Annotated in this window: 51 protein-coding genes, 2 tRNA genes and 1 riboswitch (2 of these 54 running past the window's edge); of the genes, 25 read left to right on the top strand and 28 right to left on the bottom strand. The window is 44.9% G+C overall.

Annotated features, from left to right (window positions below):
• The 3 genes from dinB to FN815_RS07280 form a co-directional block, all read left to right on the top strand.
• Nucleotides 1-734, top strand: partial view of a DNA polymerase IV gene (gene dinB / locus FN815_RS07270; RefSeq protein WP_142453968.1) — the 3' portion only. Its footprint begins 352 nt before the window's first position; only the last 734 of its 1,086 coding nucleotides appear in the window; the start codon falls outside the window, past its left edge; the stop codon is at nucleotides 732-734.
• 279 nt (nucleotides 735-1,013) lie between these two features.
• Nucleotides 1,014-1,334 (top strand): DUF4258 domain-containing protein, encoded by a 321-nt coding sequence (locus tag FN815_RS07275; RefSeq protein WP_142453969.1) that lies wholly within the window; start codon nucleotides 1,014-1,016, stop codon nucleotides 1,332-1,334.
• Between the two features lie 2 nt (nucleotides 1,335-1,336).
• Nucleotides 1,337-1,543: a hypothetical protein gene (locus FN815_RS07280; protein ID WP_142453970.1), complete on the top strand. Its 207-nt coding sequence runs from the start codon at nucleotides 1,337-1,339 to the stop codon at nucleotides 1,541-1,543.
• Between the two features lie 51 nt (nucleotides 1,544-1,594).
• Here the strand turns inward: FN815_RS07280 and FN815_RS07285 are convergent, their stop codons facing one another.
• Together FN815_RS07285 and FN815_RS07290 are read right to left on the bottom strand one after the other, a co-directional pair.
• The gene (locus FN815_RS07285; RefSeq protein WP_142453971.1) at nucleotides 1,595-2,023 is read right to left on the bottom strand and encodes a type II 3-dehydroquinate dehydratase; all 429 of its coding nucleotides are present in this window, start codon (nucleotides 2,021-2,023) and stop codon (nucleotides 1,595-1,597) included.
• Nucleotides 2,020-2,418 (bottom strand): HIT family protein, encoded by a 399-nt coding sequence (locus FN815_RS07290; RefSeq protein WP_142453972.1) that lies wholly within the window; start codon nucleotides 2,416-2,418, stop codon nucleotides 2,020-2,022. The genes FN815_RS07285 and FN815_RS07290 overlap by 4 nt, the downstream gene beginning before the upstream one ends.
• Nucleotides 2,419-2,543: 125 nt before the next feature.
• Between FN815_RS07290 and FN815_RS07295 the strand changes: the two genes are divergently transcribed.
• Both FN815_RS07295 and FN815_RS07300 read left to right on the top strand, forming a co-directional pair.
• A complete protein-coding gene (locus FN815_RS07295) occupies nucleotides 2,544-2,978 on the top strand; it encodes a TlpA family protein disulfide reductase (RefSeq protein WP_185957210.1) in 435 nt (144 codons plus the stop codon).
• A 65-nt stretch (nucleotides 2,979-3,043) separates the two neighbouring features.
• Nucleotides 3,044-3,116: transfer RNA gene (locus tag FN815_RS07300), tRNA-Lys, on the top strand.
• Nucleotides 3,117-3,531: 415 nt separating this feature from the next.
• Here the strand turns inward: FN815_RS07300 and FN815_RS07305 are convergent.
• Complete coding sequence (locus FN815_RS07305) at nucleotides 3,532-5,463, bottom strand: phospholipase D-like domain-containing protein (RefSeq protein ID WP_142453974.1); 1,932 nt, start codon at nucleotides 5,461-5,463, stop codon at nucleotides 3,532-3,534.
• Nucleotides 5,464-5,538: 75 nt separating this feature from the next.
• Between FN815_RS07305 and FN815_RS07310 the strand changes: the two genes are divergently transcribed.
• The 3 genes from FN815_RS07310 (at nucleotide 5,539) to FN815_RS07320 (ending at nucleotide 9,560) form a co-directional block, all read left to right on the top strand.
• Nucleotides 5,539-5,844 (top strand): FtsB family cell division protein, encoded by a 306-nt coding sequence (locus tag FN815_RS07310; protein ID WP_142453975.1) that lies wholly within the window; start codon nucleotides 5,539-5,541, stop codon nucleotides 5,842-5,844.
• An 83-nt stretch (nucleotides 5,845-5,927) separates the two neighbouring features.
• Nucleotides 5,928-6,872 carry an ROK family protein gene (locus FN815_RS07315; RefSeq protein ID WP_142453976.1) on the top strand — a complete coding sequence of 315 codons (945 nt, stop codon included), beginning with the start codon at nucleotides 5,928-5,930 and terminating at the stop codon, nucleotides 6,870-6,872.
• Nucleotides 6,873-6,947: 75 nt separating this feature from the next.
• Nucleotides 6,948-9,560 carry a putative LPS assembly protein LptD gene (locus FN815_RS07320; protein ID WP_142453977.1) on the top strand — a complete coding sequence of 871 codons (2,613 nt, stop codon included), beginning with the start codon at nucleotides 6,948-6,950 and terminating at the stop codon, nucleotides 9,558-9,560.
• Nucleotides 9,561-9,869: 309 nt separating this feature from the next.
• On the opposite strand, the gene FN815_RS07325 is transcribed toward FN815_RS07320, so the two are convergent.
• The 6 genes from FN815_RS07325 to FN815_RS07350 all read right to left on the bottom strand — a co-directional run bounded on the left by FN815_RS07325 (nucleotide 9,870) and on the right by FN815_RS07350 (nucleotide 16,073).
• Nucleotides 9,870-10,478, bottom strand: a complete 609-nt coding sequence (locus tag FN815_RS07325; RefSeq protein WP_142453978.1) for a riboflavin synthase — start codon at nucleotides 10,476-10,478, stop codon at nucleotides 9,870-9,872.
• Between the two features lie 4 nt (nucleotides 10,479-10,482).
• The gene (gene ribD / locus FN815_RS07330) at nucleotides 10,483-11,610 is read right to left on the bottom strand and encodes a bifunctional diaminohydroxyphosphoribosylaminopyrimidine deaminase/5-amino-6-(5-phosphoribosylamino)uracil reductase RibD (RefSeq protein ID WP_142453979.1); all 1,128 of its coding nucleotides are present in this window, start codon (nucleotides 11,608-11,610) and stop codon (nucleotides 10,483-10,485) included.
• A 118-nt stretch (nucleotides 11,611-11,728) separates the two neighbouring features.
• Entirely contained in the window at nucleotides 11,729-13,483 is a 1,755-nt protein-coding gene (locus FN815_RS07335) for a SurA N-terminal domain-containing protein (protein WP_246075180.1), read from the bottom strand.
• A gap of 155 nt (nucleotides 13,484-13,638) precedes the next feature.
• Entirely contained in the window at nucleotides 13,639-14,571 is a 933-nt protein-coding gene (locus FN815_RS07340; RefSeq protein WP_142453981.1) for an MlaD family protein, read from the bottom strand.
• 17 nt (nucleotides 14,572-14,588) lie between these two features.
• Nucleotides 14,589-15,332, bottom strand: a complete 744-nt coding sequence (locus FN815_RS07345) for an ABC transporter ATP-binding protein (protein WP_142453982.1) — start codon at nucleotides 15,330-15,332, stop codon at nucleotides 14,589-14,591.
• A gap of 3 nt (nucleotides 15,333-15,335) precedes the next feature.
• Nucleotides 15,336-16,073, bottom strand: coding sequence for an MlaE family ABC transporter permease (locus FN815_RS07350; RefSeq protein ID WP_246075181.1), 738 nt, complete (start codon nucleotides 16,071-16,073; stop codon nucleotides 15,336-15,338).
• A 110-nt stretch (nucleotides 16,074-16,183) separates the two neighbouring features.
• Here FN815_RS07350 and porQ point away from each other — a divergent pair, with 110 nt between their 5' ends.
• The 7 genes from porQ (at nucleotide 16,184) to FN815_RS07385 (ending at nucleotide 21,726) form a co-directional block, all read left to right on the top strand.
• Entirely contained in the window at nucleotides 16,184-17,161 is a 978-nt protein-coding gene (gene porQ, locus FN815_RS07355) for a type IX secretion system protein PorQ (protein ID WP_185957211.1), read from the top strand.
• 118 nt (nucleotides 17,162-17,279) lie between these two features.
• Complete coding sequence (locus FN815_RS07360; protein WP_142453985.1) at nucleotides 17,280-17,690, top strand: hypothetical protein; 411 nt, start codon at nucleotides 17,280-17,282, stop codon at nucleotides 17,688-17,690.
• 89 nt (nucleotides 17,691-17,779) lie between these two features.
• Nucleotides 17,780-18,964 (top strand): chorismate synthase, encoded by a 1,185-nt coding sequence (aroC, locus tag FN815_RS07365; RefSeq protein WP_142453986.1) that lies wholly within the window; start codon nucleotides 17,780-17,782, stop codon nucleotides 18,962-18,964.
• Nucleotides 18,961-19,287: a tetratricopeptide repeat protein gene (locus FN815_RS07370; RefSeq protein ID WP_142453987.1), complete on the top strand. Its 327-nt coding sequence runs from the start codon at nucleotides 18,961-18,963 to the stop codon at nucleotides 19,285-19,287. Before aroC ends, FN815_RS07370 begins: the two co-directional genes overlap by 4 nt.
• A gap of 2 nt (nucleotides 19,288-19,289) precedes the next feature.
• Nucleotides 19,290-20,276 (top strand): LysM peptidoglycan-binding domain-containing protein, encoded by a 987-nt coding sequence (locus FN815_RS19220; RefSeq protein ID WP_142453988.1) that lies wholly within the window; start codon nucleotides 19,290-19,292, stop codon nucleotides 20,274-20,276.
• Nucleotides 20,276-21,001, top strand: a complete 726-nt coding sequence (locus FN815_RS07380) for a CPBP family intramembrane glutamic endopeptidase (protein ID WP_142453989.1) — start codon at nucleotides 20,276-20,278, stop codon at nucleotides 20,999-21,001. Before FN815_RS19220 ends, FN815_RS07380 begins: the two co-directional genes overlap by 1 nt.
• A gap of 149 nt (nucleotides 21,002-21,150) precedes the next feature.
• The gene (locus tag FN815_RS07385; protein ID WP_142453990.1) at nucleotides 21,151-21,726 is read left to right on the top strand and encodes a sigma-70 family RNA polymerase sigma factor; all 576 of its coding nucleotides are present in this window, start codon (nucleotides 21,151-21,153) and stop codon (nucleotides 21,724-21,726) included.
• Nucleotides 21,727-21,925: 199 nt separating this feature from the next.
• Here FN815_RS07385 and FN815_RS07390 read toward each other — a convergent pair whose 3' ends face one another.
• From FN815_RS07390 to FN815_RS07410, 5 genes are all read right to left on the bottom strand, one after another.
• Complete coding sequence (locus FN815_RS07390) at nucleotides 21,926-23,191, bottom strand: sensor histidine kinase (protein WP_246075183.1); 1,266 nt, start codon at nucleotides 23,189-23,191, stop codon at nucleotides 21,926-21,928.
• A gap of 137 nt (nucleotides 23,192-23,328) precedes the next feature.
• On the bottom strand, nucleotides 23,329-24,585 hold the full coding sequence (gene clpX, locus FN815_RS07395; RefSeq protein ID WP_142453992.1) for an ATP-dependent Clp protease ATP-binding subunit ClpX: 1,257 nt from the start codon (nucleotides 24,583-24,585) through the stop codon (nucleotides 23,329-23,331).
• Nucleotides 24,586-24,613: 28 nt separating this feature from the next.
• Nucleotides 24,614-25,273, bottom strand: coding sequence for an ATP-dependent Clp endopeptidase proteolytic subunit ClpP (gene clpP / locus FN815_RS07400; RefSeq protein WP_142453993.1), 660 nt, complete (start codon nucleotides 25,271-25,273; stop codon nucleotides 24,614-24,616).
• An 18-nt stretch (nucleotides 25,274-25,291) separates the two neighbouring features.
• Entirely contained in the window at nucleotides 25,292-26,590 is a 1,299-nt protein-coding gene (gene tig, locus FN815_RS07405; RefSeq protein WP_142453994.1) for a trigger factor, read from the bottom strand.
• A 78-nt stretch (nucleotides 26,591-26,668) separates the two neighbouring features.
• Nucleotides 26,669-26,752, bottom strand: a tRNA-Leu gene (locus FN815_RS07410).
• A gap of 142 nt (nucleotides 26,753-26,894) precedes the next feature.
• On the opposite strand from FN815_RS07410, the gene cutA reads away from it, so the two are divergent.
• On the top strand, nucleotides 26,895-27,236 hold the full coding sequence (gene cutA, locus FN815_RS07415; protein WP_142453995.1) for a divalent-cation tolerance protein CutA: 342 nt from the start codon (nucleotides 26,895-26,897) through the stop codon (nucleotides 27,234-27,236).
• Nucleotides 27,237-27,981: 745 nt separating this feature from the next.
• Here the strand turns inward: cutA and FN815_RS07420 are convergent.
• From FN815_RS07420 to FN815_RS07430, 3 genes are all read right to left on the bottom strand, one after another.
• Nucleotides 27,982-28,641: a phosphoadenylyl-sulfate reductase gene (locus FN815_RS07420; RefSeq protein WP_142453996.1), complete on the bottom strand. Its 660-nt coding sequence runs from the start codon at nucleotides 28,639-28,641 to the stop codon at nucleotides 27,982-27,984.
• Between the two features lie 486 nt (nucleotides 28,642-29,127).
• The gene (locus FN815_RS07425) at nucleotides 29,128-31,626 is read right to left on the bottom strand and encodes a M14 family metallopeptidase (protein ID WP_142453997.1); all 2,499 of its coding nucleotides are present in this window, start codon (nucleotides 31,624-31,626) and stop codon (nucleotides 29,128-29,130) included.
• A 2-nt stretch (nucleotides 31,627-31,628) separates the two neighbouring features.
• Nucleotides 31,629-32,144, bottom strand: coding sequence for a nuclear transport factor 2 family protein (locus FN815_RS07430; RefSeq protein ID WP_142453998.1), 516 nt, complete (start codon nucleotides 32,142-32,144; stop codon nucleotides 31,629-31,631).
• 592 nt (nucleotides 32,145-32,736) lie between these two features.
• Here FN815_RS07430 and sucB point away from each other — a divergent pair.
• Both sucB and metK read left to right on the top strand, forming a co-directional pair.
• Nucleotides 32,737-34,518: a 2-oxoglutarate dehydrogenase, E2 component, dihydrolipoamide succinyltransferase gene (gene sucB / locus FN815_RS07435; protein WP_142453999.1), complete on the top strand. Its 1,782-nt coding sequence runs from the start codon at nucleotides 32,737-32,739 to the stop codon at nucleotides 34,516-34,518.
• Between the two features lie 1,015 nt (nucleotides 34,519-35,533).
• The gene (gene metK, locus FN815_RS07440; RefSeq protein ID WP_142454000.1) at nucleotides 35,534-36,658 is read left to right on the top strand and encodes a methionine adenosyltransferase; all 1,125 of its coding nucleotides are present in this window, start codon (nucleotides 35,534-35,536) and stop codon (nucleotides 36,656-36,658) included.
• Between the two features lie 511 nt (nucleotides 36,659-37,169).
• On the opposite strand, the gene FN815_RS07445 is transcribed toward metK, so the two are convergent.
• Nucleotides 37,170-37,973 carry a dienelactone hydrolase family protein gene (locus FN815_RS07445; RefSeq protein ID WP_142454001.1) on the bottom strand — a complete coding sequence of 268 codons (804 nt, stop codon included), beginning with the start codon at nucleotides 37,971-37,973 and terminating at the stop codon, nucleotides 37,170-37,172.
• A gap of 235 nt (nucleotides 37,974-38,208) precedes the next feature.
• On the opposite strand from FN815_RS07445, the gene FN815_RS07450 reads away from it, so the two are divergent.
• Nucleotides 38,209-39,126: an HNH endonuclease gene (locus tag FN815_RS07450; RefSeq protein ID WP_142454002.1), complete on the top strand. Its 918-nt coding sequence runs from the start codon at nucleotides 38,209-38,211 to the stop codon at nucleotides 39,124-39,126.
• Nucleotides 39,127-39,129: 3 nt separating this feature from the next.
• Complete coding sequence (locus FN815_RS07455) at nucleotides 39,130-39,981, top strand: HIT family protein (RefSeq protein ID WP_142454003.1); 852 nt, start codon at nucleotides 39,130-39,132, stop codon at nucleotides 39,979-39,981.
• 9 nt (nucleotides 39,982-39,990) lie between these two features.
• Here FN815_RS07455 and FN815_RS07460 read toward each other — a convergent pair whose 3' ends face one another.
• Together FN815_RS07460 and FN815_RS07465 are read right to left on the bottom strand one after the other, a co-directional pair.
• The gene (locus FN815_RS07460; RefSeq protein ID WP_142454004.1) at nucleotides 39,991-41,436 is read right to left on the bottom strand and encodes a 5-methylcytosine restriction system specificity protein McrC; all 1,446 of its coding nucleotides are present in this window, start codon (nucleotides 41,434-41,436) and stop codon (nucleotides 39,991-39,993) included.
• A gap of 11 nt (nucleotides 41,437-41,447) precedes the next feature.
• Nucleotides 41,448-42,905: an McrB family protein gene (locus FN815_RS07465; protein WP_142454005.1), complete on the bottom strand. Its 1,458-nt coding sequence runs from the start codon at nucleotides 42,903-42,905 to the stop codon at nucleotides 41,448-41,450.
• Between the two features lie 144 nt (nucleotides 42,906-43,049).
• A riboswitch (SAM-I-IV-variant riboswitch) is annotated at nucleotides 43,050-43,145 on the top strand.
• Nucleotides 43,146-43,205: 60 nt separating this feature from the next.
• On the opposite strand from FN815_RS07465, the gene FN815_RS07470 reads away from it, so the two are divergent.
• Together FN815_RS07470 and FN815_RS07475 are read left to right on the top strand one after the other, a co-directional pair.
• Nucleotides 43,206-43,646 carry a hypothetical protein gene (locus FN815_RS07470; protein ID WP_142454006.1) on the top strand — a complete coding sequence of 147 codons (441 nt, stop codon included), beginning with the start codon at nucleotides 43,206-43,208 and terminating at the stop codon, nucleotides 43,644-43,646.
• A 654-nt stretch (nucleotides 43,647-44,300) separates the two neighbouring features.
• Nucleotides 44,301-44,642: a GIY-YIG nuclease family protein gene (locus FN815_RS07475; RefSeq protein WP_142454007.1), complete on the top strand. Its 342-nt coding sequence runs from the start codon at nucleotides 44,301-44,303 to the stop codon at nucleotides 44,640-44,642.
• A 723-nt stretch (nucleotides 44,643-45,365) separates the two neighbouring features.
• Here FN815_RS07475 and FN815_RS07480 read toward each other — a convergent pair.
• Nucleotides 45,366-47,099 (bottom strand): sugar phosphorylase, encoded by a 1,734-nt coding sequence (locus FN815_RS07480; RefSeq protein ID WP_142454008.1) that lies wholly within the window; start codon nucleotides 47,097-47,099, stop codon nucleotides 45,366-45,368.
• An 8-nt stretch (nucleotides 47,100-47,107) separates the two neighbouring features.
• A complete protein-coding gene (locus FN815_RS07485; protein ID WP_142454009.1) occupies nucleotides 47,108-48,367 on the bottom strand; it encodes a glycosyltransferase family 4 protein in 1,260 nt (419 codons plus the stop codon).
• Between the two features lie 893 nt (nucleotides 48,368-49,260).
• On the opposite strand from FN815_RS07485, the gene FN815_RS07490 reads away from it, so the two are divergent.
• Nucleotides 49,261-49,800 (top strand): YceI family protein, encoded by a 540-nt coding sequence (locus tag FN815_RS07490; protein WP_142454010.1) that lies wholly within the window; start codon nucleotides 49,261-49,263, stop codon nucleotides 49,798-49,800.
• Between the two features lie 1,692 nt (nucleotides 49,801-51,492).
• Complete coding sequence (locus FN815_RS07495; RefSeq protein ID WP_142454011.1) at nucleotides 51,493-52,527, top strand: isoaspartyl peptidase/L-asparaginase family protein; 1,035 nt, start codon at nucleotides 51,493-51,495, stop codon at nucleotides 52,525-52,527.
• Nucleotides 52,528-52,625: 98 nt separating this feature from the next.
• Here the strand turns inward: FN815_RS07495 and FN815_RS07500 are convergent, their stop codons facing one another.
• The 6 genes from FN815_RS07500 to FN815_RS07525 all read right to left on the bottom strand — a co-directional run bounded on the left by FN815_RS07500 (nucleotide 52,626) and on the right by FN815_RS07525 (nucleotide 56,685).
• Nucleotides 52,626-53,414 (bottom strand): hypothetical protein, encoded by a 789-nt coding sequence (locus FN815_RS07500; RefSeq protein ID WP_142454012.1) that lies wholly within the window; start codon nucleotides 53,412-53,414, stop codon nucleotides 52,626-52,628.
• Nucleotides 53,415-53,513: 99 nt separating this feature from the next.
• Nucleotides 53,514-54,350 carry a purine-nucleoside phosphorylase gene (locus FN815_RS07505; protein ID WP_142454013.1) on the bottom strand — a complete coding sequence of 279 codons (837 nt, stop codon included), beginning with the start codon at nucleotides 54,348-54,350 and terminating at the stop codon, nucleotides 53,514-53,516.
• A gap of 143 nt (nucleotides 54,351-54,493) precedes the next feature.
• Nucleotides 54,494-55,168, bottom strand: coding sequence for a DivIVA domain-containing protein (locus tag FN815_RS07510; protein ID WP_142454014.1), 675 nt, complete (start codon nucleotides 55,166-55,168; stop codon nucleotides 54,494-54,496).
• 42 nt (nucleotides 55,169-55,210) lie between these two features.
• Nucleotides 55,211-55,582, bottom strand: coding sequence for a hypothetical protein (locus tag FN815_RS07515; RefSeq protein WP_142454015.1), 372 nt, complete (start codon nucleotides 55,580-55,582; stop codon nucleotides 55,211-55,213).
• Between the two features lie 15 nt (nucleotides 55,583-55,597).
• Entirely contained in the window at nucleotides 55,598-55,918 is a 321-nt protein-coding gene (locus tag FN815_RS07520) for a hypothetical protein (protein WP_142454016.1), read from the bottom strand.
• Between the two features lie 62 nt (nucleotides 55,919-55,980).
• Nucleotides 55,981-56,685 carry a YggS family pyridoxal phosphate-dependent enzyme gene (locus FN815_RS07525; RefSeq protein ID WP_142454017.1) on the bottom strand — a complete coding sequence of 235 codons (705 nt, stop codon included), beginning with the start codon at nucleotides 56,683-56,685 and terminating at the stop codon, nucleotides 55,981-55,983.
• A gap of 198 nt (nucleotides 56,686-56,883) precedes the next feature.
• Here FN815_RS07525 and FN815_RS07530 point away from each other — a divergent pair, with 198 nt between their 5' ends.
• Nucleotides 56,884-57,671 carry the 5' portion of a Nif3-like dinuclear metal center hexameric protein gene (locus tag FN815_RS07530; protein WP_142454018.1) on the top strand. It continues 274 nt past the right edge of the window, so 788 of the gene's 1,062 nt are visible here — the first part of the coding sequence; the start codon lies at nucleotides 56,884-56,886; the stop codon falls past the right edge of the window.

A 57,671-nucleotide genomic window follows, 5' to 3' on the forward strand; every position in this document is an offset into this window, starting at 1 on the left:
ACCATAAGAACCTGCCTTCCGCTACTCTTATAGCCAAAGAAATTAAGGAACGCATTTACGAAGAAACCAGGCTAACAGCTTCGGCCGGGGTTGCACACAACAAATTCCTGGCAAAAGTGGCCTCTGATATCAACAAACCCAACGGCCTCACCCTTATCACTCCGGAAAAAGCAGAGGCCTTTTTGGAAGAACTGGACATCAAACAATTTTTCGGGGTGGGAAAGGCTACGCAGAAAAAAATGCACGCGGTGGGCATCAAAACCGGGGCCGATTTAAAAGAGTGGAGTGAAATCGACTTGGTGAAAGCCTTTGGTAAATCCGGGCGATTCTATTATCGGATTGTGCGGGGAATTGATCACCGGGAAGTGAAGCCTCACCGCATCCGCAAGTCCTATGGCAAAGAACGTACGTTTTCTGAAGATGTAGAAAGTCTGGAGTGGATCAACAATTTCCTGGATGAGCTGGCCCAAACTATTTCCGAGGGGATGAAGAAAATAAATGCGGCAGGAAAAACCATCACCCTGAAAGTCCGCTACAAAAACTTCGATACCATCACCCGCAGTTATTCCCTCACCCATCACACCAATCGGCATAGCGAAATTATGGAAGTAGTCCGCACCCTGATGGAAGAAACCGAAGTGGGTAAACGTCCGGTGCGCTTGTTGGGCATCACCCTTTCCAACCTCAATTTGAACGAGAAGGAAGTGTATAAGCAACTGGAATTGGGGTTATAGTGTTAGGGTGTTTCAGTGTTAAGGTGCTAAAGTGTTACTGTTTTCAAACGCATACAACACCCAAACACTGTAACACCATAGCACCATAATACTTTCCTTGTAACCTTCCCGAAATTTTGAAGTGATAGTAGTATCCTATCCAAAAAGCCGTGCCGGATTTATTTCTGGTGCGGTTTTATTTTTATAACTGATATTATGACTCTCTCTAGCTAATTTGGCTTTATTGCTTTTTACTTGCTTCCTTACGATAATAAAATACTTCACGAGCAAATAACCAGATTGTCCGATTTTTTAGTTAAAATAAAGCAACTTGTACGTAATGAATCTGTTCGTATATCTGAACATGGTTACGATGAACTGAGTGATGATAAACTCAGCGTTCGTGAAATTATTCTCGGGATAGATCATTCCTTAATCGTTGAAGAATATCCTGATTACCCAAAAGGTCCATGCATTTTGGTTTTACAACAAGACAAAAACGGAATGCCTGTTCATGTACTGTGGGGAATTCCTAAAGGACACAATCAACCCGCCGTACTAATAACTGCTTACAGACCTAATCAAGACCAGTGGAGTAAAGATTTTTTAAAGAGGAAGTAATTATGAAGAAAAAAAAATATATCCATTCTGGTAATTTCGTTGCTGAAGTTGAAGTAGATTTGATTTCATCCGAAGATGAATGGGCTCCTTACCTGACACTTGATGACGCCCAAAAACTGGATCAGGCCCGAGAAGCTCTTCAGGATAAAGATCTGAAGAAAGCCTCTCAATTTGGAAAAGTGTACAGGATGGAACCGATTCAACCTTGATTTAAATTTTTACCAATCAATTCAAGTCCACTCATCCTTTCGTTGCTACTCTTATTCCGCCAACCGCTCCAGAGCCTCAACCCCCAGCACATAACTGTATTTACCAAAGCCGGTAATAATGCCGTCCATTACGGCGCCAGTTACTGATTTTTCCCGAAAATCCTCGCGGGAATGAATGTTGGAAATGTGCACTTCCACCTTGGGAAACTCCACCGGATCCAGTGCATCCCGCAGAGCTACCGAAGTATGGGAATAGCCGCCGGGATTAATCATCAATCCCTCCGTGCCCATTTCCATCGCTTTGTGGATTTCATTGATTAGCTCTCCCTCCAGGTTGCTTTGAAAAAACAGGAAGGTATGCTCCGGAAATTCATCCCGGATAAAATCCTCCAGTTCTTTCAGGCTGCCTGAGCCATAGGTTCCAGGATCTCTTTTGCCGAGCAAGTTTAAATTCGGCCCGTTCAGTACCAAAATTTTCATAGTGCTACCTTCCCGCTAATTTGATTCGCCAGTTCCTGCATGCGTTCTTCATTTGGATCAACTTTCTTACCCAGGCTAAAAGCTTGCGTTTTTTCGTAGATAGGAATGAGATGCACATGGGCATGCGGCACTTCCATCCCTTCCACAATAATACCGGTTCGTATAGGTTCAAGAGCCTCATCAATCCCTTTGGCCACTTTTTGTGAAAACTCCATCAACGCACTCAATTCCTCCGCCGGTAAATCAAAAATATAATCCACCTCTTTTTTGGGGATACAAAGTACGTGTCCTTCAGCAGCTGGGTTAATATCTAAAAAAGCATAATGCTTGTCGTCTTCAGCTATTTTATAACTGGGGATGTCGCCTTGTATGATCTTCGTAAAAATACTTGCCATAATTATCTATTCAAGCTGTTATTTTCTATTCGCTTTAAGATACTATCCAAAAAACAGAAATCCTTATGAAGTCTTCAAGCCTGTTTATCTGTCTGTTTGTTTTTTTCGGGTTGATGAGCTCTTCGTTGGCAGCCCAATCTTCTGCTCAGCTAATTGGAGAAGTCACCAAAGAACAGATATTGAAATCTGATCGAATCTATGAAATCTATTTCAACCGCTATCAACCCGAAAACGAAGCCGTTGAATATCTACAAGCGCTGCAAGATAGTATTTCAATCTATGTGTTTTGGGGAAGCTGGTGTCCGGAAAGTAAAAAACAAGTTCCGCGCTTAATCAAAACCCTGGATCGGGCTGGCAACGAAAATATCAACGCGCACTACATTGGAACGGACGCTCAAAAAAAATTCCCAAAAGAATTTTTAAAAAAGTTTGATATCAAATATATTCCTACCGTTATGGTTTTAAAGAGCCAATTAGAAGTTGGGCGAATCGATCAAAAGCCCAACATACCAATTGAAAAAGCTCTGATTCAGGTTCTAAAAAAGGATAATTCAAATTGAGTCAAGAAAATTTAAATTTTCATTGTACTCTAAATAATAAATCCCTTATCTTTGGAATCTCTTGAGAATCGGTAGCTCAGTTGGTAGAGCAACGGCCTTTTAAGCCGTGGGTCGAGGGTTCGAGCCCCTCCCGATTCACTACCTTTTTTTGATTTTTTGTGTTACATTGTGATGAACGATATCATTAAAGCATTTTAAACAAATCGTTCTTGATTCACAGACTTTTTGATTATTATTTTCATAATGACTCTCTCTTGACCAGCCCCATACGATTGACCTCGGATGGGGTTTTTTATTGGACGCTTCTTTTTTCTGTTCTTCAAAGTATCCAAGTCTGTTTCTATAACGCTCTTCAAGTCCCGTCTATCTTATGTATATGAGCTAACACTACCCATCTACCATTATCATAAGTTTGCGTAGAGATTAAGCTTTTATGAACTATTGATGCCCCACGCCAGATCCGGATAATGACTAAATACATTCTTCCAGTCCCGCACAGCATCCTATTTTGAAAAAAAGAAGCTCAGTCAAACCCATTTTATATTCGAAGCAATTAATCCACCGTGGTGATAGGCCGCAATTTTTCCAGCGTTTTAGGACCAATCCCTTTGATTAGGGTAAGCTCACTTACATCTTTAAAGCTTCCGTTCTGTAAACGATATTCCACAATGCGCTTTGAATAGGCCGGACCAATTCCCGGTAACAACTGCAGGGTAGCTTCATCAGCTGTATTGATATTAATGGGATACATGACATTTGTTGGACTACCGGTATCCACCTCTTTTACCCGCAATACTTTGCGGCCCCTTTTCTCAGGATACCTCCAGAGGCCGGCTGCTTGTTTACGTGCCTGATCTTCATACACCGCAAAAGCTGCCACCGAATCGGGATGCTGCCTATAATATTCTAATGTCGTCCCATAGCCTTTTTCAAGAATCAGCTTATTTAAACTTACCGGCTCGCCATCATAATCAATTTCAACATAGGCTTGGAAAGCATTATAACGTGCCTCAGGTTTGTTGTTATCAAAACCTTTCAGGCGCACACGGCGGCCTTCCAATAAATTTTGCATGTATTCTGCCGCAGCACCCGCATAGTAATACGCCGAATCTTCCCCGGCATACAATGACGGCACATTCACCCCAAGCAGACGCACGGAATAGCCAAAGCCCGGAAGCACCTCAATATCAAAGCGGCTGCCGTCTGAAACTGAATAAATTTCATACCACTTATCGGTATAAATGGGAGGCGCAGGCGGATAGCTTTCTTCTTTAGCACGACTCATCACCCCCATAAAATCCTGGTAAAACTGGTTGGTGATTTTATCGGAAAAGATAATCAGTGTGTTTTCGTCGTTATTCAGTTCGGCATTCATCGAAAAATTATAGGAACCTGCGACAGTAACTGCTACATCGTTTGAATCCGGATGCTGAGCATCAATCAGTATCAATTTGTGATGCAGGGTGCGTAATTCGTTGGCCGCCCGGATATTTCGGTTTCCCAGCCGCGCCTCAGGTGCAGCCCAAATCTCTCCGGCACTTTCGTAACGACTGTAAAACCGCCGGTCAATTACGCCATTAAGCAGAATCCTTCCATCGGCAGTCTGGTTCCACATTTGTTCACTAATCGGGATGTTTGGAGTGATAGCAAAAGCCTGGAAATTGATATCGTACTGGGCTTCATCATGTAACAATTTCACCAATCGCTCGCTCACACTTGGCTTGGTACGATCCCGGTTTACCGGGGCAAAATATACTTCCAGGCGTGTGCCGCCCACATCAAAAACGTTCTGGCTCACATTGCTTTTATCCTTGTGATACACAGCCTTTTCTTCATCCGGAAGTTCTCCTGATCCTCCCCACATTTGCTCAAACTCCTCGGTATACGCTCCGGCCACCTCGCTGTCTTTTACAACAATCGTGTGATTGGTGTTGTAGGCACCGGTATAAGTCAGGTTTGTGGATCCGGTCCACACATAATCATCCTCAGGTGAATCACTCAAATAATCAATCACCGCAAATTTGTGATGCATATCGGAGCCATCATTCACCAGATCATAATCAATAATACTTCCATCAGGATGGTAGACATCGCCGTCGTCATCAATGGAATAAATCCCACCCTTGCGCAGAATTTCCCAGATAATTTCATCGTACTGACCGGCATCGGTGCGATTGTGATTATCCGTAACCAACCGAACTCTCACGCCCCGGTCTTTAGCCCGAACCAACGCTTCCGCAATTCGGGGATGCTCTATATCATAAATACACAGATCGATGCTGGCAGTGGCGGAATCGATTCGATCTTCCAGGGTCTGCAGCAAATCCCAGTTACTGTTACTCTGGTTCCCTGGAGTAGCCACGGAGTGATCGGATGGCATATTGAAGTATACTTTAATCCACTCGCTTTGTGCTTGTACGTTGTTGCCTGTCCATATCCATCCCAGAAAAAATAACCAAACAGCCCACTTTTCAATCTTATTCATCAACAAAAACCCAAATTGTATTTGATCGCTAAATTAATGTATTTTGGCCTTTAATGTAATCTCAGCAGGCGCTTTATGAACGTACAATTTTTGAATCCTCTTCGCTGGAAAAAATCTTTCCTTGCCCTATTGCTTGGTGCATTCGTATTCACCTGGTTTGTTTTCATTGATACCTACAGCCTTAAAACACGATGGGATCTTCATTCCCAGAAGAAAGAGCTGCAGGAACGCACTGCCGAGTTAAATGAACGTTCCGAAGAACTGAAAACCAAAATTTCTGAGCTGGAAAGCGATCCCGCACTGCTTGAGAAAATTGCCCGCGAAGAGTATGGGATGAAAAAGCCCGGTGAGACCGTTTATAAAGTTAAGAGAGAAGAATAAGAGAAATCGCGGATTGGTTTGGTTCGTGTGAGATTGCCCGTTATCTTCCCCAAAATTAATTAGTAAGATTTAGTGATAACCCGATGAAAGCAATTGGAGTAGATCTTGGCGGCACCAACATTAAAGCCGCCGTGGTGGATGATAAACAAGGAATTGTAGAACAGGTTACAACCCCAACCCGGGCCAGCCTTGGCAAAGATTTTTTGTTAGACCGTATAGCTGAAACGGTGACCGGACTCGTTAAAAATCATGAGATTATTGGTATTGGCCTGGGCTTGCCGGGGATGGTCTCCAAAGATCAGACCACGGTAAAGAATCCTCCAAACCTGCCCGGATGGAAGGAAGTGAACGCTGCCGAAGAAATATCAACCCGCACCAACTTGCCCTGTAAAGTAGAGAACGATGCCAACATTGCGGCACTGGGCTCTTTGCACTTTGGCGTTGGGCAGCAGTTTGAGAGCTTCATCATGATAACGCTGGGTACCGGCGTGGGTGGTGGTATTATATATGACCGCAAATTGTTTAAAGGTACACAGGGAATGGCTGGAGAACTCGGGCATGTGATTATTGATTACCATGGACCTCTTTCAAATAGCGTAACCCGTGGTACGGTAGAAGCTTACCTGGGCCAGCGGTTTTTAAGCCGTTTTGCCAGCGACCTGATTTCCCAGAATCCTTCCAATCCCCTTTATGAACAGTTCGCTGATAATTTTGATGAACTGGAACCATTGGATCTGACCAATGCTGCCAACGAAGGAAACGACCTGGCTATTGAGATTTTGGCCAAAAGCGGACAGCGACTGGGGTATGCCATCATCAATTATGTGCATATGATGGATATCAGGAAATTTGTTGTTGGCGGAGGCGTTGCAAAAGCTGGCGACCTGCTTTTTGAGCCTGCCCGCGAGATTATTGACAAGCACATGATGGAGCCTTTTAAAGAAGGCTTTGAACTGGTGTACGAAGATCTTGGCAATGAAAGTGCTTTGCTTGGCGCCTCAGGTCTTGCTTTTGATTCTTTTTCCTAATTAACCGAACCCATGCTTTCCGTCATCAAGACACATACAGGCAGATATTTTTTGTGTATGTGCTTTTTAGGGTTGATGACGGTTCCACTGCTGGCCCAACAGGTAGATACTACCGCTACAGCACCGATAGATACCAGCCGCATTCAATCGCAAGGACAAACCTCTGCCCCTCCCGGTGGACAAATCCCCGAAAATGCCGTGGAGTTTCAGTCTTCTGATTCGCTGATCATTGATTTCTCAGAAGGCAAAAAAGCTTTTCTATTTGGGTCTGCGCAGGTGGCTCACACCTCCGGCCAGCTGAATGCCGGTGAAATCAACATGGATATTGAGAATAGCACCGTTGAGGCTAAAACCCTCACCCCGGAAGATACCCTGTCCCGACCGGTTCTGGTGCGTGAAAGTGATGAGATTAGAAGTAACCGGATTCTGTTCAATTACAAAACCAAGAAAGGGAAGTTTGAAGCGGCCGAGGTTCAAATTGCAGAAGGTCACCTTATTGGTTCCAAAATTAAGAACGTGAGCGAAAGCGAGGTGTTTATAAAAGATGGCATTTATTCCACCTGTCCGCCGGAATATCTGTACTATTACATCCAAGCCAAGAAGATGAAAGTGGTGGACCAGGACGAGCTCTTTTTTGCCAATGCACGTCTTTACATTCTGGATATTCCTTACCCGCTCATTTTTCCTTTTGGATATGTACCCACCGACATTGAGCAAAAGCAATCGGGTTTGTTAACTCCAACTTATGCTTTCCAAAACCAGAATGATCGCGGACTGGGTTTACAAAATGTTGGTTGGTTTCAGTATTTCAATGATTACATCACAGGGCAGGTGGATGGCGATATTTTTACTTCCGGGACTTTCCTCGTAAACGGACAGGTTCAATACCGGAATACCGACCAATACAACGGGTCGATACGCCTGAGTTATTCCAAAGATCAGGGCATGGAACCTACCGACCCGGGCTATACCGAAAGGGTGAATAAGAATCTGAATATTCAGCATAGCCAAACTATATCACCTTATGCCAATTTGAGTGCCAGTATCAATCTGCGAACGGCTGATTACTATCGCAGAAACTCTTATAATATCGACGATCAGGCTGAAACCACCTCGCGTTCCAGCATCTCATACAACTACAGTCATCCTGAAAACCTGTACAATTTCAGCACAAATGCCCGTCTGGTTCAGGATTTTAGCGATTACTCAACTTCGATAGATGGTCCTGCCGCCAGTTTTCGTCTCAAAACTTTTTCTCCATTTAGTGGAAGAAGTGGCGGGGACCAGAATTGGTACGAGACTATTAACATCAGTTACAACAACAAGCTGCAAACCCGGTTTGATTACGATCCCATTGATGAAGACAGTGCGGAAGTCACCTTTTTTGAGGCTCTAACCGACCGGGATAAATACGAAGAAGCCACCGGAGATATCGATTACATTCAAGCAGGTTTTCAGCAGTCGGCCGGAATCCAGATCGGGCAGGTGATTCCCAGCCAGTTTCTGAATGTATCGGCCGGTATTAATTACAATGAATATTGGTACCCATCCACCATCAGGCAAGAATTTAACCCAGATTCCCTGAGAATCGAAACCCGCAAAGTAGATGGTTTCAGCACGGCCCGGGATTTTAATACCAGCATCAACTTTTCCACCACTATTTACGGCGTATCCAATCAAAGAATTGGATCTCTTCAGGGTTTTAGACACACCCTACGGCCTTCCGTGAGCTTTGGCTACCGCCCCGATTTCAGCAATGAAATTTGGGGCTATTATCGTACGGTTCAAACCGATACTTCTGGCAACACTCGTAAGTATTCTATTTTTCAGGATGAGGTTTTCGGAGGTCCGGGCCGGGGAGAGCAACGTAACATGAGCTTTTCGATTAACAATGTGTTTGAAACTAAAATTGTAAAAAGAGACAGTACCGGCGAAGTGAACGAGCGAAATATTCGGCTGATTGATAATCTTTCTCTTAGCTCCTCTTATAACTTTGCCGCCGATAGCCTGAATCTTTCTCCTCTCAGAACATCTATCAGTTCCAGTGCTATCGACGGACTTCGGTTACGGGCTTCTGCAAATTTCTCCTTTTATCAACTGGATTCATTGGGGCGGGAGTTCAATCGCTTTTTTATTGAAGATGGGAAAAAACTGGCACAGCTTCGCACCTTTTCGGTAACAGCCAGTACCTCATTTAAAGGCGGTGGGCGTGGGGTAGAAGTTTTCACACCGATTTATCGCCGACGCTACGATCCTTACAATCAGTCCCGTTTTCGTCCTATCGATTCTCGTTTTGGTCTGGAGCCTATCCCTCCTGTAAAATCACCCTGGAGTTTTACACTGGATTTTAACTACAGCTGGAATTACCGGTTTAATAATTCCCCCAATGAATCAGCCACGCTCCGCGCTTCCAACATCTCTTTCAATCTGACGCCCAAATGGCGCTTTAGCACGGACATGGGGTATGATTTTGTGGCCATGGAATTTACTCCCTCCCGTTTTTCTCTGTCTCGAAACCTGGAGTGTTGGGATCTTTCCTTTCAGCTGAGTCCCTTTGGCGACAATCAGTACTACTTTTTCCGGCTTAGCGTGAACAGCGCTCAAATACAAAGCCTGTTCCAGAAATTACCGGTATTGAAGAATCTTGAGCGCAACTCCAGCGATACGGGCCGTGGGTATTACCGATAGGAAATCAGGATGACGCAGTGGAATCATAGGATAATAAGATCAAAAATGCCTCGTCATTCAGAGGCTACCGCCGAAGAACCTTAGCCAGAAAATGCTTATCCGACGGCCATTAACTATACTGTACGGTTCACTGGGGATGGTTTATAAGAGATATGAGAGTGCGGCTCCGCAAAATGCAAGATCCTTCGGAGGTATCCTCAGGATGACACTATAGCATCAAATGGGCATAAGGTATAAAAAATACCTGGTCCTACAGAATAAAGAACCCTCCGTCCCATACATTCAATATCAGCATTAATGTATCTAAGCTCAGGAAATAAAATCCCGACCCAAACCTGCAAGATATTTCACTACGTACTTGCCAATCACATCAAACTCTAAATTGACCAAATCTCCCTCTGATTTATTCTTTAGGTTTGTATGCTCCCAGGTATAAGGGATGATAGCCACGGTAAAGGTGTTGCCTTCCTCCCGTGCTATAGTCAGGCTGATGCCTTCCATCGTAATACTGCCACGCCCTACAATCATATTATTGAATTCATCGGGATATTGCACGGTGATAAGCCAGCCGGTTTCTTCTTTTTCAATTTCGGTGATGGTCCCTGTAGTATCTACATGGCCCTGCACCAAATGCCCCTCAATCCCTTTTTCCAAAGTAAGGGATCGCTCCAGGTTTACTGCCTCGCCTTCCTCCAGGCTTCCAAGTGAGGTCTTCCGCAAGGTTTCCTCTACACTCTGTACGGTAAAAGTATTCTCATCAAAAGCCGTAACCGTATGGCAGGCACCGTTGATTGAAATGCTTTCATCCACATGACAAGTATCTGCAAAGGTGCAACTAATGACCGTTTCTTGTCCACCACCATTTAATGATTTGATGGATTCTACTTTTCCTGTTTCCTGTACAATTCCTGTAAACATAGTGCTAAAAATATCCGGTTAATAACATGTCATCGCCTATCTGAGTCCAACTCACATTCTTCAGATCGGCAATTTCTTTCATCTTGAAGATTCCGATATCCATGATGGAGCGCGTTCCGCCTCCCAGAATCTTCGGTGCTATAAACAACTCCAGCTTGTCTACCAATCCCTGCCGCAGCAATGCAGAAGAAAGCTGCTGTCCGCCCTCTATCAAAATAGAAGTAATCCCTTCATTTCCCAGTATTTTAAAAGCTTGCCGCAAATCCACATGACCATCCATCTTCGGCACTTGCATGACCTGCCCGCGAAAATAGTTTTGCTGCATCATACGCAGCATGGGATCGGCATCGGTTGCCGAGGCTTCTTTATTCCAGGTTAGGATGATGGTCTTTTCTTCAAATTTATCAGAAAAAAGATTCAGCTCCCGGGGCAATTCATAAGGCCCGTCAATAACAATACGCTTGGGTTGCCGGCCGCTTACATGGCGTACGGTCAGGCTGGGATTATCTACCATAGCTGTGGTTCGCCCCACCAATACCGCATCGTATTCCCTTCGCCAGCGGTGCACTTGTTTGCGGGATGCTTTGCCGGTAATCCACTGTGATTCCCCGTCGGCTGCAGCAATGTAGCCATCGGCAGTTTGTGCTATTTTCAGGGTGATGAAAGGTCGGCCAAAGGTTTGATGGTGTACAAAAAACTCATTGAGTGCTTCCGCTTCTTCTTTCAGTACACCCGTATCAACTTCAATGCCTTTATTACGAAGATGGAGCAGCCCTTGGCCATCCACTTCCGGATTAGGATCTTTCATAGCCACTACCACCCGCTTAATAGGCAGCTTAGCAAGCATCGGGGCGCAGGGCGGGGTCTTGCCATGATGGGAGCATGGTTCCAGCGTGACATACACCGTAGCGCCTTTCAGCTTTGAGGTATCCGCAACTGATTCTACCGCATTAACCTCCGCATGCGCTTCCCCAAATTTCTTGTGATATCCTTCGCCTATACATTCTCCATCTTCTGAAACAATCACGCATCCAACCATAGGATTGGGCGAAACGTAGCCTTTGCCTTTAGCGGCTAAATCCAGGGCTCTTCGCATCCACTGGATGTCAGAATTTTCGGAGGGTTTTGCCATAAGCTCACTTTAACTTTTTGTTGCTACCCGAAAGGTAGTCTCTATTTTCCTGATTAAACAAAAAAGGGTGAGAAGAAACTTCTCACCCCAAATTCTTTACCAATTTAGTACGGCGTACTTACTGGAGTAGTCGCGAACGGTTATCCACGATTTCGGCATCTTCTTTCAGCTTTTCAAGCCATACAGAGGAAAAAGCCTGGTTCTTTTCCTGTTCCAAACGTTGTCGTAGCGACTGACGTGTTTGAGGATCCAGGTTTGCAAGCTCAGCTTCTAATTTCTCTGTAACCTGAGCTACAAAGGCTGCGCTGTTTCCGGCAATAACATCAGAAGTAGCCCCTTCATCAAGAGCAAAAACAGCTCCGATAACAGCAGGCTCACGTCCGGCTCCGGGAATAACTGTAGCACTTCCGCGGAGGTTTTCAGCAGTCCGCACTTCTTTGCCTGCAGCTTCAGCTAATGCATCTAAAGAGCTATTTGAAGCCAGCAGATCCTGTGCTTTCTCGCGGGTTAATTCTTTACGCCGTTCAATTTTCACCTGTGTTTCTACCTGAGCTTTAACTTCTTCAAATGGTCGGTAGCCTTCAGGAGTTACTTCAGTCACTTTCACAATTACAAAATCAGAATTCAGCTCAAGTACATCAGAAAGCTCGCCTTCATCAGCCGACTCCAGGAAATTCATAACCTGTCGGCTTGATCCCAAGCCAGAGATAAACTGGTTGCCTTTGGTAGCGGTGGCTTCACCTACTTCTAAACCGCGGCTTTCAGCTTCTTCTTCAAAACTGGTTTCTTCGGAAGCGAAAAATTCAAAGTCAGCTGCTCTGTCATTGGCATCATCAATAGTAGAAGGCAGTGCTTCAATGTTATAGCTCATGATCTGGAATTTAATCTCACCGTCTTGCTCATCTTCTTTTTTCAGAAGAGCTACCTGGCTGCCGGTAACAATTACTTCAGAAACTTCACCGGTATTCAATTCTGTAACCAGTTGATACTCTTCACGGATATCTTCAGGAGCTACAAAAGCAGATCGATAGTCGGTGGTTGAACCCTGGCGAATCAGGAACAGGGAATCATTTTGAGCCGCAGCAAAAGCTGAGCGTAAACCTTCAAGGTCTTCTACAATTTGAGCCGTATCTTCTGCGGTAGGCAGTTTGCTAAAGGTTACAAACTTAAGACGGTAACTTTCATCACGCTCGTAACGCTCCCGATTGGCTTCGTAGTAGTCTCGCAGATCGCTATCAGAAATATCTAATTGGTCTTCAGCAACCTCACTGTATGGGAAACGAACATAATTGAAAGTAACTGTGGTGTTTTCTCGCAAGTATGTTTGTTCTACTTCACGGTCGGTTACTTTAAGTCCGGCAGAAATGTAGTTATTCAGCTTTTGCTGGCGGCGCTGCTCGCGCAACTGCATTTCCAAAGCAACGGCTTGCTGAGAGAATTCGCTGGAGGAAAGTACCTGTTGAATAGCCTGACGGTCGATAGAGCCATCTTCACGGGTAAAATTCTGACGGATAACCGGTGCAGGATTATCTCCATAGACCATATCTAAAACTTCCTGATCGGAAACGGTAATTCCCAGTTCATCCATTTTCTGTCGCAACAGTCGGGAATTTACCAGCTCGTTCCATGCCTGGGTTTCGTAGTAGGCACGCATTTCCGGAGTCATAGAGTTTCCAGTTTGCTGGCTGTAAGCGTTGGAGTAATATTGAATTCTGCTTTGGTACTCCTCGTTGCTGATTTGGTCGCCATTCACACTTCCCAAGGAGGAAGGTCCGGCCTGCATTGCGTCAAAAAAGTTTACATCAGCCAGTACCCAAAGCAGCCCAAACGATCCAATCAGGATCCACAGGATGACTCCGGTGCTGTTTCTCATTTTTTCCATTACACCCATAAAAGGTTACCTCTAAAAAAACATTATTTAAATTGCGATTTAAGCTACTGCAGCCTTCGGTTTTCAAGCTTATCAGTAAGCCTGCAAATATAAGCGAATGCCTAAGGAATTGAAAGGCGATTTAACCAAATTTTGCCCTAAAACACTTCAATCAACCGCATATGCTTCAGGTATCTTCCCGGATCGTCGTTTATATTTTTAATTAATTGGTTCAGATTAACTGAAAGGCTGTCCATATTATTATATAAAGACGGGTCGTTTACCATGCGTCCCAACGTTCCTTCTCCGTTATTAATTTTGCTGAGCACGTCGTTTAGTGTCTGGTTGGTTTCATTGAGTCCGTTGCTCAGTTTTTCAAGCTCTTTACTGGTAGCTTCCAGGTTCGTGATCATGGCGCTGAGATCTTCTTTGTTATCTGAGGTCAACTCGTCCATATTTTGCATGGTGCTTTTTGCGGCCACAATCATAGAATCCAAATCTTGCTGGCGCTTTTGGATCAAAGCATTCAGCGATCCGGTGGTATTCTTGACGTTCTGAACCGTTTCTGAAATTCCCTGCTTGGTTTCTTCATCCAGCGTGCTGTTCAAATTACTCAGAAATTCTTCCAGCCCCTGAATAGAAGAAGAGATATCTTCACTCAGCTTCTCCCCTTCTTTAGCAAAACTATCCATAATCCCTTGCTCGAACACTCCCTTAATCTCCCCGCCATTGGTTACCAGCTCATTCGAATCAGACTTCTGGATTTCAATATATTTACCTCCCAGCACGCCACTTGATTTCAAAATAGCAACTGAACCCTTGGGAATTTCATGTCCGTTTTCAATATTCAGGGTAACCCGGGTCGAGTCAGATGGCAGTAAATCCATCTTTTTTACACTCCCGATCTTGTAACCTTTCACATTAACAGGGTTTCCAGGGATCAAGCCTGGTACCTGGTTAAAGGTGGTATGAATAGTAATGGCCGTTCTGAAAAGCGGCACATCTTTCATAATACGATAGCCTACAAAAGCCACAATAGTAGCCACAATTACCGTCAATCCAATTTTTAATTCATTACTAACTTTAGCCAAAATTCTTCTCCTATACCTTAATTTGGTTTTATCTGGTATTCGCTTGCTGTTATAAAATCCAGCAGTTGTTTGTTGTCGCTGTTTTGCATGTCATCTTTTTTACCAAACCAGCTTAATTTCTGATCGTCCAGGAAAGCCACTGTTTCTGCTACTTCCAAAACGCTGTGCATATCGTGGGTAATCACAATGGAGGTAATATCAAGACTATCCGCCATGGTGATAATGAGTTCGTTGATCTCGCCGGAAGTTTTGGGATCTAATCCGGATGTGGGCTCGTCATACAAAAGATAATCAGGCTTAAGGATAATAGCCCGTGCCAATCCAACGCGTTTGCGCATCCCTCCTGAGAGCTCTGCCGTAGATTTACTACCCACACTTTCTAGGTTTACCATATCCAGTGCTTCATGCACGTTGTGTTCAATTTCTTCTTCGGATTGATCGGTAAAGTAGCGAAGAGGAAATGCAATATTCTCAAAAGTGTTGATGGAATCAAAAAGTGCGCCGCCCTGAAATAGAATCCCAAAGCGCTGGCGTACTTTTCGAAGTTCGGTATAACTCAATTCGAAAATACACTTTCCATCGATGAGGACTTCACCGGAGTCTGGATACAGCAAAGCGTTCAGGTGCTTAAGCAATACGGACTTGCCCGTTCCCGATCGGCCGATAACGGCTATAGTCTCACCATCCTCAATCTTAAATGAGACATCTTCCCACACCAGCATGTCGCCAAAACTTTTGGTAAGATTTTTTATCTCTATCATAGCTTATAATAATATAGCAGCCAACGCAAAATCGGCCAGCAGTACAAAAATACAACTTAATACCGTAGCCTGTGTAGTGGCCGTTCCCACCCCTTCGGCTCCGCCAAAAGCATAATAGCCTTTATAACAGGATACCGAGGTGATCACGAACCCAAACACGATGGATTTTATGAGCCCAAAAATAATATCTGACTCAAAGAAAAAGGCCCGGGCTCCCTTCATGAATTCGGCTACCGGCAAAATACCATCCACAGCTCCGGCAATCACCCCACCAATGATACCAAAAACTGCTGCAGTGATATACAAGATGGGGAACATAAAAATTCCGGATAAAATACGTGGCACCACCAAAAAAGATACCGAGTTAAAGCCCATAGACTCCAGGGCATCAATTTGCTCACTCACCCGCATGGTTCCCAATTCCGTGGATATCCTTGCGCCTACCTTTCCTGCCAGCACCAGCGCACTTATCACCGCTGCTAATTCAATAATGATAGACTGAGCTACAATAGATCCAATAATGTCACTTGGGTAAATATCGGTATCCAGTTGATAAGCCGTTTGGAGGGTCATTACTGCGCCGGTAAAAATTCCCACCAAAAATATAATCGGGATTGATTCGTAACCAATCTTAACGAACTCATGGAACAAATTCTTCCGGTAAGTGCTTATTTCGGTAGATGATCGTAAAGCCTGATAAAGTAATTGTGCGTAGTGTCCTAATTCCTTGACCCCACGCATACCTGGTATATTAGAATTCATTTGATATAAATAATCTTGACGTATTGCCGAAGCATTTAATTATATTACAAAACATTTTCGCCAATTGTGATTTTTATATGGTTAAAAACGTGCGCCTCATACTAACTCTGCTTCTTACAATTGCTGCTGTGCAAGGTACGGCGGCTCAGTCCAATACTTCCAGTATTTTTCGATTTCTGGAAATCACCCCCAATGCCCGTGCTTCTGCACTGGGTGGAAATCACGCAGGTCTTTATCAGGCACAATCTAATATGATGCATGTGAATCCAGCTTATTTAAACACGCAATCATCGGGATATGTTTCGGCGTCTTACATTAATTTTCTTGGAGATGCGAACATGGGTTTCACCAGCGCCGCATATACCGTAGACGGTATCGGTACTTTTGGAGCTGGCATCCGGTACGTGGGGTATGGAGAATTCAATGAGTTTGATGAAAATGGGACCCAACTTGGGAGCTTCAGTGCAAACGACATGGCTTTAACGGGAGCTTATAGCCGTGCTATCACCCCAAAGCTAACTGCCGGAGCAGGAGTTGATTTAATTTATTCCTCCTACGCATCTTTTAATTCGAGCGCATTTGGTATTTCCGGTGGGGTTTTTTACCAGGATACCACCAGCCATTTCAGTGCAGGTATTTCTGTTCGCAATCTCGGCTCGCAAATTAGTACGTATGACGGCAGGTATGAACCTCTGCCACTTGATATTTCTGTCGGTATCACCAAAAAACCTGAAGCTTTCCCTTTTCAACTTAGCCTTACCTTAAAGCGATTAAATGATTGGGATATGCGGGTTTTTGGAGAAACGGACCAACCTGATTTATTCAATAATGTAATGCGGCATGTTCTTTTTGGAGGTGAGGCCAACCTGGGGCAAAATTTACATCTTCGGCTTGGCTACGATCATTACCTGCACGAACAAACAGACTCAGGGGGCAACTTTTCATTGGCAGGCGTTTCTTTCGGTATCGGATTCACCGTCAAGAGTATTGATATCGACCTTAGCCGAAATTCTTACAGTAAACTTGGCGGCATCACCCGGTTAAGCATCAAAACCAAGCTCTTTTAATTTCCGGGAAAACCACATGTTGATGTCATATCGCCCAATCTTATTTAATAATAATTAAACGCAGCTGTCTTATAATGTATAAGATGGACATGATTATTAATTCAAAATTTTAGATGCTATGAATATTAAATCTACCTACAACCTTCCGCTTTTAATTGTCACTGCTTTTTTGCTGGCAAGCTGTGCTGCAACCGGTTCTATCAACACAACAACATACTCCCACAATTATCTTACCATGATTGAAACGGCGGAAGAAGCCATTCGCAGCAGTCGCCTCAATATTGAGCAAGTAACTGAGAATGATGAAGAAACAGAATATGAGATCATTTTTAGTGAGCGTGTGAAATTTGGTGGAGAAACGGTACAGGGGAATTTAGGTCGCGTTATTATCCGCAAAATCAATGAAGATGAAGCCAGCGTTCAGATCATCAATCCTGAGTACCACTTTACTGTGCCAGCTGACCAGCGCAGAGATTACGAAGACATGTTGAATAATAAAATTGAGGATTTTCTCGCGGATGACAACTAAATAATTCCTGGATTTGAGGCATCATTATTTCATCTTAGTTGTTATTTTCAGACATAATCACTCATCATCTACCTCAGAAAACTAATTTCATGATCAGATATATAACAGCCGGAGAATCTCACGGACCTGGATTAACTGGTATTGTAGAAGGCGTACCCGCCGGACTCACCATCACAGAAGAAGATATTGCGCATCACCTTGTACGCCGCCAGCAGGGGTATGGACGAGGTGGACGTATGGCTTTTGAAAAAGACTTTGCGACCATCAATTCTGGTGTACGATTTTCCAAAACGATGGGAGGTCCCATTGCTATGCATATGCCAAACCGGGCCTTTAAAAAAGATGACGCCGGCTGGCCAACCGTCATGAATAAAAAGACCGAGGCAGAAGGTATTGAGAAAATCACGCTTCCCCGGCCTGGCCACGCAGATCTTGTAGGTGCCCAAAAGTATAACTTCGATGATATTCGTCCGGTTATTGAGCGTTCTAGTGCGCGGGAAACCGCTATGCGTGTGGCTTGCTGCAGTATTGCCCGCCAGTTTCTGAAGCATTTCGGTATCGAAATAGGCGCCCACGTGTTACGTATTGGCTCTATTGGTTTTGATAACTGGGAACAAGTTCGGGCTATTGCTGACCCCTTGGCCGAAAATGGAGCAGAAGCTGTTTACAAAGCTGCCGATGAATCGGATGTACGTTGCCTGGACGAAGATCTATCCGCACAAATGCGGGAAGAAATTAAAGTACGCCGCAAGCAAGGATCTTCATTGGGCGGCATTTATGAAATTTTAGTGACCGGACTACCTGCTGGTCTTGGAAGCTATGTGCATTGGGATCGTAAACTTGACGGACAACTTGCCCAGGCTATCATGGGCACTCAGGCCATGAAGGGCGTGGAAGTAGGATTGGGCTTTGAAAGCGGTCACCGGCCTGGCCACGAAGTGCATGACGAAATTACTCATGAAGAAGGATCTTTTAAACGACGGACCAACCGCATGGGCGGCATCGAAGGCGGAATGACTACCGGAATGCCCTTAATTATTCGAGGCGTGATGAAACCCATCCCTACCATGCTGAACCCGCTTAGCACGGTTGACATGAAAACTAAGCAAGAAACTGAAACCCGTTACGAGCGATCTGATGTTTGCGCCCTGCCACGTGCCGTAGTAGTAGCCGAAAGTGTGATTGCTCCAGTTTTGGCGAATGCTTTCCTCGAAAAATTCGGCGGCGACTCTATCTCAGATATAGAAGCTAATTTTAAAAAGGCTACGCAATGAACTCACGTATTTCCACGTTGGCCAAGGCAGTGAAGGAGCATCCCGATGATTCCTTTTACAAGTTTACCCTTGCACTGGAAATGCTGAAAATTGATGAAGTAAATAAAGCCCGTGTTCTCTTTGAAGCAATCCGGCAAAATGACCCTGAATATGTAGGGGTCTATTATCATCTTGCCAAGTTGTATGAACAGATAGATGAGAACAAAAAAGCCGTAGAAACCTATAAAGCAGGTGTAAAGGTGGCGGAAGAACAAAATGACCTTCATACAAAATCGGAGTTGTCCTCTGCACTGCTTAATCTGGAACTTGATATGGAAGAATGACCATGACCATTCGTTGTAAGAATTTTATTTACCCGGCTCTATTTGCCCTCTTTTTATTTTTTTTCAATATAGATTCCGTCCTGGCTCAGGAAAAGGCCACTTACCAGGTTAAACCTGGGGACACCCTCTACAGCATCTCAAAACAGCTGGAGGTAACCATTGCAGAACTAAAACAATGGAATAGTCTCCAGGGCAATGAAATTGAGCCGGGACAATCACTCACCTATTACAATCGGGAATCGACTTCTACGAACACAACAGGTAATTTAGAAGGAGACTCTGATCCTCTGATTTCTAATGAGTCTGCTTCTCGCAATGCATACTACACGGTAAAAAGTGGCGACAATCTGTATAAAATATCCCGCGAGCACAATATGAGTTTGGAAGAGCTTAAGGAGCTCAATAACCTGAGCAGTGATCAAATACGGGTAGGACAGAAGCTGGCAGTAAAACAAGTAAATGTAGCGCCATCGGTTGCACGCTTTGCTGAAGAATCAACACCTCAGGGCGTTTTTGCTATTTATGACGTAAAAAGTGGAGAAAGTTTGCCCGGTATCCTCTCCCGTTTTAAGATGACTGAAGAAGAATTACTTGCCCTGAACCCCGCACTGAATCTTCAGTCTATTGATCGTGGTCAAAAGATCACTGTGCTAATGCCACCCTCCCGTAACTATGACAATCCTTATCTCCAAAAAGCTAATTTGCAAGACTTGGGTGAGGTTAACGTGACATCATACAGCGCCTCTGAAACAGGCCAGCCTACAACTACCGGAGATTTATACGACCCTGAATCTCTTACAGCAGCTCATTCCAATATCTCTCTGGGCAGCATTATTTTTGTAGAAAACAACGCAACAGGCAATGGCGTTTATGTTCGAATCAACGATCGTATTACCGGCTCTGGCCTAAAACTCTCCCAAAAAGCCTTTGAGGTGTTAGAGTTAAATAGCTCCACCCAGCCAACAGTCACTATATATACAGAGGACTAATGAAGAATCCTGTTAAGCAATATTTAGAGGACACTCATAATCTGCTTTACAGTTTTCTGGTAAGCCTGCCCCTTTTTCTGCTTTATGAAGTGCTTATCCTCATCTCCCAGCCACAGGGAGAAAACATCGTCCGCATTAGTGTGGATGTATGGATCAAAAGCCTGTTCACCTATTTTGGAGTAAATGCTGTTTCTTTTTCTCTGTTGATTGTTATGCTGGTTGGCTTATTTATTCTTTATAAAGAACGTGACCGGCTCAAGTCACTAAAGTTTGCCTACTTCCCTATGTTAATGGTGGAGGCAACGGTGTACGCCATTGTGGTAGCATTCATCAGTCAGTCGATTGTTTCCTTTATCCTAAACATGGCTGCTTCCGATCCTATAAGCTCTTTGTCTACTCTACAACAATTAGCTCTTTCTTTAGGGGCCGGACTTTATGAAGAATTGTTCTTCAGAGTGCTTTTGGTAACCCTGTTCATACTCATTTTTACAAAAATTTTTAACAAACGCTGGGCCGGCGTAACCGCTGCTGTGTTGCTATCAGCGCTGTTATTCTCTGCGGTACATTACGTTGGGGCCATAGGCGATGCCTTCACCATGGGGTCTTTTTTATACAGGTTTTTATTTGGTTTAATACTGAATGGCATTTATGTTTATAGAGGCTTTGGAGTTGCAGCCTGGACGCATGCTATATATGATATTATGGTTATCGCCTTTCTATCATAATTAAATTAATATTTACTGTATCAATCAATACAATCTATTTAACATTAAACTAATTTTTATCTAAACTCATTTCGCTAAAATAAATCGCACCATTTGTAATCGATCGACCTTTAAATTACATTCATATACAATAAAGCAGGGATGGTTAGATGTCTCAACTAACGAGAGATGAAAAAAAGAAGCAGCAGGACTTTGATGAAGAAATTATTCCTCATATGGATGCGCTGTACAACTTTGCGCTCCGCTTAACATCAGATCCTAACGACGCAGAAGACCTGGTTCAAGATACCATTGTAAAAGCTTATCGTTTTTTCAGCAGTTATGAGAAGGGCACCAATGCGAAAGCCTGGATGTTTCGTATCCTCAAAAATTCATTTATAAATAATTACCGAAAGAATTCTAAGAAACCCGCCGAAGTAGACTACGACGAAGTATCACCTTATTACGAATCCGTACGTGCTGAACGTACTGAAACCTCTGACCTGGAAAGCCTCATGTTCCGGGAAATGATGGATGACGATCTTTCCAATGCCCTAACACAGTTACCGGAAGACTTCCGTACGGTTGTGCTTTTGTGTGACGTGGAAGGTTATACCTACGAAGAGATCGCCAATATGCTGGATGTACCCATTGGAACCATCCGCTCCCGCTTACACCGTGGAAGAAATCTCCTCAAAACAGAACTACTGGAGTACGCCAAAAAGCGCGGCTTTACCGGCGATTAAAGCCATCTTTCACTTATTTTAGCATAAGTTCGACATTACAATAGTTAGCAAAGGATAAGATCATACCTTCGCAATCCTAAAGTCATCCCTGGGATCTAATTGTTGGTGTAAGCAGTGATTTATTTAATTGAAGTAGTCACGATAAGATCAAGGGTTTACTTCGCCTAAAACCTTCTAAATGTAATCCTGACCTGTCTTATTACTCTTCTATTTTGAGAGATACCCGCATGGTGGTTCCTTCCTCCAGTTCAGATCGGAGAACAAACACGTGTCCTTTGTGATATTCTTCGATAATCCTTTTGGTGAGACTGAGGCCTAAACCCCATCCTCTTTTTTTGGTACTAAAGCCAGGTCTGAAAATATTCTTGACGTTTTTGATATCAATTCCACACCCGGAGTCTTCGATATCAATCACCACTTCCCCATCCTGCACTTTGGATGTTATGGAGATAAATGAAACTTCTTTCTCCGTTCCTTTCAGTGAATCCATGGCATTTTTCACCAGGTTCTCAATAGCCCACTGCAACAACTCCGGGTTGGCTTTAACCTTGGCTTCTGCTTGCAGATCTTTTCTAACTTCTATCGCTTTACCCAAACGGGGCAACCGGCGTTCCATATAACTCATCACCTGATCAAGAATAGGACCAATATTCATTTCCCGTAGCTCAGGTTCCGAGCCAATTTTACCAAAGCGTTCTGCTACCCCACGCAGCCGTTGAATATCTTTCTCAATTTCATTGGCAATATTTGTTGCCGTTTCTTCATAACGGTACTCATCTTTGAGCAGCTGTAGCCATCCATACAAACTGGAAATAGGCGTTCCCAGTTGGTGCGCGGCCTCCTTGGCCATACCTACCCACAAATTAGACTGCTCTGAACGCATAATACTGCGATAAGTAGTGTACCCTATACCCAATAATAAACCCAATAACACAATCTGTATGTATGGAAAATATCGCAACATCTGTACGGTAGGACTTTCCCCATAATACACAAACTGCCGGATTTGCCGGTTTTCATCTCCAATCACAAAATCGATGGGCTGATTGAGGCTCTTAAATTCTTCTACCAAATCACTTCGCCTTTGCTCACTTTCAAGGCGAAGGCTATCCACATTTCTCGAAGCAATGATAACATCCGAAGAGTCTACCACAATGGTTGGGATAGGAAAGCGGTCCTCCAGAATAATTTCCTCGGTTACAAAATCGGTGGAGCTTCGGGCAGCTTCTGCTTCTTCAATCAAGGTGATAATGCTGTCTGGTACTTCCTCAATCTGTTGAAGCTGCTCTATGGCACTCAATAATTTATCCGTAGTCTGTTCACTTACCAGCTGGCTGTTAAACTCAATGGCCCGTGTCCAAAGCTCCACACTGGCCCGCTCCTGCTCCAGTATTTTGTTTACCAGATACTGGTTATACACAACCGATCCTACCCCCAAAAAAATGAGCAAAAAAACCAGGATCATCTTGATCCGGTTAGAGGGCACAAAAAGCTTCATATACTTAAAGATAAATCAGTTCCTTTTTGGTGAATATAGAATAGAAAAGTATAGATACAAAAAAGCCTCCCGAGACTTCAACATCAATCGGGAGGCGGATAACGTTAGGCAGATGCCTTTTGTTTTTCATACACCGGAGGAGCTTGTTTTTCAATCGTCTCGCGGGTGATTACGCATCGTGCAATATTTTTCATGGATGGCAAGGTGAACATGATATCAAGCATGGCTGCCTCCATGATAGAGCGCAGGCCACGGGCCCCTGTTTTGCGGGCTTTAGCTCGCTCCACAATGGCTTTAAGAGCTTCTTCTTCAATCTCAAGTTCCACATCTTCCATGTTAAACAGCTTTTTGTACTGCTTAACCAATGCATTTTTAGGGGTCTGAAGGATATCAAGCATGGCATCATCGGAAAGCTCATGCAATCCACAAATTACCGGCAAACGTCCAATCAATTCCGGAATCAATCCAAAATGCTGCAGATCCTCCGGCTCAACATGTGTGAAAATCTGAGGATCTTCCTTATCAAATTTAACCTGCTCTTTGGTATGAAAACCCATCACGCTGGTTGAAAGACGTCGCGAGATGATTTCCTCCAATCCGGAAAAAGCACCTCCACAAATAAACAGGATGTTGGCTGTATCCAATTGGATAAAACTTTGCTCGGGATGCTTACGGCCACCTTTGGGCGGAATGTTGGCAACAGTTCCTTCTAAAATCTTCAGAAGCGCCTGCTGAACCCCTTCACCACTTACATCACGGGTGATGGATGGGTTGTCGCTTTTACGGGCTACTTTGTCAACCTCGTCGATATAGACAATACCACGCTTGGCACGTTCTACATCATAATCGGCAGCCTGAAGCAGGTTGCTCAGGATACTTTCCACATCTTCCCCAACATAACCGGCTTCGGTAAGCACGGTAGCATCGGCGATGGTAAAAGGCACATCAATAATACGAGCGAGGGTACGAGCCAATAGTGTTTTACCACTACCGGTAGGCCCCAACAGCATAATGTTAGATTTTTCAACCTGCGTGTCATCAATCTCGCCGGAATTCTCAGCAGAAATCCGCTTGTAATGATTATACACGGCCACTGACAAGGTTTTTTTAGCCAGCTCCTGCCCAATTACATACTCATCCAGTTTATTTTTGATCTCAACTGGCTTGAGCATGGGTTTGTAACTCTTTTCACGGCGGCGGGCAAGGGAGGCTAAATCACTTTGGATGATACTTGAAGCATCTTCCACACAACGATCGCAGATATATACCCCGGGACCGGCAACCATGCTGTTCACTTCCAGGCTGGAGCGACTGCAAAATGAACAGTGTACTATGTCGCTGTTTTTCTCTTTATCGCTCATAACAATATTAATTTACAAAAAATGCCGGTTATTTTGAATCGTTCTTGCTGCTCTTGGTAATTACATTGTCTACCAAGCCGTAATCTTTAGCTTCTTCTGCAGTCATCCATTTGTTTCGATCGGAGTCTTCCATGATTTTTTCCACGGAATTACCACTGTGATCTGCCAGAATTTGACTCAATTCCTTTTTAACACGCAAAATTTCTTTGGCTTCAATTTCGATGTCACTCGCTTGTCCACGAGTGCCGCCTAATGGCTGGTGAATCATCACACGTGAGTGAGGCAGACAGCTGCGTTTACCTTCAGTACCGGCGGTAAGCAGCACAGCACCCATACTTGCAGCCATACCCATGCAGGTTGTAGCTACATCACACTTAATGTGCTGAATGGTGTCATAAATAGCCAAACCGGCCGAAACCACACCCCCGGGGCTGTTGATATAAAACTGAATGTCTTTTTCGGGATCTTCAGATTCCAGGAACAACAACTGAGCCATAATAGAACTCGCCACAGCATCATTAACCGGGGTTCCTAAAATTACAATGCGATCTTTAAGCAACCGGGAGTAAATATCGTAAGCCCGTTCGCCACGGCTGGTAGTTTCTACCACCATGGGTACCAGGTTATTCTGAATGGACTGACCTGACTCCAGGTTGGGATCTTCAAATAATGGCTGATTGTGAATCATAATATCCTGAATAAAAAATTATTGGTTCTTTTTGCTTTTCTCGTCTTGCAGCTCGCGGTATTTGTCCTTACCAATCTCGTTTATACTAACTTTATCCTGCAGGATATCAAACACCTTGTTTTCGCGGATGCTACTGCGTAACTGCTCCAGCATTTCCGGCTGCTGAGCATAATACTGCTTCAGCTGATCAGCGGGCATGCCGTAACGGGCAGCTTCCATCTGAAGGTGTTCGTCAATATCTTCGGGTTTGATTTCGATTTCTTCGAAGGTTTCCTGCAGCTTTTGGCTGATAAACGACCATTTGGCTTCACGCACGGCACGTTCTTTCATGCCGGCTTTGTATTCTTCAGCGTTGAAACCTTCCGGTAATTCGCCGCCTTGCTGCTGCTTGAGTTGTTCAACGTAAGAACCCTGCACTTGTGATACAAAAGTTTCGGGAACTTCGAAGTCATGTGCTTCAACAAGCGCATCTGCTACATCATTCTTGAAAAGATCGTCAGCCGTTTGATCGTAATACTGCTGCATACGGCTTTTGATATAGCTTCTAAACTCATCTTCGTTTTCAGCCTCGCCATTACTCTGATCTTTAATTACTTCATCAGTGAGTTCGGCTTTGTGTCGCCTCTGCACTTTTTTGATAGTTACACGGAAGCGGTCGGTTTCATCACCTTGGCCTAATTCCATGTCTACTACATCACCAGGCTTTTGACCAACAAGCTCTTCACGGAAATCTTTGGCGCCATCCTGAGCCAGATCAATTTTCTGATCTTCGTCCACTTCGCCTTCTACTTCGTTACCGTCTTCATCCAGGGTAACAACATCTACAATCAAGACATCACGTTCTTCGGCAGGCTCGTCAACTTCTTCCAGGTTGCCTTCCCGCTCAAGGGTACGCTCAATTTCTTCTTCTACTTCTTCGTCGGTCACATCGTGAACCATCTTGTTCACTTCAATAGAAGAGAGGTCGTCCACCAATTCAATCTCTGGTTTGGAACCGATCTTGAACTTCACTTCCAGCAGGTCATCTTCCCAGCTGAAGTCAACCATTTCGGTCTCACCCACAGGCTCGTACTCAGGTACTACTTCTTTTTCAAATACCTTTTGTACGATGTTGCTGATTTCTTCTTGCTCAATATCTTTGCCAAATCGTTTTTTGATCAGCCCCATAGGCACTTTACCTGGTCTGAAACCGGGAAGCTGGATTTGGTCTTTATACTTTTTGTAGGCTTTGTTGAAGTCGTCCTGAAGATCTTCTCTATTTGCTTTCAGGGTAACTTCTTTGTCAACTGATGTGAGCTCTTCTACAGAAATGTCCACGTGGTCTCCACTTTAATTTTTATAGTATGTAAATAAATGAACAGGATTACTACTTAATTCATTTAGGAAGGATGAAAGTACGAGAGGGGGGACTCGAACCCCCACATCGGTTAAGATACTAGATCCTAAATCTAGCGCGTCTACCAATTCCGCCACTCTCGCAAAATTCAGAGCTTGCAAAGATACGGTTTTGTATTTCTGAATTCAACCTGAGAGGCAAACCAAATGGTAATTTCTGTCATTTATTAAGGATTTACCAAAAACATTGGCATTTTGACCCTAAAAATTGGAATTTTAGCACATCATGTACAAAAATCTACGTCTCCTTTACATCACCACAAAAGACCTAGAAGAAGCCCGAACCATTGGCCAAAAGTTAGTTGAGCAAGACCTGGCGGCTTGTGCAAACATCCTTGATGGCATGGAATCCATTTATAAATGGAAAGGGGAACTTCAGCATGATCAGGAATGTGTGCTTCTCATCAAAACACATTATTCACGTGTAAAGAAAGTAACCCGCATGATCAAAGACATGCACAGCTATGAGTGCCCCGCCATCATATCGCTTACCATTACTGAAGACGAGGGCAATCAGGAGTATTTGGAATGGCTCGAGAAGACTTCCAAGCAACCTTTTGAGATGTAGATATTAGCTGGACCTTTTTTTAACTAGTCATCCCGAGCCTACCGGCGAAGGACCTTGTATTATGCGAAGCATCATCACACTTTATCCTGCATGAGCTCTCCAATTGCTTCGAAAAACAATACCGATAGTAAGTTCGTAAGCATTTTCTGGCTAAGGTTCATCGACGGTAGCCTCTGAATGACGACTTTATTTATATCAACGTTACCACTCCCAATATGACATCCGCAGGATGGCATCCGCTCCGAGCCACTCGGAGTGTAAGAGATACACTACAAGCCCTGTCATCCTAAGGCATGAACGAAGCGCAGCGCAGTGATTGCCGAAGGATCCCACGAATACAAGCAACGCCATCCCCAAGGAGCTTCCCCTCCCAGCCTGCTCCGGGCATTCGAAGGTAGGCCCCGAGTAATTCTGAGAGAGGAGGGTCGATACCCACACAACATCCCGGGCATTTCGCTCAGCGGATCCATTGCTAAAGAAACATCCGGGTCGTTTCAATGAGCTCCTTCACGTCGACTCCCGCTGGTCGTCTTGTTCAGGATGACAGGGACGTTGGTTAGAAATGCTTAGCCGCCCGATGGGCGGGCATTACTTTGCAAGTAATTTGGTGTGAGTTATCATCATTTCCTCGCTAAGGCTCTTCAGCAGTAGCCTCTGAATGACGAGCTTTACTTATCTCAGCGCAATTCCTTAAATCCAAAAAATCCACGATTCAACCTTTTTAATTTATAGCATCACCAGATACCTACCAGTGCAACCCACACTCGGTTTTGCCGGAATCGCCCCAGCGGCCTTCGCGGCCCTCGCCCTTTTTGGTGCAGTGGGTGCAGCCAATGGAATCATAACCAAAGCGCTCGAGGGGATGGCGGGGAATGCCAAAACTTTCAAAATAGTCTTCCACCATTTCCGGACTCCAGTCAATCAGCGGATAGTAGCGATACAAGTCATCGCGCTCTTGCAGGATTTCGAGTCCGCTTCGGTAACTGTTTTGGTAACCAATCAGACCTGAAATCCACACTTTGTGGTTTTTCTTAATTTTGGCCAGAGGTTCCACTTTGTTGTAGTGACAGCAGAGATCCGGATTATCTTTCCAGAGTTCATCCTCACGCGTAATACGGTGCTTTTCCTTATCCGGCACATGGTCAATCACGTTGATGCCATAGCGATCAATCAGCTTATCCTTATACTCCAGGGTTTCCGGAAACAAGTAGCCGGTATTCACAAAGTGAATGGGATGCCTTGGACGTATCCGGCTGATCATGTGGATGAGCAGTGCAGAAGTAGTCCCAAATGAGGTTGTGATAAGTACCTCATCTCTATACTTATTCAGGATATGAGCTATCCTGACATCGTTATGGGCGTTCGAAAGGGTTTTGTTGATTTTCTCTATTTCCATCGATTCCATGACCCTAATTATCTTACTTTCGACGGCTTTAATCAACGATTTTGGATAATTAATTCACCAAATCTTTATGTAAGCGCTTTTCCCGCATGTGAGGATGGATTTAATTTGAAATTAAATGGTTTGTTGGGGGTAATTACCAATATTGGGCCATTTTTGGTGCCAGAGGTTCCGGCATGCATTACTAACCTGAGGTTAGGAACGAGGCTAAATATTAACCATAGATCGTTCATCGCAAATCGGTCGTTCGGTCTATCGCATACCAGATCGAAAGCATCTTTCGGGTTAGACAGTCTATTAGATTGAACGCCCACAATTAGATCCCTGCCTCCGCAGGGATGACCCTTTTCATCCTCATCATTTTTGCACGAGATTAAATTGTGGAATTTGGTTCTAAACTGCGCATTGCATATCAAATAAACCATGTACAAAAAAAGCCCGAAGTAAACTCCTCCGGGCTTTGTAAAAACGTAATAGATTCTCAGCTATTTAGTTGCCGACAAAAAATACGGCGTTACCAAACAGCAGTTTACCATTGTGCCAAAACGCACGATACAGCGGGTTATCCACCATATACACCACGTTACCGCGGCCCATATTTTGAACTCCAAATGTCAGCGTGTTCTCTAGCGCGTCTTTCGCCTTATGGCCTACAAAGCCACTGCGATGCGCACCTGTTTTAGCTACGCCCACATTCCAGCCGTCTTCCAGGTAATTAAAAGCGGTCGAGCCCAGCTTTAACGACATGTATTGCTCATCATATCCCAAAGCCAGCGGATGGGTTACATCCATAGTGATTTCAAAAATGGCGCCGGCGTTGGAACTTTCTGCCCGTTCGCGGCTGGCATCAGCAAAAGCTTTGAGTTTATCCTCGGGATCTTCAGCTTCTTCAGGCTCCGAATCTTTTTCGGTCAAGGCAAAACCATCTTTACCCGCCAGGAAGTCGTTTGCTCCTTCTACGGCAATCAGGGTTCCGCCTCCACGCACCCAATCCTTGATGGCATCCATGGCGCCGTTGCTCAAAGTATTGCCATACAAGGTAGGTAGAATAAGCACATGATAATCATGCCAGGGCAGTGAACTCACGTCTTCTGCATCAACCAAAGAGACCGGGTAGTTGATCTGCTGATCAAAGTAGTTCCAGATTTGTCCAACAGTGTACGAGCTCGTTCCCTCGCCAGAAACAAGCGCCACATTGGGTTTTTCAATATAGCGAACCGATGAAGAACCGAAATCTTTCCCGGAATCCACAAAGCCGCTGCCAATGGGCGTAACCACACGGTTCAACAAACCAGCGGCATCTTTTACGATTTCATCAAACTCGTCCCCCAAATGCTCGTTTCCATTCCGGGTGATAATCAGGCTGCCAGCCCCGTATTCTTTATCATCCACGAAGAAAGCTTCACGGGCATAGCGCACTTTCACGTCTTTCTTCAGCAGCTCACTCAGGTATTTCAGATCCTGAAGAGAATTCCACTTGGCTACATATGCGTAAGGACGCTCGATATACGGCGTCAGCTCATCTTCAGCCGTAGCACTCAGCGGCTCGGTATCTATTTGTCCGCTGATGGCATACCCATCCACGCCATACGCATAATGACTTTCCCAGGCGGTGATGTCGTAGGTCAGTGAATCAGCCAGTTCAGGTTCAGGCTCAAACAGCACACGCACCAGAGTTCCTTTAGGTTGATAAGTGCTGATCACATAATCACCTTCCTCAATAGAAACACGCTCCGTTTCCCCATTGGCGAAATTATACCCGTTGGTATTAGACGAACGGGCAGCCACGCCAAACTCAATTTTTTGATCTACCAGATATTGCAACAACATGGATACTTTATCCGGATTGCTGCTTTTCTTCACAATAAAGGTCTTGTATTCTCCCGAGCCATTTTCCTGTGCATCCTGGTAGTAGTTAGCAAATTCATCAATTACGCGCTCCGCATTTTCGGACGTCACTTCCACCGTAGAAATACCGGTGGTGTGATGATGGGTCAGTCGGTCTTTAAGCGTCAGCGTATCGCCTTCCGGTTTGTACACGCCCAGACCAGCAAAGCCGCCGCCGGCCTGCTCGTAAGTCATTCCAATGGCGCCGTTGAAAATAGGCCAGGTATCTCCATAGCTGGGATAGAATAGATCAAACACCTCTTTGGTGAAATACAACCAGCTTTCTTCATCAAAGTATTTGGCGTGATTTTTACCGATGTCGGTCTGGAAATTACGCTGCCAGTCGCTGATAGCATAATGAAAAGGCTCGGCGGCCGGAGCAAAATAATAAGGAGAACGGTAGCTTTGCTCGTGGAAATCCACGTGAATGTGTGGCATCCATTCCTGATACACTTTCACGCGCTGCTTACTTTCCTTTTGTGTCTGCCAGGCCCAATCACGGTTCAGGTCAAAATAGTAGTGATTGGTTCTGCCGCCAGGCCACGGTTCATCGTGCTCACGGGCTTCATGCTTTGGATTAAACTGCTCACCCACCACGGTGCGATACCAGTTTACGTAACGGTCGCGCCCGTCCGGGTTTACCATGGGATCCATGATCACCACCGTATTTTCCAGCCAAGCCTCTCGCTCCGTAACCAGTTCGTAGATTGTTTTCAAAGCCGCCTCACTGGAGGACGTCTCGTTGCCGTGCACATTGTAGCTGAGCCAAACCAGCGCTTTTTTATTGTCCGTAACCTCGCCGTCTTCCAGCCCGATCATCTTCAGATTGTTCGTTCTGATTTCTTCCAGGTTGGCATGATTGCCTTCGGTTGTCACTACTACGTACACCAGTTCACGCCCTTCATTGGTAGTGCCATACTGTGTCAGTGTCACCATCGGCGATTCTTCCGCCACATGCTGAAAATAGTTCAAGACTTTATAATGTGGGGTCCACTGATCGCCCAGCTCATAGCCCAAAAATTCTTCGGGAGATTGCAGCTGAGCCCAGGCAATAGATTGCACCATGAAAAGAGCGCAAAGGGCTAACAAATATTTCTTCATTCTTATTGGTTTGATTGTTGGAGTTCCTTTTCAACCATGTGTACCACCGTGTCTACAATGGCATTGGGGATAGGGATAGTAAGATTGTAGTGAGCAATTTTCCACCCATTTGCATTTTTTACCAAAACCCCGCTTCCCCGGCTGGGACCCAGGTTTGGGGTATCCAATTCTTCATCAAACCAAGCGGTAGAGCCTTCATCCGAAAAATACACTTTCCGGAATGTGGGTGTGAAACTCCAGGCCACACCGTCGTCTTCAAAATAGGGTTTACTCCAGGGTTTGAACTCGGCTACCGTCCAGCGCTCGGTGGCATCGGTACCCATAAAAATGGAGGAATCGTTCTCAAAATGATTGAAATAGCGTTCGAAATCTCCCTCGGCCGCAGCGGCATGCCAATCGTCCAGCACCGCATGCACTTCTTCAGGATCAGGATTTGCAGCGGTAGGTTCAGGTTTCTCTCCGGATGAACAGGCACCGAGCATCAAAAGGACGCACATCAATAGTAATGGTTGCTTCATTTTCTTGGTTTTGGGGTGATGATGATTGGCCGCATGGTAGCCAAATAGGAGGTTTGGGGCAATAGAGTTATTAGGTGTGAGTTTTTAGGTATTAGGTGTTAGTGGCAAGGTTCAAGTTGTTGGGTTTTAGTTTCGATTGCATCCGGATTGTTAAAAAATTGACCTCTTAGTTTTTTATTGGCTAATACCTGTGTCCCTTTAGCCTGCTCCGAGCATTCGGAGGAGAGACTGGTTTGCAAGCAGCCCTGTGCTGCTGAAAAACCAGAGAGGTTCGTGCAAATAGATAGCTGGACTCGTTCCATACGCTCTGCGTTGGAACGAAATTTTCACTACAGTTGGAATAGCGCCCTTATCTGGGAAGGCTGAATTCCCGGATTTTTCCTTCTTTGGAAAACGGGAATTCCTTTCGCTCAAAAATTGTAAATTAGCGTAACGAAAATGGGTCATAGCTTCAGCACGATAAAAAAGCGCTTTTCCAAATATTAAAGGAATGATATGCATTTTGAACTAATTGGAATTATCCTGAACTTTACGGTCCGTTTATAACCTATTTAAAACCGCCTTACAGGCAGTAAAAAAAGAACAATTATATATGGCTAAGGTAGAAGTGGTAATGCCCCAAATGGGCGAGTCGGTAATGGAAGGCACCGTTATTGAGTGGAGCAAACAAGTGGGCGACACCGTTGAGGTGGATGAAACCCTGCTTGAAGTTGCTACCGATAAAGTAGATACGGAAGTGCCTTCTCCGGAAGCCGGGGTATTGGTTGAGATATTAGCAGAAGAAGGAGATGTCATTGAAGTGGGCAATCCCATTGCCATTATCGAAACGGATAAAGATGCTGCCGGGGACGCTTCATCCTCATCAGGCGGAGAAGAAAAAGTCGAAGATGAGTCTGAGGAAGAGGAAGAGCAACAAGAAGAAACTGCTGAAGAGACAGAAACTCAGGAAGCTGAAGCCGATGAAGATTCTTCAAGCGGTGGCGATGACGACGGCGAACGCATTGAAGTTCAGATGCCGCAAATGGGCGAATCTGTAGTAGAAGCCACCGTTATCGGATGGTCTAAAGAAGTGGGCGACGAGGTGGAAGAAGACGAAACGCTTCTGGAAATCTCTACCGACAAAGTAGACAGCGAAGTGCCCTCCTCCGCGGCAGGTACCCTCGTTGAAATCCTTGCTGAAGAAAATGACACCATTGAAGTAGGCCAAACCATTGCCATTATTTCTACAGGCAAAGGAGCCAGCGCATCCTCTTCATCCAAGAAAAAGGAAAAAGACGATTCTGGCCAAAGTGAGAAAGCCGAACAGAAAGAACAAAAAGCAGCTGCTTCTTCTAACGGAACGTCTTCGTCTTCAAGCACAAGTGAAGGCGGCGAGCCACAACGTGTGGGTAGCGACGGACGATTCTACTCCCCGCTGGTACGCTCTATCGCCAAAGAAGAAGGCATCAGTCAGGAAGAGCTGGAAAATATTGAAGGCTCCGGTCAGGGCGGACGCGTTTCCAAACAAGACATTCTTTCTTATGTAGAAGATCGCAAGTCTGGCAAAGTATCCGCTCCTGAGAAGAAACAGAAAGCGGCAGAAGAAAAAGCCACGGCCAAGTCTTCCGATGGCTCTATTTCAGCCGGACAGCTGGATGTGAAGCATGCTCCTTCCGGCGATGTGGAAGTGATCAAGATGGATCGTATGCGCAAGATGATTGCCGAGCATATGGTTCGCTCCAAGCAAACATCCGCGCACGTAACCACTTTTGCCGAAGTAGATGTAACCAACATGGTGAAATGGCGCAACGCCAACAAAGGTAAATTCCAGGACAAGACGGGCTTCAAACTGACCTTTACCCCGCTGTTTGTGGAAGCCATCATCACCGCCATGCTGGAATACCCGCTGATTAACAGCTCGGTAGTAGACGATGAAATTCATCTCAAAAAAGATATCAACTTTGGACTGGCTGTGGCCTTGGGCGAAGGTGGCGAAGGCGGACTGATTGTCCCTGTCATCAAGCAAGCACAGGAGAAAAACCTGGTTGGCCTGGCGAAATCCGTAACGGAAGTAGCCCAGAAAGCCCGAAGCAAAAAATTAAGTCCCGATGATCTTGTTGGCGGAACTATCACCCTCACCAACTATGGTAGCGTGGGCAACCTGATGGGCACACCAATCATTAACCAGCCACAGGTGGCTATCATCGGTACCGGTGCTATTGAGAAGCGTCCGGTAGTGATGGAAACCGAAGCCGGCGACGTTATCGCTATCCGCCACATGATGTACCTCTCTATGAGTTACGATCACCGCATCATCGACGGTGCACACGGCGGAGCTTTCCTGAATCGCATCAAGCAGATTCTCGAGGGTTTTGATACCGACCGTTCGGTCTAACACTTTACCCCATTTGCAATCGTTGATTCATTGAATAAAAGGCGTTCTCCGGAACGCCTTTTTTATTTGGGATATAGTACAGGCCGTGTCATCCTGACGAACAAATGCAGCGTAGCGAAATGCGTGAGGAAGGATCCCATGAATACAGGCACACTAGCACCACCAAGAATTTTCCCCTCCTGGGAGGGGATTAAGGGGAGGGTAAAATGCCACCAAGGCATCCCAGGCATTTCATTCAGCAAATACATTGCTAAAGAAACACCCAGGCCGTACCAAGGGGATCCTTCACTTCGGCTCCCTCCGGTCGTCTCGTTCTGGATGACAGGGGCGTTGGGGACTATTGCTTAGCCGCCCGGTGGGCGGGCATTACTTTGCAAGTAATATGGTGTGAGTTGTCATCATTTACAAGTCATCCTGAGCCTACCTGCGAAGGACCTTGCATTGTGCGAAGCATCATCGTGTTTTAACCTGCGTAATTTCCTCAACTGCTTCGAACAACAATGCAAGTAGTAAGTTGGTAAGCATTTTCTGGCTAAGGTTCATCGGCAGTAGCCTCTGAATGACGAATCTTTTATATCAAAATGGCCACATCCAAACATGACATCCTACAGATGGCATCCGCCGCAACCGCGGCGTAAAGTGAGATATAATAAAAGCATGTCATCCTGAGGCAAGAACGAAGCGAAGCGCAGTGAATGCCGAAGGATCCCATGAATACAGGCTATGCCATTGCTAAAGAGACACCCAGTCCGTATCAAGGGGATCCTTCACTTCGACTCCCGCTGGTCGTCTCGTTCAGGATGACAGGAGCATTGGGTACTATTGCTTAGCCGCCCGATGGGCGGGCATTCCCCGTTTGGGGAATTGCGTGAGAACCAACATTTTACCAATAATCTGAGGATTCATCCCTGATTTCTCCCTATTTCTTGTTAAATTTGCAGCCTTTGATAAACGGCATCGCGCCGGATTTTGTATTTACCTAACCAAAAGCACCTCATTTCAGATATACTTCCGTATGAAAAATCTTTTTACCTCCGAATCGGTTTCCGAAGGACATCCCGATAAAGTTTCTGACCAAATATCCGATGCTATTCTGGATGCCATGCTCACCGACGATCCCCAATCCCGCGTAGCCGTTGAAACTCTGGTAACGACCGGGCTGGCCGTGGTATCCGGTGAAGTAACCACCGATGCTTATGTGGATGTGCAGGAGATCGTCCGCAAAGTGATTAAGGAAATTGGCTATACCAAAGCCTCCTACCGTTTTGATTCGGAGAGTTGTGGCGTGCTTTCAACCATCCATACCCAAAGCCCTGACATTGCCCAGGGGGTTGACCGTAACGGCGCCGGTGACCAGGGAATGATGTTCGGTTATGCCACCCGGCAAACGCCCGAGCTGATGCCCATGCCCCTTCAGTTTTCTCATAACCTGTTGAAGGAACTGGCGCGCATCCGCAAAAAAACAAAATTGATGCCTTACCTCGGTCCTGACAGTAAGAGCCAGATAACTATCGAATATGACGAGAAGGATCAGCCCAAACGCATTCATACTATTGTACTTTCTACTCAGCATGATGAAGGCGTGGAGCAGGAGCAAATCAAAGAAGACATTCGCGACCACTTGGTGAGCAAAGTGATTCCCAGCAACCTGCTGGATGATGAAACCATCTACCACGTGAACCCCACCGGTAAATTTGTCATCGGCGGTCCGCATGGCGATACCGGCCTCACCGGACGTAAAATCATCGTAGATACCTATGGCGGATTTGGCGCCCACGGTGGTGGAGCTTTTTCCGGTAAAGACCCATCCAAAGTAGACCGCAGTGCCGCCTATGCTGCCCGACACATCGCCAAGAATATTGTAGCAGCCGAACTGGCTGATGAGTGCGAAGTGCAGCTGGCATATGCCATCGGCGTACCGGAGCCTGTATCTATCAACGTGAAAACCAACGGCACCGGCAAGATGAAAGATGCCGAGCTGGCCGCCAAAGTAGCCAAGGTTTTCGATTGCACGCCCAAGGGCATCATCGAGCGCTTTGACTTGAAACGCCCCATCTATCAAAAAACCGCCGCCTACGGTCACTTCGGTCGCGAGGAATTCCCTTGGGAACAACTGGATTATGTAGATAAGCTGGTGTAGCCCCCATTATTCAAAAGGGCTGTCGTCCTGAGGCATGAACTAAGCGCAGCGCAGTGAATGCCGAAGGATCCCATGAATACAGCCCACACTAACACCATCGAAAACTTCCCCTCCTGGGAGGGGATTAAGGGGAGGGTCTTTGTCACCAAGGCATCCCGGGCATTTTACTCAGCGAATCCATTGCTAAAGAACCATTTCGCTATTTTTGCTTTCAATACCCGTGGTAACACGCCCCCTCTCTGGCTCTCCCCTGCACCGCATGGGAGAGGAAGCCTTTAAACCTGCGAGTCTCATTTCACCCGATATGCCATAGGCCAGCCATTTGTAACCATTGCGTCTTCTCCCCTTATTAAAGGGGAGAAACAAAGAGGGGTCCGGTTGCAAAGGCATCCTGCCTTTTAATCCAGCAAATACATTGCTAAAGAAACACCCAGTCCGTATCAACGAGATCCTTCACTTCGACTTCCGCTGGTCGTCTCGTTCTGAATGACAGGGACAATGGTGATATTGGTTAGAATGTGGTATCGAAGAAATCTTTCATCTCCTCCCAGGAAAGACTATCGGCTTGGGCGTTGTAGGCCAGGGGGAGGTCAAACTTTTGGCCGAGGGTGTCTGCGCCGGGATTGGTGTAGGCGTGCATGGCATTCTCGTAACTGATGTACTGGTAGTCTGCATTCAGATCTTCGTACGCGCCGGTCAGGGTGGCCACGTGCTCTTCTGTCACAAAAGGATCAGCCGCGCCGTTTAGGATCAGGATGCGGGTGTCGAGGGAGTCTTCGGGCATCACGGGCAGCTGCAGTCCGGCATGGAAAGCGGCGATGCCACCCAAATCCACCCCGACGTTGGCCATGGCAAGGATTACGCTGCCACCAAAGCAGTAGCCGATGGCTCCGATCTTGGTAGAATCTACGTTATCCTGGCTTTTGAGGGTTTCCATGGCTGCGGTAAAACGCGCCTGGGCCGACTCAAAATTACTCATCACGTTATTGGAGAACTTCATGGCGTCATCCGGATGGGAGGCTTGTTTCCCGTTGCCATACATATCCACAGCCAGGGCTACGTAGCCTAATTCCGCCAGTTTCTCGGCGCTTTGGCGCGCGTGGGCATCATGCCCCCACCACTCGTGCACCACCAGGATGCCGGGTCGCTGTTCAAAATTATTTTCGTCCTGGGCAATGTAGCCGTTCATGGTGATTTCATCGGTGGAGTAGCTGATCTCCTGCCCCACCACGTTGGACTCGTTTTCGGTGTATTCGCCTTGCCCACAGGCCACAATAAATAATAACATCGCAAATAATGGTAATAATCTCTTCATATGATTTCTGAAATAGTTTAATATTGAATAATTGCTTAGTGGGTATAACAGGTTGGAGGGAAGGAATGGTTCCGATCTTGAGATCAGCTTTCTCTACTGGGGTGATGGAATTTCCTACTCACTTATTCAGATAGTAAGAATTTTTAGAACCTAATAATTTGTAAAGCCTTGCTTTATCGCCAGGAAAGTTTAGTTTTGGGGAAGATGTAGAATATAAATCCAAATAATATGGGTTATGAATCCGGAAATCATTAATTGGCTAAAAAACCTAAATACCGATAAATCGAATCCCTGGCCGAATGAAGTCACCAACCAAGCACCGCATAAACCATTTTTGCTACTTAGCGTTATTGACGGGATTGAGCAGGGCTGGATCGAGAATAACTACATTGAACTATCTTCTGAACTCAGCGGAGCTTTTTATCGATACTGGGATGAAATCATGGGAGATAGAAATACAAAGATCTCTATCCCTTTTAATCATTTAGATGGTGAGCCATTTTGGACAACAAACAAAAAGAATGCATTTCTTGATGATAAATTGTTCGACCTCTTAAAACAAGAAAAACATAGAGACCATGTTCGGGGCATTTTATTGCGGAAATACTTTGATAATGAAACAGCCGCAAAATTAATTGGGATAGGAGAAATGTCAGGTGATATTTGGGAAAAGTCGAAAGAGTTAAGTGAAATGGTTCAAAATGAATTTGTTGCCATGCATTCCTCCAAAGGAAAAACAAAAACATCTATCGTTGAACGTCAAAAAAGAGGCCAAAGCTTTTCTTTGTCAGTAAAAAATCAATATCGGTACCATTGTGCTGTTTGTAGGTCAAAAGTTATTACGCCCGGCGGAAAGGTAATTGTAGACGGTGCTCATATAATACCTTGGGAGGTGAGTTATAACGATGACCCCCGAAATGGAATTTCACTATGTAAAAATCACCACTGGATGTTTGACGAACACCTCTACACCGTCAGGCCTGATTACACCATTTTGATGTCGCCCATTCTTTCTGAAAAAGGGCAAAAGATGGATATAGCAAACATAGCTAATACAAAGATTCTACTTCCCGCTAATGAGTCGTATATACCTGCTGAAGAAGCACTTTTATACCACAATAGGAAATTTGAGGAGTTTCATAATAGCCTATAGCAGATGAAAAGAAATCCAAATTCACATCTCACGGCCAAGGAACGGGATAAAGTTTCTTATCCCACTCGCAAGCTCTACAATTTGGGGGTGATTGAAGGAGAGGTGCTGGATTTTGGATCAGGCTATGGAAAGGATGCGGAGTTTTTGAATGCAAAGAATATAAGTTGTACCCCCTACGATCCTTATCATGCCCCGGATTATCCCAATAAGAAATTTGATACTATACTCTGCCAATACGTGCTAAATGTGTTGTTACCAGAAGAACAGGCGGAAGTGCTGATGTCGGTAAGTGAATTATTGAAGCCAACTGGGAAAGCCTATTTCACCGTGCGACGGGATTTGAAGAGATTTGGTTATCGAACCCATTACGTTCACAAAGTGCCAACCTATCAATGTAATGTGAGGCTGTCATATAAATCCCTTTTTAAAAACGATTTTTGCGAGATTTATGAATATCAACATTTCACCCAAGTAAATAACGGTAAGGAAGGCATTTTTGAAAACCCGTCACCGGATGCAGAACTCATCTCTGAACTTGCAACAGTGTACAGCATCTACGACAAGTATCCGGTGAGCAAAGGCCATGCGCTCGTGATTCCCAAGCGCAAATCCGCCCACTATTTTAAAATGACCGACAAAGAAAAAACCGCCTGCCAAATTATGGTAGAACGGGTAAAAACCATCTTAGAAAAGAAATACCAACCCGACGGATTCAATATCGGCTTTAACATGAATGAAGCCGCCGGACAAACCGTCTTTCATACGCATATTCACGTTATTCCCAGATACAAAGGAGATGCAGAAAATCCCCGTGGAGGGATAAGGAATGTGATTCCGGGGATGGGGGAGTACTGATAGAGAAAATCAGTTCAAAAATATCGGTAACAACTTTTCGATATTTTCTTCATCCAAATCAAATGGTATTGCGGTAAGAAAAACGTTAATTCGTTTATTCCCCCTGCTTATCTCAGCTTTATGAATATGTCGATTTCGTTTTAATAGTGATTTCCACGTCTCTTTTTTGCAAGGATATACCAAACAGCAACTTATATTTTTTTGACTCACTCCAGTTGTGTAAGCCAATATTTGTAGTAAATCATTGCGATGTCTTTCCTTTATTACATCCTCTAAGTTGTTCCAGTTTTTGATGTTTAAGTCTTCCCAATGATCTTTATATTTGGCATCAATAATGAATAAATCATCATTCCGAGTAAAGACAATATCAGGCACAAGAGATCGCTGAGAGCCTATTAGTGGAGGGTCCCAATCAATTGGAATGATAGTTTCTCGTAATCTTCCTGATTTTATGATGCCGCCAATTTTTCCCGAGATTCTTGAAATTACCGATTCAAGATAAGATTCAAATAGTACCTCCATATTCATTGACCACGGCAAGCCATGGAGGTCACCTATTCCAGCAAGTCCCTTCTCCTCACTAGTCCATTTTATTGCCTGAATACCTTTTGTTAGAGTATCGCCTTTAAACGATTGTGATAACAGTTTACTCAATTGTAACGGTGTTGGTTTTACAGGAGAGGCATCATAAACGTTCTGCAAAAGAGAGTCACAATAATCAATTAGTTGAATTACAAAAATGCCGAAATCACGTTGTGTTTCCAGGCTCTGCTTTTGTTTTTGCAGTGTGTGTTTAATAAATGATTTCACCAATCTATTATCTCGAAGGTCCGAGTATGTACAATTGAAATCTAAAAAGTTAGCACTGGATACTCTTCTTTGTGCATAATCTGCCCAATCTACTGACCCCTTGGGAATAGGATGAACCTCAGTTGTCATCTCAAAACGCCGGTCGAGTTTCTTGATGAGATTTTCAATTCTTGAAAGAATTACAGTAGATAATACCCAAGGTGGAATGTGGGTTTCTGATATTCGAAGTTGTGGCAATTCTAAGATCTGAGGCAAATACCTAAACCCTGTTCTTGATAGAATGGGTCCCACTCCATTCCAACCAAATCTTGGCTTAATAACAAGACTGTACTCATTTTTATGGGTAATAGGTGATATAAGCGGAACAGCGCCGATCTTTGTGTGCGACTTAAGATTCAACTTAATATCATCTCCGCTATAACTTAGCTGTGCCTGTACATCAAGCTCGTTTAAATAGGGTTTATTTATCTTTAAAAATTGGTGAACAAGCTTAGCTACTACTGGATCTTCATTACGGGCGTTTACATGCTGAGACAGGAAAGAAGTTGCCAGATAAGACCTTTCAGAATCGTTGAGTTCTAATACATTCAACCTGCTGGGTTGCAATGATTTTACCCAGTCCGTATTTGATTGTTTTTTAGCCACAAGCTATAAATTTAAAGCTGCTCAATTTCTTGGATATAGGCGTGTATTGCGTCAGCAAAGTTAGATACATACCCCTGATTCAGATATTCATTTAGAAGAGGAATTAAGTTTGTTTTCATCTGAACTGCCGCATCCACATCTTCATGGGCAATAAAATATGAATGTCCTGGCATTAGAGCGAATGATTCATTTGGAGCATATTCAATGAAAATGCCAAGTAGTTTTTGAAATGCCGGTTTGGTAATCTTATTCCCATACCTTTCAACAATTTCATTATGCGGCCACATATCCACGAAGGCAAACCTTCGCCGAATCGCCACATCAAGAATCGATATGCTCCGATCGGCCGTATTCATTGTGCCAAGGATATGAAGGTTTGAAGGAATCGACATTGACTTATTTATGGGTTCTCCAAAATCATAAGATAATTCAATGGACCGGTCTTCAAATGGTTCTAAGCTATAAATGGCTTCACCTAAAACCTTAGATAGATCAGCGCGATTAATCTCATCGATTACCAAAAGAATATCTTCATCTGTTTCTTGAGCTTTCGCAACGGCATCAAGTAGATGTCCTCGTTTTACCTGGAACTGTAAACCCAATTCAGATTTTGTAGTGTTCGGAAATAAGCCGCCAATAAACGTTTCATAGGTTGTGTTTGGATGGAACTGAATTGCACTTCCTCTATTATCATAGTCTTCTTTTAGAAGTTCATTCGCCAGCTTTGTTTTACCTGTTCCTGGAGGGCCTTGCAGTATCACAAATTTCCGATCTTGTAATAATTTCTTTACATCATCTTTCTTTGTCGTTGGCATTAAATGACTGAAATATGAAGTTCGAATTTTTTTCGCATCATCTTCGAATGCCGACAAAGTTGAATGTCCTCTTTCTTGAAAATGGAAATCAAGAAAAACCTTCAAAGCATTTTCAAGTAGGTCCTCTTTGGCTGCACAAAAACCATATATTACATCACCGTATCTATCAAAAACCTCTTTATATTCTGGATATTCTTTCCGAACATTATCGGGTACTGAAATGTCCGTTCTCACTGCTTCCCTTTTGGCCCAAGCAACTTGTTCATCACTTTTGTTTTCCGTGTTTAACCATTTACAAATAGCGTTAACTTTTCTTGAATGACCTGGCTTACCAATAATATGCTCATCTGGACTCAAGCCCTGTGTACCAACCACCATCGCAATCATAGGAGGGGCTTCAGGTACTGGAAAAATCACAAAGCTCATTCCTCCATATCCACCGCTATCTGGATTTGATTCATGAATAATTGCTGAAAAAGGAACACTTTTTGAACCTGAATTAAATTTCGGGGTACGAAAGCTTATTTCATCACTTGCCTTCTTTGCATATCTCCCGCCAGTAGATCCAAAAAGTTCTTCAAAACCTTGCTTTGATTTATCTGGCCAAAAGTTTGGATCGTATGGTTCTTTTAAAAGCTCAAGTAGTTTTTCCATATATCACTATGAATTAATTTTATTTACAGAAAAATTGTCTTCAGGGATTATGGATAAAGATGCCATTAACTTCAAGTCTATATGTTTGGTTAACCTACTTTTCTCTAATTCTTATTTGATAGAAGTTTTCTACTACTTACCTTCCCCAAACATCAAGAAACTCTCCGGAGTTACCAACCGACCAACTCGGGCACGGTGGTTCAAGCGATGTGGGATTCATCTCCAAATAAACGAGTTCCCCTCTTCCAGGATCTTGGTGTAACGACGAAATTGAAACGAAGAATACCAACGTTACACACTATGATTTACCCAGACACTCCTGCCAACAACGCACTCACTTTATCCGGCCTCGACCTCAAGAAGGTCAACGACCTGATGGACACCAACGGGCTTTCCATGTATGCCATGTTCCGTGGACCGCGGGCCTATTTGCTTGAAATCAAAAACGGTTGTGCCACTTTGGAAATCATTTATCCCCGGCATCTCCCCGATAGTGGAAGGGATGAAATTTACATCCTGAAAGTCCTGGCCTATTGTCTGGGTAAAAGCCTGGCGCGGATTAACCATCTGCTGTTGTTAGAGTACGAGGCAAAAGGCTCCGGTGCTTTTATTGATTTCCGTTTTTACACCAAGGAAGAATCCAGGCAGAAAGCGGATGATGCTTTGTCTTCTTCCGTTGACAAGAAAAAAATCAGGGATCGTATTTTTGACCGGAATGAGCTGATTGATTTGTATAAGTAGGTGTGGTCAGTGCCAGGTCGTTGTACATCACAATTGGTATTAGGGAGATTGCTTCGTCGGGTTGCTTCCCAGCCCTACTTTATGCTAATGGGCTCCTCGCAATGACGTTACTTTTTATGAGTTTAGGTGGGCTTTGACTTTCCAACCAACGTTCGGTCATCGCGAGGAGATGCTTTTGCCTACACTCGACATCACTGCCCAACGACGTGGCGATCTGTTAATAGTAGCAACTCACTATCCAAAAATTCTTTGTTGCGCATCCCAAGCCGTATTAGGGAGATTGCCGCGTCGGTGATTATCCCAAACCTGCATTCTACATCGTGGCTCCTCGCAATGACTTGGGTTTTTAAGAGTTTGGGTGGGTTTTCGTTTTCCAACCAACGCTCGGTCATCGCGAGGAGATTCTTTTACCTACACTCGATATCGTTGCTTAACGACGCGGCGATCTGTTGAATCATAGCTATACACTAGCCATTGGTTCGTTGTTTTACATCCATAGTTGTAATAAAGAGATTGCCACGTCGGGGATCATCCCAAACCTGCATTCTGCATCGTGGCTCCTCGCAATGACTGAGCTTTTTTCGTATGTATGGTCTGTATTCGCTCCCAATCATAATGCCGTGTACCTAATATGCTTTTTCATTATAATTCAACATGGGGAACAAAGACTTATACGTTTATCTACTTACCAACAAAAATCACACTGTTATCTACTGCGGTGTAAGCAGCGACCTTTTAAACCGAGTCTGGAAGCACAAAAACAAGGTTTACGACGGGTTTACCAAGAAGTATAATGTGGACAAACTCGTTTACTATGAAGGTCCCGAGGACCCCATTTATGCTATAGAAAGAGAAAAACAGATCAAAGCAGGTTCCAGGCAAAAAAAGATCGACTTGATAATCTCAATGAACCCTGAATGGCGTGATTTATATGAGGATTTGATCCCTGAAGGTTTTAAAGAATTTGATGAGGAGAATGATAACTCTGATAGCTGATTTGTTTAAGTAGATATGGCGCACCCATCACCCGGTCATCGCGAGAAGGCTGCCCCGTTTATACTTGGCTTTCGATGTTTATCGACGCGGCGATCTGTCGAATCTTAGCAACTCACTAGCCACAGGTCATTTGTTGCACAACCAAATGGTATTAGGGAGATTGCCGCGTCGGTGATCATCCCCAACCTACATTCTGCATCGTAGGCTCCTCGCAATGACTTGGATTTTTAAGAGTTTGGGTGGGTTTTCGTTTTCCAACCAACGCCCGGTCATCGCGAGGAGATTCTTTTACCTACACTCAATATCGTTGCTTAACGACGTGGCGATCTGTCGAATCGTAGCAACTCACTAGCCACAGGTCATTTTTTACACAACCAAATGGTATTAAGGAGATTGCCACGTCGGTGATCATCCTAAGCCTGCATTCTGCATCGTAGGCTCCTCGCAATGACTTGGATTTTTAAGAGTTTGGGGGGGGTCGTTTTCTAACCAACGCCAGGTCATCACGAGGAGATTCTTTTACCTACACTCGATATCGTTGCTTAACGACGTGGTGATCTGTTGAATCATAGCTATACACTAGCCATTGGTTCGTTGTTTTACATCCAAAGTTGTAATAAAGAGATTGCCGCGTCGGTGAGTATCCCAAACCTGCATTCCGCATGGGGGGTTCCTCGCAATGACGTTGTTTTAAGGGATGCGAAGTGGCTTTTAAACTTACCCTTACACCACCAACCACTTCGTCTCATAAGGAGCAAAAGTAAGATTACCTTCTTCAGGCTCTCCATCCTTAGTCAGCAGGTTTTGGTGGGTGCTATCGGAAGCCAGGGGTAAGGCAGACTCGGTGAGGTCAACGAGTGTTTTCTCGGCCGTCACATTGGTGATGGACAGCACTTTCTGGCTGCCGTCGGGGGCGGTGCGCTGCACGGCAAAAAGACCGGTACCGGCATCAAAAACTTCCTGGGCGCCCTCGGGATGAAAAGCCGGGTTCTTTTTGCGGATATCCAGCATATTCTTGTACGCGGTGAACACGCGCCGGGTATCGCTGTCTTCACTCTCCATACGCTCGGTGAGCTCCATCAGCTCCCAGCTTTTACGGTTGATGGCACGGTTGTGGCCTTTTTCTTTCACGCCTTCCAGATCGTTTGGCGTAGCCGTGAGCGAGTGGATATAAATGCCAGGCACGCCCTGCAGGCTCAGCATGATGGCCTGCGAACTCAGGAACCGCTGCACCTGGTGACTTTCATCGGCATCGGGCGCATCCTTCATGGCATCAAAATAGCTCACATTCAGTTCGTACGGACTTTCACTCCCATCCGCATTGGCTTTCATGGACACCATCCCGCCACGATCTCTGACGGCCTGTACCAGCGCATCAAACTTATCCTGTGGCACCAGTCCCTCGATAGGCCGCACGCCTACTCCGTCATGCGAAGCCGTGAAGTTGAAATAGGTACAGCCTTCCGGCGGACTTTCCAGGTTTTGGGCCCAGTTGGTGAGGTAGGAGGCATCCCCAAAAAGCAGCGTGTACAACAGCAAGGGCGGCAGGCTAAACTGGTACACCATGTGAGCCTCGTCGCCATTGCCAAAGTAGCTCACATTTTCTTTATGCGGCACGTTGGTTTCGGTGATGAGCGTAACGTGCGGCGCCACCGTATTCAACAGGCTGCGGATCAGGCGCACTACCTCGTGTGTTTCGGGCAGGTGAATGCAGTTCGTGCCCTTCTTCTTCCAGAGATAAGCGATGGCATCCAGGCGGATCACGCTCACCCCTTGCGAAATATAAAACAGGATGATGTCCAAGTACTCAAATAACACATCCGGATTGGAAAAATCGACGTCAATCTGATCCGCACTGAAGGTGGTCCAAACGTGCCGGGTTTCTTCGCCTTTCTTAATCTCGGTGAGCAGGGGCGAGCTCCTGGGCCGGGTCACTTTAGACAGGTTTTCATCCGGATCCATCTCGATAAAGTATTCACTGGCCGGGGCTACATCCTGTTGATAATCTTTAAACCAGCTGCTTTTGCGCGACACATGGTTGATCACCAAATCCGCCATAATGCGGTAATGCCGCCCCAGCTGTTTGATGTGGTACCATCCCCCCAGATCTTCCCGAACCTGCCGGTAGTTGATCACCGAAAAGCCGTCATCGGAGGAATAGGGGAAGAAAGGCAGAATGTGCAGCCCGCTCACGGAATCACCTACATATTCATCCATAAAATTCTGCAGGGTATGCAGCGGGTATTCGCCCTGTTTTTTGATGGTATCTCCATAGGAAATCACAATGGCGTCCTTTTCTGACCATCTTCCGTTATCGCCATCCGGTACTAAGCCCAAGCCATAGCGTTCCACCAGCATTTCCAGTCGCTTGGCACTTTTTTTGGCCTTATCACCATATAAAAATTCAAGCCTTGGTTTATTTTCCTGAACAAATATTGCAATCTCTTGTTTATCCATGGTCCCTGTTAGCGTCTGGTTAAAGATCGTAGTAAATGATTGAGTTTATCTCTGAGCACTTCATAGCTGTAATACTTTTGCCCCAGCCTGAAGTTATGCTCGGTCATCTCTCTTTGTTTATCTTCGTCTTGCAATAATAATTGCACCTGCTCTACCGTCTTCGGCGTCACAAATCCGTCAATGGTGATGGTCTTAAAACCTTTGGGTTCAATATCCCGCATAAAAATATCGTAGCGGTTTACCAGCAGCGGCTTTTTAAGGTAGATGGCTTCCAAAAAGGCGTTCCCAAAACCCTCATATAAACTGGGATAGGTCACCAGGTCGGCGCAGGTGTATACATCCCACAGCGAATAAATTTTCTCGCCTTCAGGCGTGCGCTGCCGCGTTTCGCCCACTTTTGTACTTACAAAGCGCAGATCTACGCCTTCACGTTCGGCCGTCTCGCGGAGCATGTTCTCGTAAGAAAATCCCTCATCCCCGGAGTCATGCGTGATCACTAATTTTATTTTAGGATTCTGCAACATGCTTACCAACCGGATGGCATGCTCAATCCCTTTTCTTGGCACTACGCGTGTGGGTTGTAAAAAGATGATGTCGTCCGGCTCAAAACCCAGCTCCTCTTTCATGGAAGCGGTGTAACCATCCGAGCCCGGCGGTTCAGCGTTGAAGTCAATGACATTCGGCACCAGGGTGGATTGAGCTCCTTTTCTCCAGGCCAAATCATCGGAGGCATTTTTGTTGATTACCACGTGCTCCAGCTCGGGATCGCGCGGCGGAAAAGCCATCTCCAGGTAATCACTCACCGAATTCACCATAAAACGGGACCGCTCCCAGTAAAAGTCATGATGATGAGCGATAGCCGGAATGTTGGTTTCCATCAAAAATTCTGAAATCGCCACCCCAAGTGGCAGGTTCATAGGGATGGTCACCGCATTTTCAATCACCACCACCGACAGATCGTACAGTTGCACAAACTCGTGCAAAGTTTCTTTAAGATACTGAGACATGCTCCGTATGCGGTTACTCACCAGTTGTGAACGTCGGGTATGTCCCCAAATCTGTTCGTTCAGCCACTGGCTTTCGGCGTGTTCAAAATGTGCCTCTGGCACACAGAAGCTTTTTTCTTTCGGACGATTGATCCGTCCGGCATACCAATAAACCTCATGCCCTTCGTCTTCCAGTACCTCGGCCCATTTGGCCGCTTCCAGGGATACCCCATCAGTACCGGAGAATCGTGTGGAAATAAATCCAATTCTCTCCTTATCCATGTAGATGCCTTAATTGTATAGTCCTGATTATTGTGAAATAGTTAGCTTATAATTAGCTACTTACCAACCCACTGTAATAGTTTTTAAGTACCGTCTAAGAGTGAGTAATCTTTTCCATAAAGTCAAATACCTTATCGCTTTACGCTATGCCAACAAATTTTAGGGTGATGGCATTCTTTGCTTTGGCCTGTATTGTGCCCTGTTTTAACCGGGCGTAGTTGATGTACAAGCATTCAGATGAACAATGTTAGTTCAATATAAAACCTGTCATTGCGAAGGCTGTCGTGACCGAAGGGAGCACAGCCTGTGGCAATCTCCCGGATAATGCCTCTGAGCGTTTTAGGGAGATCGCTTTGCTACCAATTTCTCAAGACGATAACCATACTTTTTTTACTCATTCTTACCTATTTCCTTCGAACTCACGTTACATGTCAAGCCATCCTTCTTTTTCTATCCAACAGCATGTCATCTTGAGGGTACTCCCGAAAGATCTTTCATTTTGCAGCGTATTTATAGGCTAAAGGGTATGATTTGACCTCACCTCGGTCCTCTCCTTCAAAAGGAGAGGAAGTGTTCGAGGCTTGTTATAGCCGCTGTGCTAATACGTAATTCATACTTGGTATAGGCGTCCTCCTCCTTGAGGAGGAGATAGAGGAGGTAAAAAGCAGCAAAAGGAAGTTCATTCGAATCTTGAACAAATATTTTCCGGCATCGCCCTTCAAAACAACGGTTCGAAACTTGCATACGCTGCCATCCATCTTTCATTTACCCCACAATCTTAAACTAGTTCAATAAATCACCCCAAACGGAACTCCCCATTGAATTGCTCAGTTAACCCACCGTATATTTAGTTCAACATTAAACTATTTAACACTAATCAAAATACAAGTATTATGGCTACCTGGAATATTGACCCAACCCATTCTGAAATACAATTCAAAGTAAAGCACCTGGTAATCTCTACCGTAACCGGCTATTTCCGTTCTTTTAATGGAACCGTTGAAACCGAAGGCGACTCGTTTGAAGATGCAAACATCACTTTTGAAGCTGAGATTGACAGCGTAGATACCAACAACAGCGACCGCGACACACACTTGAAGTCCGACGATTTCTTCAACGCAAGTGAATTCCCAACCATGAAGTTCGAATCCACTTCTTTCAAAAATACCGGCGGCGACCAGTACGAGCTAAAAGGCAACATGACCATCCGCGATATCACCAAAGAAATCACCCTGGATGTAACCCACGGCGGAACCGTTGATGATCCCTACGGACAAACCAAAGCTGGTTTTGAAATCAATGGCACTATCAACCGCAAGGAATTCAACCTGAAATGGAATGCCGTAACGGAAGCCGGCAACGTGGTTGTAGGCGACGATGTGAAACTGCACATGAATGTACAAGTTGTAGAAAGCGTTCCCCAGGAAGCATAAGGAACACTATTCTTCATATATCTCCTAAAGGCGGCCTTTGTAAGGTCGCCTTTTTTGTTTTTGGGGATTTTTTATCCGCAATACTTGACCGCTTTTGACAACTACCCCTTCGCCGGCTTTTGACCTCCTCTTTCTCCTCCTTCTCAAGGAGGAGGACGCCTATACCACATATAAGTCATAAATCGATATCACCGCTAAAACAAGCTTCAAATACCTCCTCTCCTTACGAAGGAGAGGACCGAGGTGAGGTCAAAGTATGAGGCAGGAAGTTACGTACTATTTAAATTATGGCTTTAAGCTTCCCAAATCGTAAATCGCTGTTCGGGCCATCGATCTATCGCATATCCGTTGAATCAAACCCTCAGCACTGGAAGAATACCTTGGTTGGATTGTTTCACTTTGGAAGTTGTATGGATTTCATGGCAATGGGTGAGGGGAGCAAAGTCAAACTAATCTACGATGAATCGAGCTGCGATTTCATTAATAACAGAAACATTTACCTGTCCGGTACCCTTGATTACATTTCCACCTCCTCTTTCTCCTCCTCAAGGAGGAGGACGCCTTTACCAGATATGAGTCATAAATAAACATCAAAACCAAAAAGGCCCCGAACGCTTCCTCTACTTTCCCACGAATGCTCGGGGCGGGCTGAGGAGAGGATTTAGGTGAGGTCGGAGTATGAGGCAGGAAATTACGTACTATTCAAATTATGGCTTTAAGCTTCCCAAATCGTAAATCGCTGTTCGGTTCATCGATCTATCGCATATCCGATCCCTCAGTATTAGAAGAATATTTTGGTTGGATAGAATTGTTCTCGAGGCTGTTTTGATATCCAGTCCTTGGAAATCGCGAGCAAAGTCAGGCTGAAATTCAGATGACCGAGGGACCGATAAAATCAAGCTGCTATTTTTCAGTAGAATTATTTCACTACTTGTAACTGGTTCAAGCGTCCGCTTGGACCAAAACTTTATTATCCACAACAGCTTAGTTCATCATTGCACAAGCGGACGCTTGCAATAGGTTGATAAACGTCTTGTACAAGCCCGGCAACTTACCATTCCTTTTCCAGCTTTTCGACCTCCTCTCCTTACAAAGTTGAGGTCAAAGTATGAGGCAAAAATTACGTACCATTTAAATTATAGCTTTAAGCTTTCCAAATCGTAAACCGCTGTTAGGTTCATCGGTCTAACGCCTATCTGTTGAATCAATCCCCCGGCACTGGAAGAATATTTATATTGGGTTGTTTTACTTTGAACGTTATATAGATTTCAACGCTATGAGTGAGGCGCCAAGTCAAACTGATATACGAAAAAACGATAGACCGAGCTGCGATTTCATTTATAACAGAAACATTTACCTGCCCGGTACCCTTGGCTACATTTGCACCTCCTCTTTCTCCTCCTCAAGGAGAAGGACGCCTATACAATAGACGGGCAATAAATCAACATCGAACCCCAACAAAGCCCAGAATACCTCCTCTCCTTTTGAAGGAGAGGACCGAGGTGAGGTCAAAGTATAGGATTCGAAAATTGCTCAGTAATTAGATTGCAGCCATCCGCCCATAACAGAATTCTGAGTTCTGAGTCCTGAATTCTGCCCCCATTTGTAATCATCAATTAAAAAAAGCACCCCAAACTTTAATATGGGGAAATTGCGCTGTATAATCCCATTCAACAAAAATAAATGCGCGCTATGAGACTACGATTTATACCTTTACTTCCCCTTCTGCTATTATTTGTGATCACCGGTTGCCAATCCGAAGCCGGTGAGTCTGAAAATACCTCCCAGCCTGAAACCAAAGAATGGGCCATTGCCTTGCACGGCGGTGCCGGTTATGTATCTAAAGACATGCCTGAAGATCGCAAACAGGCTTACATGGAATCACTGGAAGAAGCCCTAGCTATTGGCTCTGACATCCTGGCAAATGGCGGTTCTGCCTTAGATGCCATCGAGAGAACCGTGAATTACCTGGAAGACAACGAATTGTTTAATGCTGGAAAAGGCGCTGTTTTCACTTCGGAAGGGAAGAATGAACTGGATGCCGCCATCATGGATGGAAGCACGCTGAATGCGGGAGCTATCACCGGAGTAACGACCGTTAAAAATCCCATCTCATTAGCTCGAAAGGTAATGACAGAATCCAAGCATGTATTTTTTGCCACCGACGGTGCCGAGACTTTTGCCGACCAGGTGGATGTGGAACGCGTAGATCCATCTTATTTTTATACCGAACGCCGGTATCAATCGCTGCAACGGGCGCAAGAACAAGAGAAAGAAGAATCCAGCAACTTACTGCCTGAAACTAATGAGGAGAAAGCCTGGAAATATGGAACTGTTGGGGCTGTTGCCCGCGACAAAGACGGCAATCTTGCAGCCGCCACTTCTACCGGCGGCATGACGAACAAGCGGTACGGGCGGGTTGGGGACGTTCCCATCATCGGCTCCGGCACCTATGCCAACGACCTCGTGGCAGTTTCCGCAACCGGCTGGGGAGAAAAGATTATGCTGAATGTATCGGCCCACACCCTGGCTGCCTACATGGAATACAAAGAAACATCGCTGCAGCAATCAATGGATTACCTGGTAGATGAGGTATTGGAACCCGGAGACGCCGGCTTCATCGCCGTGGATAAATATGGCAACTTCTCCATGAAAACGAATACAGGCTCCATGTTCCGCGCTGCCACCGACTCAGAAGGGAATAAAGAAATCGGAATCTGGGAGTGAAGGTGTTATAGTGTGAGAGTGTTACGGTGCGAAGGTGTTAGCGTGTTAGAGTTTTGAAGAACCATAACACGCTAACACCTTAACACTGAAACACTGGCTTATTCGAGTCCGAGGCGGAACTGGTCGCGTAATTCCTGGATGTAGATACCGATGTCGTTGCGAAGCTCGAACAGCCGGGCATGTAGCTCCTGGTATTGTTTTTTGTTGAAAAGGCCCTGCTTTTTCATGGCTTGCAACAGCTCCAAACTGTGATTGGCACAACCCAGTGCTTTTTTGGAATAGGCAATATTGGCACCGATGTAATCCTGCTCAAAACCAAAGGAATGTCCGCCGGCAATTTTAGCACCTACTTTTAGCACTTCATCCACAAAATCCTGGAATTCTCTGGATTGAAATTTGGGATGAATTTTTTCGGCCCACTTCAGAATATCCACCGCAAAATCTTTGGCATCCAGGTAGGTATCTAAACTCTCGAGGTCTGCATAATCTGAATAAGTGTATTCATCACTCAGGCTTTTCCACTCGTCACCTTCATCAAAATCATCGAAGTCATCCTCATCCCCAAAATCCATGAAGGGCTCCTCATCCTCAAAACCGAACAGGAAATCATCTTCGTCCCAGTCGTCGTCGTCATCCTCCCAGTCGTCTTCGTCTTCCGGAAAATAGGCCTCGTCCATTAACAGCTCTTCTTCCACATAGGCTTCAAAAGCGTCATCTTCATTTTGGCTCTCTTGCAGAAGCGTTATCCATCTTGGGGTGTTTCCTTTACGGTCTGAGGCGATAAACTTTCGGAGTTGTTCGCTCTTTTTCTCTACTTCGTTTAAGTGAGCTTCCCACTTGAATTCATCCCACTGTTCGTCATCAAAACCATCGAAATGCATATGCATACAGGCATATTATGGGTTATTGTTTATTGTAAGAAAGAAATTACATGCATTAATGCAATACTTTGTGGAAAAGTAACGCTTTTTGTGGAAAAAAAGGTATTACAAACGTTCTAAAACATTAATAATCACCTGGGTCATTTGGGGCTCTGCCATGGCCGCTGCTGCAAGCACATCTTCAATCTCCACCGGCTCCAGCGCATCGGGGAAGCATTCATCGGTAATCACGGAAATTCCCAATACATCCATACCCATGTGAACCGCTGTAATGACTTCCGGCACAGTACTCATGCCTACCACATCAGCGCCAAGCTGACGCATATATCGGTACTCGGCTTTAGTTTCCAGCATGGGGCCCGTTACTGCCAGATACACGCCCTGATGCATTTTGATAGCATGCTCTAAAGCCACCGTCTCAGCCAGCTCCAGCAAGCGTTCGGTGTACGGTTCACTCATGTCCGGGAAGCGCGGGCCCAGGTCATCATCATTGGGACCAATAAGCGGGTTATCTCCCAAAAAGTTAATGTGGTCGGTGATCAGCATAATATCGCCGCGACTGAAATTGGGATTAAGCCCTCCGCAAGCATTGCTCACCAACAATGTTTGAGCGCCAATAGATTTAGCTACCCGTACGGGAAAAGCTATTTGCTGCATGGTGTAACCTTCGTAATAATGGAAACGTCCCTGCATGGCCACTACATTTTTTCCACCCAGTTTGCCGAATATCAATTTACCTGCATGGCTTTCAACGGTTGAAACGGGGAAATGAGGAATGTCATCGTAACTGATGATATGCTCTGCTTCAATTTCTTCGGCAAGCTGCCCCAGTCCGGTGCCTAAAATCAATAAATATTCAGGCTGAAAATCTGTTTCTCCCTGAATAAAATCGACCGCCTCGTCTCGTTTTGCTCTGAATGCTTCAACCGTATCGTATTTCATAGAAAATGTAATTGGTTTGAAAAGAATAAAAGCCCGCAGCTTTATTCACTATGGAATAGCTCATGCAGGCTTAGCAAAGTTACTAACTGTTTATATCGAAATCAGAAAATAATAATTAGTGTCTTTCTTAAGAAAGGGGTTTATCAATCGATCTCATCAAGGATATCATCCAGGCGATCACTTCCGGGGGGCAGCTGGTGTTCGTCTTCTTGATCTTCGGGCTGATTTTTTTTCTGCTCGCCGCCTTCCTCACTTGTGGCCTCTTCGTTATCCGTCTCATCCTCATCTAAATCAAAGCGGGAGGAAACAGGTTTTTTCTCCAGGGCCTCTTCGAGGTTTTCTTCTTTGGGAAGCTTAAACAACTCCATTTCATCCTTAGAAAACTGCTCTACCGACTTACGGGCATTGTCCAGATACGACGTAATGCCGTTGATAATTTCTTCGCGGCGATCCAGCAACCTTAAGATACTTTGGCGAATTTGCTGCCGGTTGTGACGGGCCTCCCTAATGATGGAATCGGCCTCCATCTCAGCCTTCTCAATGGTATTCTTAGCTTCCTGCCGGGCACCGGATACTTTTTGCTCCATCGATTCTTTCGCCGTTTGCAGGGTTTCGTGAAGGGCGTCCTCAACGCGTTCGTAATGTTTTACACGTTCGTTGAGTTTTTCAATCTCCTGCTCAAGCTCCCGGTTCTTGTTTATGAGATGTTCAAATTCGTTAGAAACGAGGGACAGAAAAGCTTCCACATCGGCGGTATCGTATCCCCTCAGTGCTTTTTCAAATTTCTGCTGTTTTATTTCAAGCGGCGTAAGTTTCATAAACAAATGGGTTAATCCTAAAGAGCGTATTTAAAATAGTACTTATTCGCTTAACATGTTCCGCAGATTGCCGTCGTCCTGGCTTTTTTTAGAGCGATTTTCCTGATTGTTAGAACGAATGTCTTCCTCTTCTATTTCAATTTCTCCCATACTTTTTCGCTGCTTCAGTTCAGCACTTTGTTGTTCTCCCTCTTCCATATCCGAAACGATGGCTTCAAGATTGGCCAGCCGGCGATCGGTACTGCGTTTGAATTCGCCCAGGGCTTTAAAAAACTGTGGGTCTAACTGCTGATTTCCGCTTTTACGATTTATCCATTGCTTGATTAGACTGAACACATTCCAAAACAAGAAGCCCGTGAATCCCAGGCCGCCTATAATTGCAATGATAGCCACCACCATTTCTTCAAAGCTCATAACTATTCCGTTACGCTAATTTTGGTTTGAAGACCTCCGTCTGGAAGCCCCTGAATTATCGGTATTTTGCCTTTCAACTTCATCCTCAATTTCGATTTCGCTAAGCGGATCCCGTCGCTGCCGGGGATTTCTTCTGTGATCCTGGTTGGTCAAAGACTCCAGTTTTTCAACCCTGGATTTCAGGTTCGAAATCAGCTTGTGCATGTCGTTGAGTTCTCGCGACCTGCTCAGACGCTTTTCCTCCATTTTCAGTTCTTGTTCTTTGTACGCGTAAACCAGCCCGCCCACAATGGCTACAATAGGTATAATTGCAAACCATGGAAGTCCAAATAACATAGTGCCCTCAGTTTTATTTTTTAAGGTATTAAAGTGAATGTGGGAAATTGCTACGGAAGATGCTACCCATAGTTTCGTTCACCAAAAATGGCTGTACCCACACGCACCATGGTGGCTCCTTCTTCTATGGCTACTTCCATATCGTTGGTCATTCCCATCGATAAGTGCTTCAGCTCTACGCTTCCTTTGTTGTATTCCTGGTGGGAGTCAAAGAGCTCTTTCAACAGTTTAAATTCAGATCGAACTTCTTCCGGGTCATCCACAAACCGGGCCATCCCCATCAGGCCTTTTACTTTTACATGTTCATAGTTTTGGGCCTTTTCCAATATACCTGCAAGGTCGCCGGGTTTGCAACCGCCCTTCTGTTGTTCATCACTTATGTTCACTTGAATCAGGGCATTTACCACACGGTTGGCTTTCCCCGCTCTCTTTTCAATCTCTTTGAGATATTTGGCTTTCTCTACGGAATGAATCCAGTTTACCCGCTCGGCAATATATTTAATCTTGTTGGTTTGAATGTTGCCGATAAAATGCCAGGAGATATCCGGGTTGGCTATTTCCAGCATTTTGTCTTCCAAATCCTTCATCCTGTTTTCTCCAAAATGCAGTTGGCCGGCCTGCACAGCTTCCAGGATGTCTTCATTGGGCTTGGTTTTGCTTACAGCAACCAGCAAAACTTCTTCCGGATCACGCCCGCAGCTTTCACAAGCTTCTTTTATTCTTTGTTGAATGGATTTCAGATTTTTGGCGATATTCTGTTCACTCATGGCAAAAAATGGTCTTTTTGGTAGATTCAAAAGAATTTACCCTAAGATAAGCTTTTATCATTCATCAATAAGCCTTATTTTTGGAAGCTCTTAAGACATCCTAATTAATGATTTATTTATTGAGATTAACAAGACTCAACATCATAATTCAGGCTTCGACGACATCGTCGGGCACAAAACAGCGAGGGGATAGATAGCATGTCAACCCAAATCCGACAAATATCTACCTTCCTCAATCAGTGGGCCCCGCCCAAAGTAAAAATGGATTATGATAATGTCGGGTTACTGGTCGGAGACCCTTCCGCCAACGTCACTTCCGTTTTAACTTGCCTTGACGTCACCGACAAAGTTGTAGCCGAAGCCATTGAAAAAGGCTCCGAACTTATAGTAGCCCACCACCCCCTCATTTTTGGTAAAATCGGTAGCATAAACCCTACCAACGAGCAGGGCCGTATCATCTACAAACTGATTAAGAATGATATCGGACTATTGGTAGCCCACACCAACCTGGATGCTGCACTCGACGGTGTATCTTTTGTGCTGGCCAACATGTTAGGGCTGGATGACCTACGATTCCTTGATAAGAATTATGACATCAGCCGGAAAATAAGGTTGATTACCGCACATGAAGACAGCGACGCGGTACTCAAATTGTTGAATTATCACTCGGCAGAAGAAGCTCATCATTTTGATGTAACCAGCCGCGAAGATGGCCTCAAATGTTTTGAAGCTATCATCGATCAGCACAACGTATCCGTTCTTAAAAAAGCCCTTAAAGCCGAAGGTATGCTGAAGGAAGGAAGCTTCCAGGTGATTGACCTCGCTTCTACTTCTCAGAACTTTGGCATGGGTGTGATAGGAGAATATCCTGACGACGGAATTGGTAAAAACGAATTTTTGCACTTGGTATCCAAAGCCCTGAATGTACAAGCCATTCGTTATTCCGGCGATGTTGACCGGATTAAGAAAGTGGCTGTTTGTGGCGG

This window comes from Gracilimonas mengyeensis, assembly GCF_900182705.1.
In the GTDB taxonomy this organism is placed as follows: Bacteria; Bacteroidota; Rhodothermia; order Balneolales; family Balneolaceae; genus Gracilimonas; species Gracilimonas mengyeensis.

Bases quoted from the DNA above. Each gene is read 5' to 3' on its own strand.
- FN815_RS07280 (WP_142453970.1), top strand. From the start codon at position 1,337: ATGAAGAAAAAAAAATATATCCATTCTGGTAATTTCGTTGCTGAAGTT.
- FN815_RS07285 (WP_142453971.1), bottom strand. From the start codon at position 2,023: ATGAAAATTTTGGTACTGAACGGGCCGAATTTAAACTTGCTCGGCAAA.
- FN815_RS07290 (WP_142453972.1), bottom strand. From the start codon at position 2,418: ATGGCAAGTATTTTTACGAAGATCATACAAGGCGACATCCCCAGTTAT.
- FN815_RS07305 (WP_142453974.1), bottom strand. From the start codon at position 5,463: ATGAATAAGATTGAAAAGTGGGCTGTTTGGTTATTTTTTCTGGGATGG.
- FN815_RS07310 (WP_142453975.1), top strand. From the start codon at position 5,539: ATGAACGTACAATTTTTGAATCCTCTTCGCTGGAAAAAATCTTTCCTT.
- FN815_RS07315 (WP_142453976.1), top strand. From the start codon at position 5,928: ATGAAAGCAATTGGAGTAGATCTTGGCGGCACCAACATTAAAGCCGCC.
- FN815_RS07320 (WP_142453977.1), top strand. From the start codon at position 6,948: ATGACGGTTCCACTGCTGGCCCAACAGGTAGATACTACCGCTACAGCA.
- FN815_RS07325 (WP_142453978.1), bottom strand. From the start codon at position 10,478: ATGTTTACAGGAATTGTACAGGAAACAGGAAAAGTAGAATCCATCAAA.
- ribD (WP_142453979.1), bottom strand. From the start codon at position 11,610: ATGGCAAAACCCTCCGAAAATTCTGACATCCAGTGGATGCGAAGAGCC.
- FN815_RS07335 (WP_246075180.1), bottom strand. From the start codon at position 13,483: ATGAGAAACAGCACCGGAGTCATCCTGTGGATCCTGATTGGATCGTTT.
- FN815_RS07345 (WP_142453982.1), bottom strand. From the start codon at position 15,332: ATGATAGAGATAAAAAATCTTACCAAAAGTTTTGGCGACATGCTGGTG.
- FN815_RS07350 (WP_246075181.1), bottom strand. From the start codon at position 16,073: ATGCGTGGGGTCAAGGAATTAGGACACTACGCACAATTACTTTATCAG.
- FN815_RS07360 (WP_142453985.1), top strand. From the start codon at position 17,280: ATGAATATTAAATCTACCTACAACCTTCCGCTTTTAATTGTCACTGCT.
- aroC (WP_142453986.1), top strand. From the start codon at position 17,780: ATGATCAGATATATAACAGCCGGAGAATCTCACGGACCTGGATTAACT.
- FN815_RS07370 (WP_142453987.1), top strand. From the start codon at position 18,961: ATGAACTCACGTATTTCCACGTTGGCCAAGGCAGTGAAGGAGCATCCC.
- FN815_RS19220 (WP_142453988.1), top strand. From the start codon at position 19,290: ATGACCATTCGTTGTAAGAATTTTATTTACCCGGCTCTATTTGCCCTC.
- FN815_RS07380 (WP_142453989.1), top strand. From the start codon at position 20,276: ATGAAGAATCCTGTTAAGCAATATTTAGAGGACACTCATAATCTGCTT.
- FN815_RS07385 (WP_142453990.1), top strand. From the start codon at position 21,151: ATGTCTCAACTAACGAGAGATGAAAAAAAGAAGCAGCAGGACTTTGAT.
- FN815_RS07390 (WP_246075183.1), bottom strand. From the start codon at position 23,191: ATGATCCTGGTTTTTTTGCTCATTTTTTTGGGGGTAGGATCGGTTGTG.
- clpX (WP_142453992.1), bottom strand. From the start codon at position 24,585: ATGAGCGATAAAGAGAAAAACAGCGACATAGTACACTGTTCATTTTGC.
- clpP (WP_142453993.1), bottom strand. From the start codon at position 25,273: ATGATTCACAATCAGCCATTATTTGAAGATCCCAACCTGGAGTCAGGT.
- cutA (WP_142453995.1), top strand. From the start codon at position 26,895: ATGTACAAAAATCTACGTCTCCTTTACATCACCACAAAAGACCTAGAA.
- FN815_RS07420 (WP_142453996.1), bottom strand. From the start codon at position 28,641: ATGGAATCGATGGAAATAGAGAAAATCAACAAAACCCTTTCGAACGCC.
- FN815_RS07425 (WP_142453997.1), bottom strand. From the start codon at position 31,626: ATGAAGAAATATTTGTTAGCCCTTTGCGCTCTTTTCATGGTGCAATCT.
- FN815_RS07430 (WP_142453998.1), bottom strand. From the start codon at position 32,144: ATGAAGCAACCATTACTATTGATGTGCGTCCTTTTGATGCTCGGTGCC.
- sucB (WP_142453999.1), top strand. From the start codon at position 32,737: ATGGCTAAGGTAGAAGTGGTAATGCCCCAAATGGGCGAGTCGGTAATG.
- metK (WP_142454000.1), top strand. From the start codon at position 35,534: ATGAAAAATCTTTTTACCTCCGAATCGGTTTCCGAAGGACATCCCGAT.
- FN815_RS07445 (WP_142454001.1), bottom strand. From the start codon at position 37,973: ATGAAGAGATTATTACCATTATTTGCGATGTTATTATTTATTGTGGCC.
- FN815_RS07450 (WP_142454002.1), top strand. From the start codon at position 38,209: ATGAATCCGGAAATCATTAATTGGCTAAAAAACCTAAATACCGATAAA.
- FN815_RS07455 (WP_142454003.1), top strand. From the start codon at position 39,130: ATGAAAAGAAATCCAAATTCACATCTCACGGCCAAGGAACGGGATAAA.
- FN815_RS07465 (WP_142454005.1), bottom strand. From the start codon at position 42,905: ATGGAAAAACTACTTGAGCTTTTAAAAGAACCATACGATCCAAACTTT.
- FN815_RS07470 (WP_142454006.1), top strand. From the start codon at position 43,206: ATGATTTACCCAGACACTCCTGCCAACAACGCACTCACTTTATCCGGC.
- FN815_RS07475 (WP_142454007.1), top strand. From the start codon at position 44,301: ATGGGGAACAAAGACTTATACGTTTATCTACTTACCAACAAAAATCAC.
- FN815_RS07480 (WP_142454008.1), bottom strand. From the start codon at position 47,099: ATGGATAAACAAGAGATTGCAATATTTGTTCAGGAAAATAAACCAAGG.
- FN815_RS07485 (WP_142454009.1), bottom strand. From the start codon at position 48,367: ATGGATAAGGAGAGAATTGGATTTATTTCCACACGATTCTCCGGTACT.
- FN815_RS07490 (WP_142454010.1), top strand. From the start codon at position 49,261: ATGGCTACCTGGAATATTGACCCAACCCATTCTGAAATACAATTCAAA.
- FN815_RS07495 (WP_142454011.1), top strand. From the start codon at position 51,493: ATGAGACTACGATTTATACCTTTACTTCCCCTTCTGCTATTATTTGTG.
- FN815_RS07500 (WP_142454012.1), bottom strand. From the start codon at position 53,414: ATGCATATGCATTTCGATGGTTTTGATGACGAACAGTGGGATGAATTC.
- FN815_RS07505 (WP_142454013.1), bottom strand. From the start codon at position 54,350: ATGAAATACGATACGGTTGAAGCATTCAGAGCAAAACGAGACGAGGCG.
- FN815_RS07510 (WP_142454014.1), bottom strand. From the start codon at position 55,168: ATGAAACTTACGCCGCTTGAAATAAAACAGCAGAAATTTGAAAAAGCA.
- FN815_RS07515 (WP_142454015.1), bottom strand. From the start codon at position 55,582: ATGAGCTTTGAAGAAATGGTGGTGGCTATCATTGCAATTATAGGCGGC.
- FN815_RS07520 (WP_142454016.1), bottom strand. From the start codon at position 55,918: ATGTTATTTGGACTTCCATGGTTTGCAATTATACCTATTGTAGCCATT.
- FN815_RS07525 (WP_142454017.1), bottom strand. From the start codon at position 56,685: ATGAGTGAACAGAATATCGCCAAAAATCTGAAATCCATTCAACAAAGA.